Consider the following 56,331-nt stretch of genomic DNA (forward strand, 5'->3'; position numbering starts at 1 on the left):
CAGCAGAGCTGCCGTGCGGTTGGTGTCCACCTTGGACTCGGGGTCGCGAGAGCCCGCCGCCGCCAGGACCACTGCCGTTCCCGGGGTCTCGGCCCAGCCCGCCTCCATCAGGCGGTCGTACAGCGCCTCCACCAGCAGGGGGTGCGGGCCCAGCGCCGTCGCCACCTTCGCCCGTACGCCGGACTCCGCCGCCATCTCGGGGATGTCTCTCTTCACGTGGTAGCCGCGGCTGAGGAGGAGGGGGACCAGGATCGCCTCTGCCGTGTTCAGGGCGGCGAGGGTGTCGGGGAGCAGGGGGGCGTTCAGTTCTATGTGGCCCAGGTGCACGGGCAGCCCCGGACGCAGTTCGCGGACTCGGTCCAGGAGGGTGTGCACCGTGCTCAGGGCTCGTGGGTCGCGGCTGCCGTGGGCCACCACCACCAGCGCGGGCGCGGTGGGGCGGCGCCGGCCGTCGAGGGAGACGAGGCTGAGCTGGCTGGCGAGCTGGCTGCTGATCCGGTTCATGAGGTGCGCCGTACTGTCGAGGGACGTGGACTCGTCGTGAAGTGATTTCGACGCCGTCATGAACCGATGGTGGTGGGCGGAGGTTGCCGCGCCGTTGCACGGGGGTCACGGGTCTTTTCCGCAGGTTCACCGTCCGGGACCCGGGGTGTGTGAGGCGGTGTGACCTGGGGTTTCAGCGGCCGGGGTGAGCTTGGTCACGCAACCGGGGCCCGGTCATCGACGTCCTACGGTGCATGAAGATCCGCCTGCCGCGCACCCGTACCGGACAGCGGCGGCTGGTGCAGGCGCTGATGGCGGCGTGTGTGCTGGCGCTGCTGCCGATGACCTGGATGTACGTCTCCACGGGCGACCGGCTGCGCACCGTCGCCGACGCGCCCCGCACCGATGTGGCCGTCGTCTTCGGCGCGGGTCTGTGGCAGGGGGAGCCCTCGCCGTATCTCGCCCATCGGCTGGACGCGGCGGCCGAGCTGTACCGCGCGGGGCGGGTCGAGGTCGTCCTCGTCACCGGCGACAACAGCCGTGAGGAGTACGACGAGCCGGACGCGATGCGCGCCTATCTCGCCCGGCACGGGGTGCCCGACGCGCGGATCGTCAGCGACTACGCCGGCTTCGACACCTGGGACTCCTGCGTACGCGCGAAGAAGATCTTCGGCGTCGACGAGGCCATCCTGATCAGCCAGGGCTTCCACATCCGGCGGGCCGTGGCCCTGTGCCAGGCTGCCGGGGTCACGTCCTACGGCGTCGGCGTGGACGCCGTGCACGACTCCACCTGGTACTACGGCGGCACCCGCGAGATCTTCGCGGCAGGCAAGGCCGCCCTGGACGCAATCTTCCGCCCGGACCCCCGGTTCCTCGGGCCGGAGGAACCGGGGGTCCAGGAGGCTCTCGCTAGCGGCCGGTGAAGCGTGGGGCGCGTTTCTCCAGGAAGGCGGTCATGCCTTCGCTCTGGTCCTCGGTGGCGAACAGCCCGTGGAACACGCGGCGTTCGAAGCGGACGCCTTCCCGCAGGCCCGTCTCCAGGGCCTGATCCACGCACTCACGCGCCGCCCTGACCGCCCTACGGCTGTAGGAGGCGATCGTCGAGGCCGTCTCCAGGGCCGCCGGGAGTACCTGGTCGTCGGGGACCACCCGGGACACCAGGCCGCTCGCCTCCGCCTCCCGGGCGTCCATCGGGCGGCCGGTGAGGATCAGGTCCATCGCCTTGGCCCGGCCGATCAGCCGGGTCAGGCGCTGGGTGCCGCCGATGCCGGGGATGACGCCCAGCTTGATCTCCGGCTGGCCGAACACCGCCGACTCCCCCGCGATCACGACGTCGCACATCATCGCCAGTTCGCAACCCCCGCCCAGGGCAGGCCCGTTGACCGCCGCGATCTTCGGTGTGCGTAGGTCGGCGAAGTGCTCCCACGCGGCGAAGTAGTCCTCCGTCATCATGTCGACGGCCGACTTGCCCGCCATCTCCTTGATGTCGGCGCCCGCCGCGAAGACCTGTTCCGAGCCGGTGAGGACGAAGCAGCCGACCTCCGGGTCCTGATCCAACACACGGAGCGCGTCGAGGAGTTCGGCGAGCAACTCGCCGCTCAGCGCGTTGCGCACGTGTGGGCGGTTCAGGCGGACGGTGACGACCCTGCCGTACCGCTCGATCTTGAGGTGGTTCATCGGATTCCCTTTCTACGAGTCCCAGATCGCTCCGTACGCCGGGATGCCGCGCCGCTCCAGGCCGTGCACCACCTGCCAGGTCAGCTTCTTGTTGGAGATGCAGATGACGGCCTCGGCGTCGAAGTCCCGGTAGGCGGCGTACGCGAGGCTCACCATGTCGGGCTTGCCGTGCTGGGAGGTGTCCCAGACGACCGCGTGCGGCTGGACGGCGAGGATCTCGTCGACGAGGGTGTCGCCGTAGGTCGTACGGGGGTCGCGGGTGGCCCAGACCAGGCGGGAGGGGACTTCGGCGGCCAGCAGGTGAGGCAGGCAGGGGCCGATGCCGCTGCCGGTCGCCACGTAGACGACCTTGGTGAACAGGGTCTCGATATTGGCGACTCCGGCCGTGGTGATGCCCTTGACCCATACCTTCGACGGCTGGTCGTCGATGAAGGATCCTGTCCAGTCGCCCGCTCTGGAGATGGTCAGCCGGAAGCCCGGTCGGCCGGGGGCGGGGACGTTGGCGAAGGAGTGCCATTCCTTCAGCGGGCTGCGGCTGACCGCCGTGGAGGAGCCGGCGAACGGGGTCTCCCCGTAGTCGAAGCGGGCCAACGCCACGTGCGGGGAGGGGCGTTCGACGCGTACGTCGACCTTGCGCAGCCGCAGCCAGGGCAGCGCAACGCTGAAGGTCACCACCGCGAGGACGGCGAGGGGGACCGGGCCCGGGGTGGACATCAGTGTGTGCGTCCAGAAGAGGGCCAGCGCCATCCAGCCGCCGAAGCGGTGGATCTTCTCGAAGTGGTCGTGGTGGCGGGAGCGGAAGGGCGGTAGTGCGGTCGCGATGATGAAGGTGAGGAGGGTCAGCAGCAGCCAACCCACCCCCGCCCGGGCGTTGTTGGAGTCCGTGAGCGTCAGTGCCACGAACCAACCCGTCCCCGCCAGCGCCCCGCCCACGTGGAGCCCGCCGAAGTGGTACACCTTGCCCAGCGACCAGCGGACCCGCAGCGGCCAACTCGTCGGGGCCCAAGTGGCCAGCCTGAAGAAGAGGTTGATGACGTACTGCTGGCGGACGACGATCGCCAGCGCGAGGTTCGCGAGGGCGGCGTGGCCGAGGGTCTGCTCGGGTACGGGCCAAGTCGCCCACAGGAAGCCGAGGTTGGCCAGGATCACCAGTGCCGCCAGCCGGTTGTAGTGCATCAGGCGTGGGTGCTTGAGCAGGCGGCGCAGCGGGGAGAGCGGCGGGGGCAGTTCTACGGCCAGCCGGTCCAGGGAGGTGGTCATCGGGCCGCCACCGCCATGCGCTCCTCGGCCAGCCTCAGCAGCGCCGATTTGTCGATCTTTCCGCGGTCGGTCTCCGGCAGTAATGGCAGGGGCATGACACTCTCGGGTACGCAGTAGTACGGCAGCGCCTGCGCCACCGCGCGCCGGGCCGTGTCGGGGTCGACGTCCGCCGGGCAGACGAAGGACACCAGGGTGCGCGCGTCCCGCTTCAGCGTCACCGCGCGCAGACAGCCCTCGACCGACTCCAGCACCGCCGAGACGGAGTCCAGCTCGACCCTGAAGCCGCGCACCTTGACCTGGTCGTCGGTCCGGCCGAGGTGTTCGAGGTCGCCCTCGGGTGTCCATCTGCCCAGGTCACGGGTGCGGAACATGCGGTGGCCCGGGCCGAGGAAGGGGTCGGGGGCATAGCGCTCGGCGTTCAGGAGGTCGTTGTCCAGATAGCCCGCCGAGACACAGGCGCCGCCCGCCCACATCTCGCCGGTCTCGCCGATGGGCACCGGGCGGCGGTCGGCGTCGAGGACGTAGACGGTGTTGTTGGGGGTGGGACGGCCGATGGTGAGCAAGGGCGCCGTCGGGTCGTGGCGGCGCATGGTGTTGACGATGGTCGTCTCGGTCGGGCCGCAGCAGTTGAAGAAGGCCGCCTGCCGGGCCCAGCGGTCCGCGAGCGGGCGCGGGCAGGGCTCCCCGGCGACGGCGACCGTGCGGACGCGCGGGCAGCTCGCGGGGTCGATGCCGGACAGCACGGTCGGGGTCGCGATCAGCACGGTCGCCGTACGGGCCGCCGCCGCGATGTCCTTGCCGCGGATGACGAGGGTGGCGCCGTGGGCGAGCGCGCCGAGGATCTCCCAGGCGGCCATGTCGAAGGCGATGTTGAGGAGCTGGGCCACCCGGTCGCCGGGGCGGATGCCGAGGGCGCCGGGTTCGGTGAGCAGGATGTTGGCGAGGCTGCGGTGGGTGACCTTGACGCCGTTGGGGCGGCCGGTCGTGCCCGAGGTGAACAGGACGTAGGCGCCGTCGTCGGGGCTGATCGCGGGGCGCGGGGCGGGGGCGTACGGCTGTGGCTCGTCCACGGCGATCACGCGTGGACCCCTCGGCACCCGGGCCAGATGTTCCGTGATGGTGAGGACGACTCGGGTGCGGGCGGTGCGGACGACGTGGTCGAGCTGGGCCGGGGGTGCCAGGCCGATGTCCTGCGGGACGTAGGCGGCGCCGGCCTTCAGGATGCCGAGCAGTCCGACGAGCATCGGGATCGAGCGGCGGACGAACAGGCCGACATGGTCGCCGGGCCGTATGCCCTCGCGGGCCAGGCGGGCGGCGAGGGCGTCGGCGCGGCGGTCGAGTTCGCCGTACGTGAGGAGCGCGCCCTGGTGTTCGGCGGCGACGCCGTGCGGGGTGGCCGCGGCCCGCCGTTCGAAGGCGCGGTGGATCAGCGGGACCGGGACGCGGATGGTGGGGCCGTGGCCGTACTGCCGGAAGAGGCGCTGGTCGCGGGGGGTGAGATGGCGCAGGGGCATGACGGAGAGAACCTCCTGGCTGTTTGAGTGGGGAGGCGTACGCCGTGCGGAAGCCGTGCAGCGGCGCCTGGCTGCACGTGGGCTCGACTGTAGCTCCGGTTCTTCAACACTCAACTAGGCGTGATCGGCCAAGTAAGGAACGAAATGCGTCACATGTGACGTCTTTCACCTCAGGGGCAACTTTCTCCCCGCTCGGCGGCAACTGAGCGGTGTGCCGGTCCGCGCCTCACGCCGGTTGGCCGGTCCGGCCTCACGTCGGCCGGGCTCCGGTGGGGAGGTCGCCGTCGACGCGGCGTAACAATCCGCCGTCACGACACGTAACACGGCCGAAGCACGCTGGAGGGCATGCAGAACACCGCCACGCCCACGCACTGTCCGTACTGCGCCCTGCAGTGCGGGATGAATCTGACGGCCGCCCCGGACGGGACGGTCGAGCTGAGTGAGCGGGCGGACTTCCCGGTGAACCGGGGCGCGCTGTGCGGCAAGGGGCGTACGGCGCCGGCGGTCCTTTCGTCGAGCGTCCGTCTGACCTCGCCGTTGGTGCGCTCCGAGGACGGCACGCTGATGCCCGCCTCCTGGGAGGAGGCGCTGGACCGGGTCGCCGAGGGGCTCGGCCGCACGCGGACGGAACATGGCCCGGACGCGTGCGGGGTCTTCGGCGGCGGCGGTCTGACCAACGAGAAGGCGTACACGCTCGGCAAGTTCGCGCGAGTGGTGCTCGGCACCTCCCAGATCGACTACAACGGCCGCTTCTGCATGTCGTCTGCGGCGGCCGCCGGAATGAAGGCGTTCGGGCTCGACCGAGGCCTGCCGTTCCCGCTGGAGGACATCCCGAAGTCGGGCTGTGTGATCCTCGTCGGGTCCAATCTCGCGGAGACCATGCCGCCGTCGCTGCGGTTCTTCAACGAGCTGCGCGAGAACGGCGGCACCCTGATCGTCGTCGACCCGCGCCGCACCAAGACCGCCGAGCAGGCCGACCTGCACCTCGCGCCCCGCCCCGGCACCGACCTGGCCCTCGCGCTCGGGCTGCTGCACCTGGTCGTCGCCGAGGGGCGCACGGACGAGGAGTACATCCGCGAGCGGACGACCGGCTGGGAGGAGGCCCGCGCGGAGGCGCTGGCCCACTGGCCCGAGTACGTGGAGCGGATCACGGGCGTGTCCGTGCCCGAACTCCGCGAGGCGGTACGGATGTTCTGCGAGCCGGAGTCCGCGATGGTGCTCACCGCCCGCGGTCCGGAGCAGCAGTCCAAGGGCACCGACACCGTGGGCGCCTGGATCAACCTGTGCCTGGCGACCGGCCGCGCTGGCCGCCCGCTGTCCGGCTACGGCTGTCTCACCGGCCAGGGCAACGGCCAGGGTGGACGCGAACACGGCCAGAAGGCCGACCAGTTGCCCGGCTACCGCAAGCTGACGGACCCGGAGGCACGGCGGCATGTGGCCGAGGTGTGGGGCGTGGACCCCGACTCGCTGCCGGGCCCGGGGCGCAGCGCGTACGAGCTGCTGGACGCGCTGGGTACGGACATTCGCGCGCTGCTGCTGATGGGCTCCAACCCGGTGGTGTCGGCGCCGCGCGCCGCGCATATCGAGGATCGCATCAGGTCCCTTGATTTCCTTGCCGTCTGTGACGTCGTGCTGTCGGAGACGGCGGCCCTGGCGGATGTCGTCCTGCCGGTGACGCAGTGGGCGGAGGAGGCGGGGACGACGACGAACCTGGAGGGGCGGGTGCTCCTGCGCCGGCAGGCGATCACGCCCCCCGACGGCATCCGCAGCGACCTGGAGGTCATGCACGAGCTGGCCGACCGCCTCGGTGTGGAGAAGGGCTTCCCGATCGACCCCGAGGAGGTCTTCGAGGAGCTGCGCCGGGCCAGTGCGGGCGGCCCCGCCGACTACTCCGGGATCACGTATCGCAGGCTCGCGGAGGAGAACGGTGTGTTCTGGCCGTGCCCGACGGACGCGAACTCCGCCGAGGCCGTTCACCCCGGCACGCCCCGCCTCTTCCACGACCGGTTCGCCACGGAGGACGGCCGGGCCCGCTTCGTGCCGGTCGCGCACCGGGCGACGGCGGAGGAACCGGACGACGAGTACCCGGTGCTGCTGACGACGGGACGGGTGGTGTCCCAGTACCAGTCGGGCGCCCAGACCCGCCGGGTCGACGAGCTCAACGCGGCCGCGCCGGGCCCCTTCGTGGAGCTGCACCCCCGCCTTGCGGCGCGGCTCGGCGCGGCCGAGGGCGACTCGCTGGCGGTGATCTCCCGTCGCGGCCGAGCGGTGGCCCCGGCCCGCATCACGACCGCCATCCGCCCCGACACGGTCTTCATGCCCTTCCACTGGCCGGGCGAGGGCCGCGCGAACACGCTGACCAACCCGGCGCTCGACCCGACGTCACGGATGCCGGAGTTCAAGGTGTGCGCGGTGCGGGTGGAAACGGTGACGTCACCGTCGTAGGGCCCAGTCGCCGGTCTCGATGAGTTTGCCGTGCGCTCTTAGGCGAGCGGCGACGGCCGGGGCGGCCACATACACCCACGCGCGTACCCGGCGTGAGCCGGTGAGTACCTCTCGCTCGACCCGTTCGTAGAGGTTCCGTGGGTCTCCCGGCGCGTAGTCCTCCAGCCTGTCCAGGGCCCTCAGGAGGTCCGCGTACTCCTCGGGGCGGGCCGTGATCAGCTCGCCGCGGACGCGGGCGCCTGGTTCCTCGACCACGTACGGATATCCAGGACCGTCGTACAGCAGCGCGCCGTTGAGGGTTGCCGGTTCCTCCTTGAGCGTGCGGCCTCGGAGGAAGACGTCGTGGTTGGGCTCTCCGGGGCGGAGGGTTCCGTAGACGAAGAACGGCAAAGTCACAGGGCTCACAGAAACGATTCTGACCCCTCACACATCTCCACGGGACGGCCCTGGCCACCGACCTGTCATGGCCCCTTAAATCGCAGGACAAGATCGCTCCCGTTCCCCCTGCGCCGGTCGCCAGGCGCGTTCCCGAGGAGATCCATGAGCCGCATACGGCCGCACGCCCGAGGTACCCGTCTCGCCACCGCCGGTGTGGCCGTCACCGCGGCCGGCCTGCTCGCCGCGACGCTCACCCCGTCCGCCGGTGCCGCGGACGGGCCGACGCGGGCCGCCGCCGTCGAGAACGCGGCCAACGCCCTCACCCACCTGGGCCTGACCTCCGCGGAGGCCACGAAGGTCCGGGATGTGATCGTCGACGCGGACGGCACGCAGCATGTGCGGTACGACCGGACGTATCGTCAACTTCCGGTGCTGGGCGGTGACTTCGTCGTCCACCTCACCAAGGACGGTACCTACCGCAGCGCGTCCCGGGCTGTGAAGGGTTCCGTCGCCCCGGCCGCCGGTGTCACCCCCGCCCTGCCCGCCACCCGCGCCGCAGACCTCGCCGTCAACGCCCTGCGCGCCGCCAACCTCGGTGAGGCGCTCCGGCAGCTCACCGCGAAACCCCGGCTGGTCGTGGACGCCCTGCACGGCGCGCCCAAGCTGGCCTGGCAGACGGATGTGCTCGCCAAGGACTCCCTCGGCAACCCGGTCGGGCGGACCGTACTGACCGACGCGCGCACCGGCGCGCAGATCGACGCCTGGGACACCCTGGAGACGGTGAGCGGTGACGGGAAGTCGCTGTACAGCGGGACGGTTCCGTTGAACACGACGCAGTCGGGATCGACGTACGAACTCAAGGACCCTTCACGCGGGGGCACTTACACCGGCGACGCGGCCAACAAGACCGACCTGTGCCTGCTCACCACCATCTGCATCAGCCGGGCGCCGTCGACGGTGTTCACCGACGCCGACAACCACTGGGGCACGGGCACCGATCGTGCGACGGCGGCCGTGGACGCGCAGTACGGCACCGACATGACCTGGGACTACTTCAAGGGCGTCCACGGCCGCAACGGCATCGCGGGCGACGGCAAGGGCTCGTACAACCGGGTGCACTACGGGACGCGGTACAACAACGCCTTCTGGGACGACAGTTGCTTCTGCATGACCTACGGCGACGGTGACGGGACGAACCTCGGTCCGCTGGTGTCGCTGGACGTGGCGGGCCACGAGATGTCGCACGGGGTGACGTCGAAGACGGCGGCGCTGACCTACTCGGGCGAGTCCGGGGGCCTGAACGAGGCGACCTCCGACATCTTCGGCGCGCTGGTGGAGTTCCACGCGGCGAACGGCTCGGACCCCGGGGACTATCTGATCGGCGAGAAGATCGTCCGGGACGGGTTCGGGCAGGATGCGCTGCGCTACATGGACAAGCCCTCCAAGGACGGCAGTTCGGTGGACTGCTGGAGCTCGACCACGGCCAACCTCGACGTCCACTACTCCTCCGGCGTCGGCAACCACTTCGCATACCTCCTCGCGGAGGGCAGCGGCGCCAAGACGATCAACGGGGTCGCGCACAACTCGCCCACCTGCAACGGCTCTTCGGTCACCGGCATCGGCCGGGCCAAGCTGGGTGCGATCTGGTACCGGGCGCTGACGGTCTACATGACGTCGTCGACGAACTACGCGGGCGCCCGTACGGCGACTTTGAGCGCGGCGAAGGATCTGTACGGCGCGGGCAGCACGGAGTACGCGGCGGTGGCGGCGGCCTGGAGTGCGGTCAACGTGGGCTGAGCGCACGGGAAATGCGGTGGCCGGGGTGACGGGGGCGCGGTTAGGCTCCCCTGCCGCCCCGGCCACACCTCTTGGAGCCCCATGCCGAAGATGCGCCCCGACGAACTCGACATCGACGCGGAGCTGGTCCGTCGGCTGATCCCGGAGCAGTTCCCGCAGTGGGCCCGGCTCCCGGTCCGTCTGGTCCGCTCGGCCGGTACCGACAACGCCATGTACCGGCTCGGCGACGACCTGGTCGTACGGTTGCCCCGGCTGCCCGGCGGCGAGGGGCAGATCATCCGGGAGCATCGCTGGCTGCCTCAACTGGCCCCGCATCTGCCGCTGTCGGTGCCGGTGCCGGTGGCCGTGGGTGAGCCCGGTGCGGGGTTCGCGCTGCCGTGGGGGGTGTATCGGTGGCTGGAGGGCTCCAATGAGCTGGTCGAACTGGCCGACGCCGCCGTGGAGTTGGGTCGGTTCATCGCCGCTCTGCACAAAGTCGACGCTGCCGGGGGCCCGCCCTCCTATCGGGGCGCGCCGCCCGGCCGTAACGACGAGGAGGTACGGGCCGCCATCCGCGACCTCGGCTCCGACGGCACGATCGACCCGGCGCTCGCGACGGAGGTCTGGGAGCGGACCCTGCGCCTGCCCGACTGGGACGGTGCACCTGTCTGGCTACACGGGGACCTGCTGCCGGGCAACCTGCTCGCCGTCGACGGACGGCTGACCTCCGTCATCGACTTCGGCTGCCTCGGCATCGGGGACCCGGCGGTGGACCTGATGGCCGCGTGGACCGTGTTCACCGCCGGGACCCGCGAGGCGTTCCGCGCCGCCGCCGACGTCGACGACGCGACCTGGGAACGGGGCCGGGGCTGGGCCCTGTGCTTCGGTCTGACGGCCGAGCACTACTACGGCGACGCCTTCGGCAACGGCATGAATCCGGTGCTGGCCGGGGTGGGGCGACGGGCTGTGGCGGAGGCGCTGGCCGAGTGCGGGTGATCTCAGCCGGCCGCGTCCGCGACCAGGTCGTGCACCGGCCGGGGCGCGGCCGCCAGCAGCTCGGGCAGGTCGGAGTCCTTGGCCTCCAGGAAGCCCGCGCCCATGTTGGAGAAGAGGGACAGGGTGTGGGTGATCTGGTAGGCCTCGAAGCCCTGGCCCGCCAAGGCGGCGCGCGCCTCGGAGAGAGAGGCGGGTTGGTAAGTGACCGGCCTGTCGTACTTCTTGGCCAACAGGTCTGCGATCTCGTCGCCGCCGAGCGCGGTGACGCCTTCGAGTTCGTACGTCCGTCCCGCGTGCCGGCTGCGTCCACCCGTGGTCAGTTCACCGTCGGCCTCGGCCGCCACCCGCACGGTGATGTCCGCGAGGTCCTCCCTGGCCACGACCGACATCCGTCCCGTGCCGAGGGCGGCGGCGAAGATCCCGCTCTCGGCTGCCGGTGCGGCGGCCGCCGCCGAGAGGCCGCCCAGGAGTTCGGCGTACAGGCCGTTGCGCAGGATCGTGTGGTCGAACGGCCCCTCTGCCAGGCGGTTCTCGGTCCACCGGTGCGGGAGCGCGAGGGTCGTGCGCTCACCGGAGCCCGCCAGGCTGGTGTAGATCACCTGGCGTACGCCCGCTGCCGCCGCCGCGTCGGCCACCGCGCCATGGCGGGCCAGCACGACATCGTCCTCGGCGTAACCGGCCGAGATCATCACCAGTACGTCGACCCCGGCGAACCCCTCCGCCAGGCTCGCCGGGTCGTCGAAGTCGATAGGCCGCGCGGTGGAGCCGTCGCCGCCGCGGGTGCCGGCCACGACATCGACTCCGTCGAGTGCGGACAGGCCCTGGAGCACCAGACGGCCGAGTCCTCCTGAAACGCCGGTCACGAGAATCATCCGAGCAGTCCTTGCGTTGATCCCATTACGAACAGCACCGAGCATCCGCCGGGTTCGGCGGTTCCATAAGGAGGCACTTTCGTGTCAGCCCCGAACACGGCCGTAAGTTCCCAGGTCAGCGCCGCTATTCCGGACGGCCCGTGTGGCGATGACGACTGTGGGATCCGTGATGTGCTGGACCGGCTGGGCGACCGGTGGACGGTGCTGGTGGTCGTGGAACTCGCCAAGGGCAGCCGTCGTTATGGCGAGTTGGAGCGCGCGATACCCGGTATCTCGCAGCGCATGCTGTCGCTGACCACGAAACGGCTGTGCCGGGACGGGCTCGTCGAACGGATCGTCCATCCGACGCTCCCGCCCCAGGTGGAGTACCGCCTGACCGCGATGGGGAGCAGCCTCTCGGCCGTGATCTCCGGGCTCGCCGACTGGTCCCGCGACCACAAACCGGCCATCGAGGAGGCGCGGGCGGAGTGGGACGCGGAGCATCCGAGCGGGCACACCGCATGACGCGGCAAGGGACCATCGGGACAGAGCGCATGGACGGACCGGCCGCCGCGCAGGCCGAGGACGCGTTCAGGCTGGTCTACGCCGAGGCGTTCGGGGAGCCGCCGTACAACGAGACCGCCGACGACGTCGCGGCCACCTTCCGGCGCTTCCGCTCCCAGGTGCGCAGGGCCGGTTTCCGCGGCGCCCTGGCCCGTACCGAGGACGGCGAGCCGGTCGGTATGGCGTACGGCTTCTCACTCGCCCCCGACGCGGTGTGGTGGGACCGGCTGACCGAGCCCGTGCCCGACGAGATGCGGCGCGAGGACGGGCGCCGCACCTTCGGGCTCATGGAACTTGCCGTGCGGCGGCCGTGGCGCGGGCGGGGTATCGCGCGGCGCCTGCACGAGACGCTGCTCGACGGGATCGAGGCCGAGCGGGTGCTGCTCAACGTGCACCCGGAGAACGAGGCGGCGTCGGCCGCGTACCGGGCGTGGGGGTACCGGAAGGTCGGCGAGGCCCGGCCCCAGGAAGGCGCGGGCCTCCATGACGTGATGCTGCTCGGGCTGCGCTGAAACCGAACCGCTCAACCCCCGTACGGCCGCCGCTCCTTCGCCTCGCGCAGTGCGGTCCCCCACCACACCAGCTGGTCCAGCATCGCCTTGGCCGCCGCGTCCGGGCCCGTCGGGTCCTTCAGGCGGCCGGAGTCGTCGAAGGAGGCGCCGGCGTTGTGGAAGGAGACGGTGTCGCGGACCGTCACGGCGTGGAGTTCGGCGAAGACCTGGCGGAGGTGCTCCGTGGCGCGCAGGCCGCCCGCGAGACCGCCGTAGGAGACCAGGGCGACGGGCTTGGCGCGCCACTCGGCGTAGTGCCAGTCGATGAGGTTCTTCAGGCCCGCCGGGTAGGAGTGGTTGTACTCGGGGGTGAGGACGACGAAGGCGTCGGCCGTCGCCAGCTTCGGGCTTACGTCGGTCAGGGCCGCGGTCGCCTCCTCGGTGCGGGCGAAGGAGGTCGGCAGCGCGACCTCGGCGACATCCACGACCTGCGGGGTGAGGTCCTCGCGGCGCTGGACGTGGTCGAGGAGCCACTCGGCGACGACGGGGCCGAAGCGGCCGTGGCGGTTGCTGCCGACGACGACGGTGACGTTCAGAGGTTCCGTGGTGGAAGTCATGCGAGCAGCCTGATACCTCAACCTTTATTGAGGTCAAGCGCCGCATCGGGTCACCCGTTCACACGCGCCGCGCACGCACTTCCCGCACACCCTTGCCGTAAGGGCGTTGACCTGCCGAAACACACTGTTCGACCAGCTTTCCTGACACCCATTCACCCCAATTCTGACGGCCCCTCAGGAAGCGCGCCCGGCCCGCTGCCCCTTACCTCGGAAGGGCAGTGACCCACCGCTGAGCTCGAAGGAGCACCGATGCGCCGTACCGCCCGTCTGCTCACCGGGAGCGCGCTCGCCGTCGCGGTCGCCGGGCTGGTCTCCGTACCGGCGTATGCCGCAGACGCGGGCAGTCTTGAGGTGTACCCCTCTTCGGCCGTCCCCGGCGGTCAGGTCACTGTGAACACGGCGGCGTGCGCGGAGGGTACGGCGGCCGGGGACGCCAGCGCGGTGGGCGCCGGTGCGTTCACGCTGGCGCCGAGCACCCATGAGCAGGACGCGATCGGCCAGTTCCGGGTGCCGTCGAGCGCGCAGCCGGGGACGTACGAGATCACCGCTACCTGCGCCGAGGGCGGCCGGAAGGTGACCGGCGACCTGGTGGTGACGCTGGCCTCGCAGCGGCAGCAGGTGCATCCGCGAGGAAGTGTGAAGACGGGGGTCGGCGGCGCACTCGGCCCCGACCCCGTACAGACCGCGGCGGGCGTGGCGGCTCTCGCCGTCGCCGCCGCGGGCGGTACCTGGCTCCTGCATCGCCGGGCGAGAGGCGACGGGATCTGACGGACACCCTCCGCTGTCCGTCCCGCCGGTACCGCATGTCCCCTCCCCCTCCGGGTCCGACGCCCCTCGCGGCCCGGAGGGGGACCAGGGTCCGTCCAGGAGGCTCGAGTGCGCAATTCCCACAGCACCGCGCGCACATACGACAACGTCGCGCGCAGGTACAGCAACACCGCGATAGCGGCCGTCACCGTGGTCGCCCTGTGTTCCGGGGCCTGGCTGCTGCGCAGTGGCGCCGAGTCGCATGCCCCGCCGCAGCCGTCCGCCGCCCAGGCGCACGCCGACCCCGCGGAGCGGCAGCCGTCCGCCGCGCCCGCGCTGCCGCCGTCCCCGCCCGACCGCGTCCGCATCCCGTCGATCCGGGTGAACGCCCCCCTGACGGGCCTCGGCCTCACCCCGGCCGGCAGCCTCGCCGTCCCGCCCGCCGAGCGCGAGAACCTCGCCGGCTGGTACGAGGCCGGGACGACACCCGGCGAGACGGGCACCGCGATCGTCGCCGGCCATGTCGACAACGCCGAGGGCCCCGCCGTCTTCTACCGCCTCGGCGCCCTGAAGAAGGGCAGCACGGTGGAGGTGGACCGGCGCGACGGCTCCACGGCCGTCTTCACGGTCGACTCCGTCGAGGTGTACGCCGCCCGGGACTTCCCCGACGAGAAGGTCTACGGCGCGGCCCGCCGCCCCGAGCTGCGGGTGATCACCTGCGGCGGCGGCTACTCACGCACCACGGGTTATCAGGGCAACGTCGTCGTCTTCGCCCACCTCACCGGCAGTCGCTGACGCCAGGACGTTCCGCTGTCCCCACACGCCCAGCGGCTCCAGGGCGGCGTTGAGAGTGACGCCCTTCGGTGTCAGCGAGTACTCGACGTGCGGCGGCACCTCGTCGTACTCCTCGCGGTGCACGATGCCGTCCGCCTCCAGCTCCCGCAGGTGCGCGGCGAGCACCTTCTCCGTCACCCCGTGCAGCTCGCGGCGCAGCTCCCCGAACCGGTGCGGGCGCACCGCGAGCGCCCACAGGATCAGCACCTTCCACTTGCCGCCGATCACGTCCATCGCCGCGTCGACCCCGCAGACGTACGAGCCCGGCCGTCGCCGCCCCATCACCATGTCCGTCCCCCTGCCTCGATGCTTTCCCGAAGGTAAGCGCCCACTCCAAAGTACGTACTTGAGCAGCCCGTTCACTCTCTACGAGGCTAACCGCCATGACTGACAACGCCTTTTCCCCGACCCCACTCACCCTGCTCGGCACCGGCGCCATGGGCACCGCCCTGGCCCGCGCCTGGCTCGCCGCCGGACACCCGGTGACCGTCTGGAACCGCACCCCCGCCCGCGCCGAACCCCTCGCGGCCGAAGGAGCGACGGTCGCAGCGAGCGCCGCGGCAGCCGTGGCCGCCAACCGCCTGGTCATCGCCTGCCTCCTGGACGACGACTCCCTCGGCGAGGCCCTCGAAGGCGCCGACCTCACCGGCCGCGACCTCGTGAACCTCACCACCGGCACCCCGGCCCAGGGCCGCGCCCGCGCCACCTGGGCCGAGGAGCGCGGCGCGCGTTTCCTGGACGGCGGGATCATGGCCGTACCGCCGATGATCGGCAGCGCCGACAGCGGGGCGTACGTCTTCTACAGCGGTTCCTCCGAGTTGTTCGAGGAGCACCGGGAGACCCTCGCCGTCCCGGCCGGAACCACTTACGTCGGTACGAACCCGGGCTTCGCCGCCCTGCACGACGTGGCGCTGCTCAGCGCGATGACCGGCATGTTCGCCGGGGTCTTCCACGCCTTCGCGCTGGTGCGGCGGGAGGACATCGCGCCGAAGGAGTTCGCGGCGCTGCTCCAGGACTGGCTCACCGCGATGGCACACGCCGTCCACACCACCGCCGACCAACTGGAGAGCGAGGACTACTCGAAGGACGTCGTTTCCAGCCTCGAAATGCAGGCGGCGGGCAACGCCACCTTGCTGCGCACCGCCGAGGAGCAGGGCGTGAGCGCGGAACTGCTGATGCCGTACATGAAGCTGATGGACCGGGCCGTCACCCAGGCACGCGGTGAGGAGGGCACCACCGGGATGATCGACCTCCTACTGAAGGACCGCTAGGCCAGCCACTGCTCGTACGCCATGTTCGCCACCAGCGCGAACACCACCGTCAGCAGCACGACCCGGACGAAGCCGCTGCCCTTCTTCAGGGCGGTGTGGGCGCCGAGGGTGCCGCCCGCCAGGTTGAAGACGGCCATCAGGGCGGCGAGCTGCCACAGGACCGTGCCCTGCCAGGCGAAGGTGGCGAGGGCGCCCGCGTTGGTACAGCAGTTGACGATCTTCGCGGTGGCGGAGGCGGCGACCAGGTCGAGATGGAGGACCGCCGTCAGGGTCAGCACCAGGAAGGTTCCCGTGCCGGGGCCGATCAGTCCGTCGTAGAAGCCGATGCCGATGCCTGCCAGGCCGATCGCGGTGAGGATCTGGCGGCGGGTGGCCGGGCCGGGCGCCGGGGCGGTGCCGAAGGCGGGGCGCAGGATCACGAAGGCGGCGACCGCGAGCAGCACCACCATGATCACCGGCTTGAGGACCTCGGTGCTCATCCCGGCGGCGAGGAACGCCCCGCCCGATGATCCGGCGAGTGCCGCCAGACCGATGCGGACGGCGGTGCGGACGTCGACCGGGGCTTTGCGGGCATACGTCACCGCCGCGCCCGAGGTGCCGACGATCGCGACCGCCTTGTTGGTGCCCAGGGCGTAGGCGGCGGGCGTGTTCGACGGGAGGCCCAGGAGCAGGGCCGGGAGCAGCAGGAGCCCTCCGCCGCCGACCACGGCGTCGATCCAGCCGGCCGCAAAGGCCGCAAGGCAGAGGACGACGATCACGGTCAGCGATATGTCGGGCATGATCGCGACCCTAGGGACGGGATACATGCCACGTCCATGTACCTGAGGGGTTTCTGAGGTTCCACCCCGGCCGCGCCCTGTTCTCACAGCCCACACCCGCCCGCAGCGAGGAACCCTCACACCTGCCCCCCGGCACCGCTGAGGGCAGAGTTCCCCGCGTGAAACAGACGTGATGCTGCCGGGTAACACCCGCACCGCACGCTCAATGGCATGACCTCGAATACGCGTGTGGTGGTGATCGGCGCCGGCCTCGCGGGCGTACGGCTCGCCCGGCGGCTCGGTGAGCTCGGCACGCCCGCGCTGCTGATCGGCGAGGAGGAGCACCGGCCCTACAACCGGGTCCTGCTCGCCGAGGTGCTGGCCGGGCGGTACGCCCCCGAGGTGATCGCGCTGCCCACCCCGGACGGGCTGCTCAGAACCCGGGTCACCGGCATCGACCGGGACGGGCGCACCGTCGAGTGCGCGGACGGTTCGAAGATCGCATACGACACGCTGGTCCTGGCCACCGGATCCAACCCGGTGCTGCCGCCGCTGCGCGGTCTGTTCACTCCGGACCATGTGCTGCCCGAGGGCGTGCACGCGTTCCGCACCATGGACGACTGCCTGGGCCTGTCCAAGGCGGTACGGCCGGGGGTGCGCGCGGTCGTCATCGGCGGCGGGCTGCTCGGTGTCTCCGCGGCCCGCGCGCTCGCCGTGCGCGGCGCCCAGGTGGTGCTCGCCCAGCAGTCCGAGCGGCTCATGGAACGCCAGCTCGACCCGGGCGCCTCCAAGCTGGTGCTGCGGCATCTGAAGGACCTCGGCGTCGAGGTGCACACCGAGTGCCGGGTGCGCGATGTGCGCTGCGTCGGCGGCGCCGTCCGCTCGGTGGAGATGGCCGACGGATACGCCCTCGACGCCGACCTGGTGGTACTGGCCTGCGGGGTCAGCCCGCGCGCCGGTCTCGCCAAGGAGGCCGGGCTCGCCGTCCACAAGGGCATCCTCGTCGACGACGAACTGCGCACCTCCGACCCGCACATCCGGGCCATCGGCGACTGCGCCCAGCACAACGGCACGCTCTACGGCCTCGCCACCCCGGCGCTCGAACAGGCCGAGGCGCTCGCGGAGTCGATCGCCGGTGACGCCGGGGTCCGGTACACCGGGACCCGTTCGCTGACCCGGCTGACGCTCAACGGCAACACCGCCTTCGACCTCGCCGCGTTCGGCGAGACCGAGGCGCTCCCGGGCGACGACGTCGTCCAGCTCACCGACGCCACCCGAGGCACCTACCGCAAGGTCGTCGTCCGCGACGACCGCGTGGTCGGCGGGGTGCTCGTCGGTGAACTCGGCACCGTAGGCGCGCTCGCCCGCGCCTGGGAGGGAGCAGAGCCGCTCCCCGCGGACGGCGCTCCCCTGCTCCACCTGCTCACCAACGATGGAGGCTCCTGATGACCGCCACCCCGGGGGCCACCCCCACGATCGTGCTCGTCGGCCACGGCATGGTCGGCCAGCGCTTCCTGGAAGCACTCGCCGAGCGCGGCCTGACCGCCACGCACCGCGTGGTCGTGCTGTGCGAGGAGCCGCGTCCCGCGTACGACCGCGTCGCGCTCACCTCGTACTTCTCGGGCAAGACGCCCGAGGAACTGTCCATGACGGACATGGAGTTCATCGAGAAGCACTCGATCGAGCTGTACATCGGCGACCCGGCGGTCACCGTCGACCGCGAGGCGAAGAAGGTCACCGCCAAGTCGGGCCAGGTCTTCGAGTACGACACCCTCGTCCTGGCCACCGGCTCCTTCCCGTTCGTGCCGCCGGTGCCGAACAAGGACGCCAAGGGCTGCTTCGTCTACCGCACGATCGAGGACCTGCTCGCGATCGAGGAGTACGCCAAGACGCGTACGACCGGTGCCGTGGTCGGCGGCGGTCTGCTCGGACTCGAGGCGGCCGGTGCGCTCAAGGGCCTCGGACTGACCTCCCACATCGTGGAGTTCGCGCCGCGGCTGATGCCGGTGCAGGTCGACGAGGGCGGTGGCGCGGCCCTGCTGCGCACTATCGAGGACATGGGCCTGTCGGTGCACACCGGCGTGGGAACGCAGGAGATCGTGGTCGACGCCGAGGGCGCCGTCACCGGTATGAAGCTCTCCGACGGCTCCGAACTCGCCACCGACCTGGTCGTGTTCAGCGCCGGTGTCCGCCCCCGCGACCAGCTCGCCCGCGACTGCGGCCTCACGGTCGGCGAGCGCGGCGGCATCTCGGTGGACGAGCAGTGCCGGACCGTCGCCGACCCGCATGTCTTCGCGATCGGCGAGTGCGCGCTAGCGGCCGACGGCCGGGTGTACGGCCTGGTGGCGCCGGGTTACGAGCAGGCCGAGACGGCCGCCGCGACCATCGCCGCCGACGAGGCGTCCTTCACCGGCGCCGACCTGTCCACCAAGCTGAAGCTGCTCGGCGTCGACGTCGCCTCCTTCGGTGACGCGCACGGCACCGCCGAGGACTGCCTGGACGTCGTCTACTCCGACTCCCGCGCGGGCCTGTACAAGAAGCTGGTCATCGGCCGCGACGGCACCCTGCTCGGCGGCATCCTGGTCGGCGACGCGGACGCCTACGGCACGCTGCGCGCCTTCACCGGCTCGGTCCCGCCGGTCTCGCCCGAGTCGCTGGTGCTGCCGGCCGGCGCGGGTGCCCCCGCCCAGCTCGGCCCGTCCGCGCTGCCGGACGAGGCGATCATCTGCTCCTGCCACAACGTCTCCAAGGGCACCATCCGCGGCGCGGTCACCGACCACCAGTGCACGACCGTGCCCGAGGTGAAGAAGTGCACCAAGGCCGGTACCGGCTGCGGCAGTTGCGTCAAGGTCCTCGGCCAGCTGGTCACCGCCGAGCTGGAGGCGTCCGGCGTCGAGGTCGACAAGGGCCTGTGCGGCTGCTTCGCCCAGACCCGCGAGGAGCTTTACGAGATCGTCCTCGCCCTGCGCATCAACACCTACCAGGACCTGCTCGACCGCTACGGCCGCGACGGCGCCCGGGGCGGTGACGGCTGCGAGGTCTGCAAGCCGGCCGTCGCCTCGATCATCGCCTCCCTCGCCCCGACGATCGGCGTGAGCGGCTATGTCCTGGAGGGCGAGCAGGCGGCGCTGCAGGACAGCAACGACCACTTCCTCGCCAACCTCCAGAAGAACGGCTCGTACTCGGTCGTCCCGCGTATCCCCGGCGGTGAGATCACCCCGGAGAAGCTGATCGTGATCGGCGAGATCGCCCGCGACTTCGGCCTCTACACAAAGATCACCGGCGGCCAGCGGATCGACATGTTCGGCGCCCGGGTGGAACAACTCCCGGTGATCTGGGCCCGGTTGGTGGACGCCGGCTTCGAGTCGGGCCACGCGTACGGAAAAGCGCTCCGCACGGTGAAGTCCTGCGTCGGCCAGACCTGGTGCCGCTACGGCGTCCAGGACTCCGTCCGGATGGCGATCGACCTGGAGCTGCGCTACCGGGGCCTCAGGTCCCCCCACAAGCTCAAGTCGGCGGTGTCGGGCTGCCAGCGCGAGTGCGCCGAGGCCCAGTCCAAGGACTTCGGCGTGATCGCCACCGCCAACGGCTGGAACCTGTACGTCGGCGGCAACGGCGGCGCGACCCCGCGCCACGCCGACCTGCTCGCCCAGGACCTGACCGACGCCGAACTGATCCGCCTGATCGACCGGTTCCTGATGTTCTACATCCGTACGGCGGACCGCCTGGAGCGCACGTCGACATGGCTGGAGCGGATCCCCGGCGGCCTGGACCACGTACGGGATGTGGTGGTGGAGGACTCGCTGGGCATCTGCGAGGAGCTGGAATCGCTGATGGCGGCCCATGTCGACCACTACCGCGACGAGTGGGCCGAGACCATCAACGACCCCGAGAAGCTGGCCCGGTTCGTGTCCTTCGTGAACGCGCCCGACACCCCCGACCCGGTCGTCGGCTTCGTCCCCGAGCGCGACCAGATCAAGCCCGACCTGCCGCTGCTGTCCATCGGCCGCCGCCCCCTGGAAGGAAGCGCCCAGCGATGACCCTGGCACCCGAGACGACCGACCTCAAGGTCCAACTGCAGCTCGCCGAAGAGTGGTTCACGGTCTGCGACCTGAACCAGCTGCTCCCGGGCCGTGGAGTGGCGGCCCTGCTGCCGGACGGCAGCCAGGTGGCCCTCTTCCGCGACCGCTCCGGCACGCTGTACGCCATTGACAACCGTGACCCCTTCAGCGGCGCCGGTGTCCTCTCCCGCGGTCTGATCGGCAGCCACCAGGGCCGTCCGTTCGTGGCCTCCCCGCTGCTGAAGCAGCGCTTCGACCTCGCCTCCGGGCAGTGCCTGGACGACGAGTCGGTACGGGTGACGACGTACACGATCCGCGCGGCCTGACCACCGCACCTTGACTGATCGTTCCAGAAATACCTAGGCTGCAACTCGTGGCCAGGACCAAGGAGTTCGATCCCGACGCCGCGCTGCACTCAGCCCTCGAGCTGTTCTGGCAGCGCGGCTACGAGGCGACGTCGATGTCCGACCTGACGGAGCACCTCGGGATCGGACGGGCGAGCCTGTACGCGACCTTCGGCAGCAAGCACGAGCTGTACCTGAAGGCGCTGGAGCGCTACGAGGAGGCCCGCCTCCCGGACATCCTGCGCGAACTGTCCCAGCCGGGGCCCGCCCTGCCCGCCGTACGCACGCTGGTCCGGCGCTTCGCGGCCGACGCGGCCGATTCGGAACTGCGGCGCTACGGCTGTTTCGTCACCAACACCGCCGCGGAACTGGCCCCGCACGACCCCACGGCCACCCGGCAGGTCGAGCGCAACTGGGACCGTCTCGAGACGGTGCTGCACGCCGCGCTGGCCCGCGCCCGGGCCCAGGGCGAGCTGCCCGAGGGGCGCGATCCGCTCACCCTCGCCCGGATGCTGCTGGTGCTGATGCAGGGCTTCCGGGTGGTCGGGAAGGCCTCCTCGGACCCGGCCAGGGTGCGGGACGCGGCGGAACAGGCACTGGCACTGCTCGACTGAAGTCCACACGGGCGGCCTTTCCGTGCGCCCTCATATTGAACCGATCGGTCAAGAAACAGGGGAGATCATGACCAGCAACCGCTTCACCGACCGCACCGTCCTCGTCACCGGCGCCGGCTCCGGCATCGGACGGGCCGTCGCGCTCGCCTTCGCCGCCGAGGGGGCGCGGCTGGTGGTCGCCGGACGCGGCAGGGGGCCGCTCGACGAGACGGTGGCCCTGATCGAGCACGCCGGCGGCAAGGCCCTGGCGGTCACCGCCGATGTCTCCGACGCCGCCGATGTACGGGCCCTCGTCGAGGCCGCCGTCGACCACTTCGGCTCGCTCGATGTGGCGGTCAACAACGCCGGTGTCTTCCGCGGCGGCGCCCCGCTGGCCGAGCTGTCGGAGGAGGACTGGCACACCCAGCTCGGTATCAATGTCACCGGTGTGTTCCTCGCTCTCCAGGCCGAGATCCGGCAGATGCGCACCCAGCCTTCCGGCGGGGCGATCGTCAACATCGCCTCCATCTTCGGCGTGCACGCCCGCCACCCCGGCGCCGCCGCGTACGCGGCCACGAAGGCCGCAGTCTCCGTGCTCACCCGGGGAGCCGCCCTCGACCACATCGGCGACGGCGTCCGGATCAACGCCGTCAGCCCGGGCGCCGTCGACACCACGATGTCCCTGGGCCCCGGCGAGACGGAGGCGGAACGCGCGGAGCGTATGCGGGACGCCGTTCCGCTGGGCCGGGTCTCCGCGACCGAGGAGATCGCCGCCGCCGTCCTCTATCTGGCCTCCGACGCGGCGGCCTCGGTCGTCGGCACCGACCTGGTGGTCGACAGCGGCGCCTCCGCCTGAGAAAACGGCTGGCCGAGCGGGGGCGAGCGCTGCTTCCATGGCGGGCATGGTGTCCACCGACCGTCTCCTCGCCTTCGCGGCCATGTCGTTCCTGCTGATCGTGGTCCCCGGACCCAGCGTGCTCTTCGTCGTCGGACGCGCCCTCGCCCAGGGCCGCCGGGCCGCCCTGATGACGGTGGTGGGAAACACCGTCGGCGCCTATGTGCTGGTCCTGGCGGTGGCGTTCGGGGTCGGCTCGATCGTGGAGCGCTCGGTGCTGGTCTTCACGGCGCTCAAGCTGGCCGGCGCCGCCTACCTCGTCTATTTGGGCATCAAGGCCTGGCGGGAGCGCGGGGCGCTGCGGGCCGCGTTCGCCGAGGACGCGGCGGCGGCAGCCGAGCAGGGCGGTCTGCGCACCTTCTGGGAGGGGTTCGCGGTCGGTGTGACCAACCCCAAGACGATCGTGTTCTTCGCCGCGGTGCTGCCCCAGTTCGTCGACCATGGCGCGGGGCATGTGACGGCTCAGATGCTGCTGCTCGGCCTGGTCTTCAACGCCATCGCGCTCACCTCGGACAGCGTCTGGGGACTGGCCGCGGCAACCGCCCGGGGCTGGTTCGCCCGCTCCCCGCGCCGACTGTCGGCGGTGGGCGGAGTCGGCGGGATGACCATGATCGGGCTCGGTGTCACGGTCGCGGTGACGGGCCGCAAGGACTGAACCTCACGCCTTGAGCGCGTCGTACGACACCCCCGTCAGCCGCTCCGAGGCCTCCCAAAGACGTTGCCCCATCGCGTCGTTGACGGTCCAGGACGCCCGCCACGACGGTGCCGGTGAGCCGCGCCAGCCCGCGAAGGACGGGCCGGTGAAGGAGTCGGGGGTGACGTCGGGGGCGGTGGCCGCGTACAGCGTGGGCAGGGCGCCGGAATCGGCGGGCTGGGCGAAGACGCGGTTGCCGATCCGCACCAAACGCTCGGCGGCCCGGCGTCCCGCCATGCGCGGGCCCTCGGTCTGGAGGTTGGTGGCCGCGTACCCCGGGTGGGCCGCGGCCGCCACCACGTCCGAGCCGTGCACCGCCAGCCTGCGCGCCAGCTCATGCGTGAACAACAGGTTGGCGGTCTTGGAGCGGCCGTAGGCGACCCAACGCCGATAGCGGCGCTCGCTGTTGAGGTCGCCGAGATCGATGTTGGCCACGGCATGCATAAAGCTGGAGACGGTCACCACCCGCGCCCCCGGCGTCCGCAGCAGCACCGGCGACAGCAGCCCCGTGAGCGCGAAGTGCCCCAGATGATTGACCCCGAACTGCCGCTCGAACCCGTCCGCCGTGGTGCCGTACGGCAGCGCCATCACCCCGGCGTTGTTGACGAGGAGATCGAGCCGCTCGAACGGCACAGACGACGCGAACTCTCGTACGGAGCCCAGGTCCCCGAGGTCCAGCCGCCCGAACTCCACATCCGCGCCCGGCACTTCGGTCACCATCCGGTCCCCGGCCTCGGTGCCGCGCCGCTCGCTGCGGCAGGCGAGTACGACCTTGGCGCCCTTGCGGGCCAGTTCGCGTGCGGTGACATACCCGATGCCGCTGTTGACGCCGGTGACCACGGCGACGCGTCCGGTCAGATCGGGAATGTCCGTCGAGTTCCATCCGGCCATGGCCGAGCTCCCTTCGCCGTCGGCTGTGACACAGGCTCTCAGCCTACGAGCGGCGGATGCTCCGCGTAGTCGTCCGGAAGGGGCCGCGTGTCCAGGTAGAACCATTCGACGCCGGGGCCAGGGGCGGGCCAGGTATGCGGCTCGGCCTCCGAGGGGGCGGGGTCCGCCGTCCTCGCCGGACCGGGCATCAGCAGCTCCACCCGCAGCCCGCGCCCGCGCTGCTGGGCGGTGAACTCCTCGACCTGGCTGCGGCAGGCATGGTCCAGATGGGTCACGCCGGTCAGGTCGAGGCGGATGCGCGGCTTGCCGGACGCGGCGGCCGATTCCAGTGCCTCGATGACCTTCGGCAGCCGCAGGAACGTCGCGTTGCCCGCCATCACGACCTTGGCGGTGTCCTCCTCGACGTGCTGCCGGATCACGGTCTGCGACATGCGCAGCGCGGCCAGCACGATCCCGGCGGCGAGACCGACGAGCACCCCTTCGAGCAGCGCGGTCGCCACGATGACCAGCGTGGTCACGGTCATCACGACGAACTCGCCCCGGTCCTGCCGCCACATCTTCGGGAACTCCTCGGGCGCGAACAGTTTCCAGCCGCTGTGCACGAGGACCCCGGCGAGCACCGAGATCGGGATCAGGGCGAGGACCTGGGGCAGCAGCAGCGCGAAGCCGAGCAGCCACAGGCCGTGCAGGGTCCGGGAGAGCCGGGTCCTGGCGCCGGCCTGGACGTTCGCCGAACTGCGGGCGACGACGGCCGTGATGGGCAGGGCCCCGAGGAGGCCGGCGAGGGTGTTGCCGGTGCCCTGGGCGATGAGCTCGGTGTTGTAACGGGTACGGGGGCCGCTGTGCATCCGGTCCACGGCGGCGGCGGTGAACAGACTCTCCGCCGAGGCGATGACCGTGAAGGTGAGCACGGAACTGATGATCGCCACGTCGGCGAGGCCCGCGAACTCCTCGGCGCCTGGCACCTGCACGGAGGCGAGCAGATTCCCGACCTGGAGGGTCTTCACCTCGACACCGGGCAGCGCGGCGACCGCGATGCCGATGCCGACGGCGACCAGCGCGGCCGGGATCTTCTTCAGCGGCCCCGGCACCTTCTTCCATACGAAGCTGAGCACGATGGTGACCACACCGAGCAGTGCGGCGATCACCGCCTGCCGGTCCGTCAGGATGTCGGCGAGCAGCCCGGGGATCCCGGCCATGTTCTCGATCGGGGACCCGGGAGCCTTGGCGTCGGCCATCGGATAGGCCTGGCTGAACATCAGCGGCAGTCCGATGCCGGCCAGCATGCCCTGGACCACGGCGAGGGAGATCGCCTGGAACATCCGACCGAGCCGTACCAGGCCGAGGACGATCTGAAGGACTCCGGAGAGCAGGACGATCACGCCGAGCATGGCCAGGCCGTGCTCCGCGACGGTCTCCGCGACCAGCGCGGCGAGGCCCGCGGCTGGCCCGCTGACCTGGAGCGTGCTGCCCCGGATCGCGCCCACCACCAGGCCGCCGATGACACCGGAGATGATCCCGAGCTCGGCCGGGACGCCGGACGCGACCGCGACACCGATGCACAGCGGCAGCGCGACCAGGAAGACGACGAGAGAGGCGGTGATCTCGGTGCCGAGGCCGGACTTCGGCCCGGCACGCTCGGTGCCGAGGCCGGACACCGGCCCCGCGCTCTTGGCGCGCGGCTTGTTCCGCGCATGCGCCCCGCTCATCCGGCATGCACCCGGAAGCGGCCGTCTTCGTCCAGCTCGTGCACCCGGCCGGTGTGGACCTCGTAGTACCAGCCGTGCAGCCGCAGCCCGCCCTCCAGCCGCTGCCGCACGACCGGGTGACTGCGCAGCGCGGCCAGCTGGTTGACGACATTGCGCTGTGCCACATCGGGCATCGAGGGGTCGTCGGAGGCGGTGGCCAGCACCGACTCCAGCTCCGGGCGGGCCGACCTGAGCCAGGCGTCCACTCCGGGCAGCGCGCTGAGGTCGTCGCCGGACTTCAGCGCGCCCATCGCTCCGCAGTGTGAGTGACCGCACACGACGAGGTCCTGAACCCCGAGCACCTCCAGTGCGTACTCGATGGTGGCGGCCTCACCACCCGTCCCGTGCTGCCCGTACGACGGCACGATATTGCCTGCGTTCCGCAGCTCGAATATCTCTCCGGGCCGTGCGCCCGTGATGAGGGCGGGTATCACCCGAGAGTCCGAGCATGTAATGAACAACACCTCGGGATATTGCCCCTCGGCGAGTTTCCGGTATTCACCGCTCTCAAAATCCACCCGCCGTTCGAACGAGCGGGCACGGTCCAGCAGCGCCTTCAACTATGCCTCCTCAGCTGGGAGTTCGACCAGTTCACCGCAGCGTAGAGGAGCGCACACCAGAGGAAGGTTAAGCGAACACCAGACCCCGGACAGCAATTGGACATTCTTTGTCACCATGCCCAGAAAGCGCTTGTTCCTTGTAGCGTGCCAACTCCAGGGCAGAGAATGTGAATTCGAGAGACAGGGTCAATGGGCATACAAGTACTGCTCATCGAGGACGACGAGACGATCGCCGAACCGCTCACCGAGGGGCTCGCCCACTTCGGGTTGACGGTGGATCACGTGACCACCGGAGCGGAGGGGCTGAGAAGGCCGTACGGCGATGTCGTCCTGCTCGACCTGGGGCTGCCGGACATGGACGGCATCGACGTCTGCCGGGGCATCCGGCAGGTCTCCGACGTTCCCATCGTGATCCTCAGCGCGCGCGGGGAAGAGGCCGATCGTGTGCTGGGCCTCGAACTCGGTGCCGACGACTATCTGGCGAAGCCGTTCAGCGTACGGGAGTTGGTGGCGCGGGTGCGTGCGGTGACACGGAGGACCCAGCGCACTCAGGAGGCCGCGCCCGAACCCGTCTACGAACCCGGCCCCCTCGCCGTCGACCGCCGTACCCGCCAGGTCTGGGTCGGTGAGGTCCAGGTCCCCCTCACCCCGAAGGAGTTCGAGCTGCTCGCGCTGCTCACCGAGGACCCGGGCGCGGTCTACTCCCGGCAGCAGATCCTCGACCGTGTGTGGGACCCGCACTACGAAGGTCCGACCAAGACCTTGGACGTCCATGTCGCCGCCCTGCGGCGGAAGTTGGGCCATCCGGCGTGGATCCAGACCCTGCGCGGAGTCGGCTTCCGGCTGGCCGTGCACACCGGGCCGAGCGAGCCGACATGACCCGTCGGCTGCTCATCGGCTACCTCACCCTCGCCGCCCTCGTGCTGCTCTGCCTGGAGATCCCGCTGGGCTTCGTCTACTCGCGCGGCGAGCGGGAGCGGGTGGCGGACGCGGCGCGGGACGAGGCCGAATCGGTCTCCGCGTACGCCGCGCTGTCCCTGGCCGCCGACCGGGCCGGGCAGAGCCTGCCCGAGCGGGTGGCGCACTGCGCCGAGCGCATCGGCGGGAAGGTGGTCGTCGTCGACGGCTCGGGCGAACTGCTCACCGCCTCATACCCGTTGTCCGGCCGGGCGGCCCGCGCGCTGCCCACCCGTCCCGGGATCACGGCGGCACTGCGCGGCACATCCGCGGTGGACGTGCGCACGTCGACCATCGGCGGGGTGGAGTACCTGTCCGTCGCCGCGCCCGTCAGTCAGGGTGCGCGGGGTGCCGTATGGCTCACGGTGCCGACGCGGACGGTGCACGAGCGGATCCATCGGGCGTGGCTGCTGCTCGGCGCGGGTGGGCTCGGGGTGCTCGCGGCGGTCGGCGTACTCGGGTATGCCATCGCCCGCTGGACCGGCCGTCCCATCCGTGAACTCGAGCGCGCCACATACGAGTTGGCTGACGGCGGCCTGGCAGCACCGGTGACGATCACGAAGGGTCCGCCCGAGGTCCGCCGGCTGGCCGCCGCGTTCAACCGCACCGCGGCCCGCCTCGCCCATCTCCTGGCCTCCCAGCACGCCTTCGCGGGCGAGGCCTCGCACCAGCTCAGGACACCGCTGGCCGCACTGCGCCTGCGCCTGGAGAACCTGGAACCGAACGTCTCCGCCCGCGGCCGCCCCAGCCTCACCGCCGCCGTGACCGAGACGGACCGCCTCTCCCGGATGGTCGAGGGACTGCTGGCGATGGCCCGTCTCGAGGAGGACGCGGTCACCCCGGGCCCGGTCGACGTGGGCGCGGTCTGCGCGGAACGGCACCGGACCTGGGAGCCGTTGTTCGAGCGGCAGGGCGTGGCGCTGGTGCTCTTCGCCGGCAGCGTGGGACCGGTGCTCGCGCTGCCGGGGGCCGTCGAGCAGATCCTGGACAACCTGCTGTCCAACGCCCTGCGGGCCTCCCCGCCCGACTCCACGGTGACCATGGAGCTACGGCTGCTGGTGCCCGCCCGCCGCGCCCTGCGTGACGCCCGCCCGTGCTGGGTCGACCTCCATGTCACCGACGAGGGCCCCGGTATGACGCCCGACCAGCGCGTGCGCGCCTTCGACCGCTTCTGGCGGGCGCCCGGCGCACCGAAGGGCGGTACCGGTCTCGGGCTCTCCCTGGTCCAGCGGCTCGCGCACGCGAGCGGCGGCGAGGCCCGGCTGCACCCCGCGGCCACGGGTGGGCTCGACGCGGTGGTCCGCCTGCCGTCCGCGGAGCCACCCCCCGGCGGCCACCCCCTCGCCAAGCCGGGCCCGCGCCGCCGCGAGGCCCCGGCGCTCCCGGCCTGACCACCGGCACATGGCATGGCCACGGACACAAGGAATGGCCACGGGCGGCACGCAGACCGTCACAGCCTGTCCATGGGCTGTCAACCCGCTGTCCCTGGGCACGGCAACCCGGCCGCTCTAGCGTCCCTCTCCGCACGACCCCGTCGCCGACCGGTGGCGGGGCAGACTCCACCCTTGGAGCGAGAGTGGAACGTCGTACTGTCCTGCGTGCGGCCGTCCTCGGCGGGTCCTCCGCCGTCTTCGGCGGAACCCTGTGGCGCGGCGCCGCCTACGCCGCGCCCGCCCAGCCCGGCACGGGCCCGTACGGAGCGCTCGGTTCACCGAACGCCAATGGCATCAGACTGCCCAGCGGCTTCACCAGCCGGATCATCGCCCGGTCCGGACAGACCGTCTCCGGAACCTCGTACACCTGGCACAACGCCCCCGACGGCGGCGCCTGTTACGCGGACGGCACGGGTTGGATCTATGTCTCCAACTCGGAGATCAACCCGTCGGGCGGCGCGAGCGCGGTGAAGTTCTCCTCGACGGGCGCGATCACGGGCGCGTACCGCATCCTGTCGAGCACCCGGCAGAATTGCGCGGGCGGCAAGACGCCGTGGAACACCTGGCTGTCCTGCGAGGAGGTCTCCCTCGGCTATGTCTACGAGACGGACCCGTGGGGCGTGAACGCGGCCGTGCGTCGGGCCGCGATGGGCCGTTTCAAGCACGAGGCGGCGGCCGCCGACCCGGTGCGCAAGGTCATCTACCTGACCGAGGACGAGTCGAACGGCCGCTTCTACCGCTTCGTCCCGACCACTTGGGGCAACCTCTCCTCCGGCACCCTCCAGGTGCTGGTCGCGGGTTCCGCCACCTCCGGCTCCTTCACCTGGGCCAACGTCCCCGACCCGGACGGCTCCCCGACCACCACCCGCACCCAGGTCTCCGGCTCGAAGTCCTTCAACGGCGGCGAGGGCTGCCACTACGCCAATGACACGGTGTGGTTCACCACGAAGGGCGACAACCGGGTCTGGCAGCTCAACCTGACCAACAACACCTACGAGTTGGCGTACGACGACTCCCTGGTGACCTCCGGTACGGCCCCCCTCACCGGCGTCGACAACATCACCGGCTCCTCCTCCGGCGACCTGTTCGTGGCCGAGGACGGCGGCAACATGGAGATCTGCGTCATCACCCCCGACGACGTCATAGCCCCCTTCCTCCGCATCGACGGCCAGTCGAGCTCGGAGATCACCGGCCCGGCCTTCTCCCCCGACGGCCGGCGCCTGTACTTCTCCAGCCAGCGCGGGACGAGCGGCAGCTCGTCGGGCGGCATCACCTACGAGGTGACGGGGCCGTTCCGGGCCTAGTCCCCGGGGGCCGGGCGGTAGCGGAGAGCTACCGTCCGGTCACGTCACGCTTGCATCACAGGTCCGTCGAACCGCCCCGCCACCATGCGCCCCTCAATACGGTCAACACCTCAAATCCGGACCAAGGGGGGTTCCATGAACCTGTTCCGCATGCCCGCCGCCTTAGCCGTAGCCGCGTTCGCGCTGGCCGTGACGCCCGGCACCGCCCAAGCCCACGAGGGCGACCACCCGTTCGCGAACTGCACCGAGGCGTACGACAACGGCTACTCCAACATCGCCGAGGGCGACGAGCACTACGGCAGCCACCTGGACCGCGACCAGGACGGCATCGGCTGCGACCAGCCCCCCGCGGACTTCGAACCTGCTGAGGACACGGCCGAAGACACGGCCGACAACACCACCGACGACACCGACCTCGCCGCGACGGGCGGCAACAGCGCCACCCCCTACCTCGCCGGCGGCGGCGCGGTCGTACTGCTCGCCGGGGGCGGTGTGTTGATGGCGGTACGGCGGCGGCGTACGACTCAGGAGTAGACAGCCCGAAGGGGCGGCACCCCCGCACGGGTGCCGCCCTTTGGGTCTCTACCTGCGCACTTCCCCTTCCCTGGGGCCGACAGGGCACTTTCAGGGCACGTCCGCCAGAGCCTCATCGATGAGAGCGGCCGTAGTGTCCTCGTCGTCCTCGTACAGATGCACGTACAGATCCAAGGTGATCGATGGCTTGGCGTGACCGAGGCGCCGCTGCACCTTCTTCACCGACGCACCGTGCTTGATGAGCACCGAGGCATAAAAGTGCCTCAGATCGTGTGTTGTCGTCCCCTCGGGAACGCGCAGCGGCGACTCACTGGCAGCCAACTGCTTGTCTGCCCGCTTCACCATGCGCGCCCACAGCTTCGCCCACGACCCTCGCCGGATCGGGTCGCCCGTCTCACTCACGAACAGCAGCCGGGCCTTCCTGGTCCTCGGCTTCCGCGGGTCCGTCCGGTCCTCGATCTCCACTTCGGCCGGCGGGTACGCCTTCAAGTGCTCCTCAATGGCCGCCACAGCAGACACCGACAGCGGCACTGTGCGGTAGCTCTTCTCGGTCTTCGGCTCCCCGATGTACGGCACGCCCTTGTCGGGGCCGATGAGCTGCTGCTCAACCTCGACCGTTCCGGCCAGCAGGTCAACGTGCTCAGCCTCCAGTCCGAACAACTCGGCCTGCCGCAGGCCCGTGGTCGCGGCCAGGCGCATCAACGCCCGGTAGCGGGACGAGGTTGCGGCCAGCAGGGCTCGCACTACTGCGGGGTCAAGCGGAACCACCTCGGGCTTGCGGATCTCGGGGAGGTCGATGCCGTGGCAAGGGTTCGCGCGGATAATGCCGTCGTAGTGGGCCGCGGCCATCACGCCGAACAGGGCATTCCACGGCGTGCGAAGGCTGGACGGGGCAAGAACGGCGGAGCGGTCCTTCACCCATGCCCTGATGTCCGATCGCTTGATGCTAGCGATCTGACGGGGACCGAGCAGCGGGTAAACGTGCAGCCGCAGCCCCCGCTCGACGTTGGACTCCGTCCGCTCGCGGTGCGTCGCCGTGGTGCGCCACTCCTCGGCGTAGTCCCGGAGCGTCTGGCGGCGCGTGACGCGGTCGACGTACTCACCCTTGTCCAGTTCATTGGTGATCTCGGCCGCCCGCGCGTCGGCTGCGGTGCGCTTGGCGAAGTTCTCCTTCTTCTGCTCGCCCGACGGGTCCCGGTACCGAACCTGCCAGCGCTTCCCCACGCCATGTTCAGCAGAGGGAAACACGGTCCTGGTCTTAGTGCTGTGCTCCTTGCACGGCTCAGCGTCGGCCGGCGGTCGGGACAGGTGCCAGCGGTCATACACGTCAGCCATCAGTTCCCCTCCCACCAGAGCAAGCCGAGACAGCATGGAAGTGGCGTGCCGCGTGGTGAGGTTGGCGGCCGTCTCTGGTCATGCTGCGCATCGGCCTCCGATCTCTTCGGCGTCGTACTTGTCGAGCGCTACGGCGTCGTACAGAACATGTCGCCCACGCCTGAAGAAGCACTGCGGACCGGTTCCGGCGTAGCGCCAGTAGCGGACAGTCGCGGGCGACGTGCGGTAGCGCTCAGCAACTTCCGCAGTCGTCAAGTACCTCTGCATTGCGTCCTTCCTGAAAATCAGAGGCGGCGGGCAGGGTGCCCGTGTGTGTCCGAAGCTGGGATTTCTGCGTCATTGCGTCACCTGCGTCAATCAGGCGTCTGACCTGCTGTTTTCGGTGACGCAGCGGGATGGGCCGTGCGTCACCGATGTCACGGGCTCTCGTCACGGGGTGACGCTGATGACGCGGGATGACGCAGGATTCGCCGTCTGCGTCACCGTCTATAGGCGCAGGTCAGCGGCCGTCCGTCGGGCCCGTGGTGACGCAGTGACGCAGACCTTCCCTACTTAGGACAAAGAAGGGGGCTGGTCTGTGTTCTTACGTGCCCCCTCAGGACTTGAAGAACGGGCCGCTTCGCGGCGCGACCCTTGCAGGGCGGCTGCGCCGCCGAACCAGCAAGAGGAGCACCCACCCGGGGCGACGCGTGCTCCTCTTGCTTGTCCGTCTGGCCGGGGGCGGCTAGAACGCGGCCTGCTGCTCGGGCGGCGGGGGCGGGGCGGGGAGGCTGAGTTCGATGTAGCGGGCGGCGCTGGTGCGTCCCCAGTCGACCAGGACGCCCCGCGCCGCGAGGGTGGGTTGGATGCGTCGCAGCCGGTCGGAGAGCACCTTGCCTGTGGTGGGCCAGCCTTTGGGCAGGGGGCGGCATTCCTCGCCGCTGTAGAGGGCGGTCAGGGCGTGCAGCCACTCCGCCGACGTCATCCGCTCTTCCTCGCCTGGGGTGAGGCCGGCGGCGTGCTTGAGGACCGTCTGCGCCAGCAGGTCACCTTCGATGACGTCGTCGTTCAGGTCGTCCAGGCTGGCCCGGTACGCCTCCAGCGTCCCGAAGCCGGTGGCGGCGTCGAGCTGGGCGCACAGGTGCGCGAAGTCGGCCATCCGCAGATCGGTCGGCGTCTCGGCCTGCACCGCACGCACCTTCACGGTCAGGTCGAGCAGGGAGCCGAGAACGAGGGGCAGGATCTCGGCGTACTCCGCCCACAGCTCGGCCTCGGTGCGCCGCACCCGGGGGCGTTCCAGGCGCAGGGTGAGGAGGCGTTCGGCGAGGTCGGGGCGGATGACGCCGACGTCGATGCCGGTCAGCAGCATCGGGCGGCGGTAGCGGGAGCGGACGACGTCGCCGTCGGTGAACAGCGCGCGCTTGATGCTCTCGGCCCCGGTGATGATGCAGCACATCAGGTCGGACAGGTCCGGGGGCAGGTGGGAGAGGTTGTCCAGGGCGGTGACCCATCCGGCCGCCACCGCCGTGATCATGTTCTCCTCGTCCTTGGGCGCCCGCCGCAGGTCACCGCTCATCCCCTCCACGATCCGGATCAACATCCGCCCGCCGGTCGACTTACCTGCTCCCTGCGGGCCGGTCAGGAACGGCGCCGGGACGGGTACGGACGGCTCCAGGCAGCCGATCAGCCACGCGATGGCCAGGGCCTCGGTCTTGGCGTCGGCGAAGTTGCACAGCCGCATCAGGTGATCGATGCCCTTGCCGTCGGTGTCCTTGGCGGGCAGGGGGAGCTCCCCGGTGAGCTGGGTGCGCCGCCAGCACACCTCCTCGGGGTCGGGGACGCGGATGTCCCAGCCGGTGGGGTGGATGCGGACGGACTGGCCGTCGTCGCGGCCGAGGTCGAGCCAGGTAGCGCCGTCGAATCCGGGGGCGACGCGGATGTGGGTGGGCTGTACCTGCTCGGTCAGGGCGAGTGCCTCGATCAAATCCAACGCCTCCTTGAGAGCGGTTCCGTTGAAGATGCCGACCCCGTCGCGAAAGAGACCGACCATAAGTTCCTGGCGGTGGCTCCCGCTCGTGCCCTGGGAGCGGATCGGGCGGGCCACGGGGTGGCCGGTGCGCTGCGCGTACACGGTCCCGTCCACGGTGCGGAAGTACCGGAAGTGGGACTGGGCGTAGTCGGTGATGACCTTGCGGGCGGGGTCCTTCTCGTCGTCGGACACGGTCACAGTCCCAACGTGGTCAGGGCGTTGCCCCACGCGTCCACGCAATGCCGCGGGGACTCGCCTTTAGCCTGCGCAGCGGTGAACAGCCGCGCGATGTGGGCATCGGTGAGGCAGCCGCACCGGCCGTGCCTGGACAGCACCGCGAGAAAGGTGCGGTAGACGGTGGCGTGCACCGCGCTGCGGGCCTCAGTGATGGCCTGCTCGGCCATGGCGATGCCACGGTCCAGATAGGCCGGGGTGCGGTGCGGGCACTGCCCGCCGCCAGATGATGCGGACGCGGTGACGGCCTGCGTCACCGGCCGGACGACCGGGGGTTTCTCCGCGGCTAGCTCGCGCACGATGTCCGGGAGCGCCGTGATGGCACCAGTTCCGGTGCCGAGCCACCGGACGTAGGCCATGGTGGATTTGATGTCCACACCAGGACGGACCGCGTTCACGGACCGCATGGTGCCCTGGTAAATCCAGTGCTGACCTCGCGTGGTCGTCACGGTGCGCGTGCCGGGCAGCGCGTGGTGGGCCCACTCCATGGCCGCCTCGTCGTCAAGGTCGACCACGGTCAGGCCGGCACCGCCGGGGTGGTAGGCCACGGCCACCGCATGACGCCAGGCGCGCAACCACCGGCGCGAGGTGAGGACGTCCAGGTCGGTGGTAGCGGCGGCCCATCCATGGCAGGGAGCGGGGCACCAGCACGGTCCGCCGCGCTTCATGTTCGGCCGGCCGCCGCACGCGTTCTGCGCACAAGCACGGCAGTTACCGAACGGGACCTTGCCATGGCGCAGAGGCAGGGGCGGAATCCCGCTCTCGGCCAACTCCAGGGCGATGTCCAGTGAGTTCATGCTGCCCTCCGGTCGATCAGCAGCGTCTGGCGGTGGGTGGGGATCGAGCTGATGACGCGCTCGCGCCACTTCAAGGCGTAGTCGATGCAGTTCGCGCAGTTCTTGTGCCTGTGTCCGGGCAGGGGCGGGCGGCGGCGGGCGTGGGAGCTCCACGCGGCGGAGTCCGCGGAGGCGAGCAGGTGCCCGACACGTTCCAGACCGAGGATCTTGAAGCCGAAGCCGTGCAGCTTGAAACCGTGTGCGGCCATCGCGGTGACGATCGCGGCGCCCTGGCGGGTGGACTGCAACCGGCACACTGAGCCGAGCCCAACAATCGGTTCGGCCCGCAGGTCTACGCCCGCCTTCTCGTACAGCTCCACGCAGTGCTCGTAGGCCGGCACGGTGTCGCCCTGGATGACCGGCGCGATGCGCAGGTCGGGGGCCAGGGAGCGCAGTTCGAGGAAGTTCTCAACGGTGCGGCGCTGGTGCTCGGCGACGCTGAGGTGGGTGCCGACGAAGTACTGTCCGCCGAACCAACCGCCCTCGATGATGGCCTTTTCGCACATCCAGTCCTGCGGGGCGGCCCAATCGTAGGGGCCGACGTGCTCCCAGATCCGGCGCAAGGAGTCGACGTAGTGGCGGGGCGGGCGCGTCCAGGTGCCTTTGTCCTTCAGCTCCATGAACCCGCCGGAGTCGACCGCGTAGGGGCCCTGGGCTACGTCCCACTTCACGGCACGGTCCCAGTGCTCGGACTTCAAGAACAGCGGCACGTCGGTCCAGCGGAGCCAGTGCCGTTTGTGGGTGGTCAGGTAGAACCGCATCCCGTTCGCGGCGGGAGCTCCCGCGGGTAAGGCTCGCGGGAGGGTGGTGGGTTGCGTCATGCTGGGGTATCTCCAGTTCCTTGGTGGGTCTGGTTGGCAAGGGCGGCCCGGTCTTTGGCGAGAGGGGGCCGCCCTTGGCGTTGCTAGAAGTCGGTGCCGGTGGAGTGGGCGACGTAGCCGGGGCAGTTGGTCTCGGGGCAGGCGCAGCCGCCGCATTCGTTGCAGATGTCGTCGGAGCACTGGTCGCAGTCGCGGTGACCGGGGCATCCGTAGTCGGCGCAGTCGTCGCAGTACAGCTCTTCCTCGGGCATGGCAGACCTCTCCTGAGTCAGCAGGGGCTGTAGGGGCGGTGGTTGGAGCCTGGCGTGCGAGTGGCCGTGTTGTCGTCGCTGTGGCCGGCCATCGTGCGAGCTCGGGCGGGGCGAGCTGTTGCGCTAGGTGTTGCGCTAGGTGTTGCGCTAGGTGTTGCGGGCGCGATTCGGCCAGGCGGGGTTTGCGCAGGTAGTGAGCCTGTTCTGGCGTGGTCGGGGGCCGGACATCCCCTCTGCGGCCCCTTTGCCCCCTGCGCTTGGTGGAGGGAGTGAGGGCGGTGGGCGTGGGCGCGGGGCAGCCTCGGGGATACGGGGCGACCGTGTGCCGGTTGCGCGGCGGCCGGCGGGCCGCGCGCATCGAGCCGCCGGACGGCTCGGGGGAAGGAGTGGGCTACTTGGCGCGGGAGCACTTGAGGGTGATCCCGCCGATGCCGATGGGTCCGGCCGCGGCGGCGATGACGGTTGCGGCGTGGGCGGTGGCGTCCAGCAGCGCGCACAGCGCGGCGACCAGTCCCCAGCAGCCGATGGCGGCGGCGCCGGCGACACCGACCGCGATCAGCAGGCGGCGCCACGGGATGCCGCTCGGGTCGGTGGTGTGGACGACGATCACGACCGGGGCCCCGGTGTCCTGGGCGCGGCGGTAGGCGTCGGCGGGGATGTGCGGGGCGAGGATTCCCGGCGGGCCGCCGGGCGTGTGGGAGTGCATGCGGAATCCCTTTCGGTGCTCGGCTGGGGAGGCGGGGGCACCCCTTGTGGGAGCGCTGTGGAGGGGTGTTTCAGGGGTCTGAGCTGGGCGCCTCCCCGCCTCCCTGAAACGATGTTTGTACTGATCAGCGCGGGGAGGCGGGTGTGGGGAGGGGTTTGGGGAGTTCTCCCCGCCTCCCCGCGCCGGACCGGTGTTGCTCCCCGCTACTGGGAGGCGGAAGCGGAACCGTCGGCGTCGCGGTTGGCGAGGGCGCGGGCGACGTCGTCGCGGCGCACGACCATGACGCCGTGGGACTTCTTCGGCTCCTCGCCGTGCTCCTCCAGCAGCCGCTTGAGCCGGCCGTTGTTCCACTCGCGGTAGACGGCCGTGTCCAGCGCGTGCAGCCGCTTGAGGACCTCATCGGTGCGCAGCCGCGGCGTGTCACCGATCACGGCCGCGACGTCGGCGAGGTGATCGCGCTCCTCGGCCTGGTCGACGACGCGCAGGGTGGTGACGCCGGCACGCAGCAGCTTGGCACGAGCGGCGATCTCAGCGGCCGGCTCGTCGCCGATGAAGTGGGTGCGGACCGTGATGGAGGACTGGCCCGCCGGCATCTTGATGCCGTCGGAGGCGACCACGAGGGTGCCCTTGTCCAGGCCCTGACGCAGCAGGTGCGGCGCGGCCCCGTCGTCAACGGCCTTGTCCCCGAGCGCCATCCGGGACTGCTGCTCGGTCCCGAGCACGAGGGAAGCGCGGGTGTGGGCTCCCTCGCGGACCAGCTTGGGAAGGTTCTGGTCGGTGGGGTCCTGCGTGCCCTGCCACATCAGCACGTCGACCGCACGGCCCTGGTTGTGAATCTTGCGCACTGCCATGAAGTAGCGGGAGACGGCCTTGGCGCCGCCGTAGGGGCGGCCGTCCTCGCCCTTGACCGGGCACATGAACGCGACCTGCGCCTCGTCCACGGTGACGATGAGCGGCGGGAACACGGCGCTCGGGTCGGTGTGGCGTGCCTCGATCCGCCGGTTCATCTCCTCGACCGCGGCCTCGACCATGTCGGTGGCCTGGATGACGTGGTCATCGGAGGGGCCCTCGATCAGCACGTCGGCGATCCCGTCGAACATGCTCCAGTCGCCCACGCCCTTGAGGTCGGCGATCCAGAACTGCACGGAGCGGTCCAGCGCAAGCCACAGCGCCAGCGAGCGCAGGGACGCTGTCTTGCCCTGGTTGGAGCGGCCGGTGATGAGCAGGTGGCGCTGATAGACACTCAGTTCCGCCGCGTCCCCGCGCAGGTCCTGACCCCAGGGGGCCTTGCCCTTGGCGTAGTCGGCGCTGATCGTGTCGTCGGTGACCAGCGGCGACGGGCCGATCGGCTCGTCCAGCGCGCCCGAGTCGGCGATCCACAGCCGGACTGTACGGGCGGCCTGCGGGATGTTGATGAACACCTCGTGTTCGTGCCGGGTGAGGTTCTCCGCGAGCTTGCGGCGCCGGTTCTGCACCTCGTTCGTCGCCACCCCCGAAGGGAGGGCGACGTCGACCTCGACGCCGCATCCGGCGATCCGGATCGGCCCGAGCATGGACGCGCCGGCATCACCCATGTCCTTGATGGCATTGCGCAGCGCCGGCACTCCGAGGTCGCGCAGGGCCTTGACCACGATGGACGGGGTGATCGGCTCACCCTCGCTGTTGCGGACGGTGGCGGGCATCGCCCACGCGGGGGCGGCCTGCTGCTTGCTGCCAACCGCCCACAGCCCGAGCAGGGCGAGCAGGGGGCCGATGGTGATGGCGTAGGGCCAGATGACTTGGACGATGGTGATAAGCAGGGCGATCAGCTTGATGACCGCCATCAACGGGGTGACGACGTCGGTGGCGTCCTCCGTCGCCACGGCGAGCGCGATCCCGAGGGCGAGCAGCCCGCCGACGCCGATGCCGACGCCGGCCGCGGCGCCCTTGGCCGCGTCGATGGGCGAGGTGAGCAGGTCCATGCGCCGCCGGTGGCGGGCGTCGCGGAACCGCTGCCCGCGCTCCTCCCACTCGGCCGCGAGTTCCAGGTTTCCCGCCGCTTCGGCGGCGCGCATGTAGCGCTCGTAGCGGGCGGAGGTCCGGCTGTCCCACACGCGGCGGCTGACGACCCGGGTGCCGCCGACGACGTAGAGCGTGTGGCGGGCAACTGCGCGGGCGGTGGTGGTGGTGCGGTCGTCGGTGACCAGCCGCTTCACGGCCCGGCCGGAGCGCACCCACAGCGGAATGACAGGCGCGGCCTGCGTGTCCGAGACGACGGTCAGGGTGGTGACCGTCGCGTCCGTGGCTGCCTGGTCCTTGGGAGTCTTGTGCAGGGGAACGACGTTCTCGGTCATGGGGAGCGTCTCCTGTCAGGGGTGGGCGCCGGGGACGATGCGGTTGGCGAGGTACTCGTGGCCGTAGGCTTCGGCCTCTTCCTGGTCGAGCAGCCGGTCGTGTTCGCGGGCCTGTCGGCGGGACATGCGCTCGATGCGGTACCGGTCGCGGACGTTGGCGACGCAGCGTTCGAGCACGCCCCTGCGGCTGAACTGCATGGCGTGGACCAGTTCGTGAATGATCGTCACGGCGAACTCGGCCGGCGCGGGGTGCTTGTCGACGTCGATCAGGACCAGCGCGCTTCCGTCCGGGCGGGGGGTGGCGATGGCCTGGATGTCCCGGGCGGTCTTGCGGGCGGCGCGTTCCGCGGTGGCGAGGGTGCGCCGGTCCAGGGCGCCGGCGAGGGCGACGTCGGCGGCGGCCATCAGTTCGGCCATGCCCCGCTCGTTGGTCAGGATCACCTCGACGTCCGGCATGGTGCCGGCAACCGCCCGGTTCACGACCGGCACGGCCTGCTCGGTCAGCCGTGTCGCGGTGCGCAGGGTGGGGCCGTATCCGGGGATCTTGTGCGTGCGGACAGTGGTCTTCACACCAGTCTCCGTGGATGAGTTACCGCAGCTCACGCGGCGGTGGCGGGGGTGTCGGGGTAGGCGCACAGCACGCAGCAGCCGAGCGAGGTCGGCAGGCAGTAGCTGTAGGTCATGCCGCAGACCGGGCAGGTGCAGCGGGCATGCATCGCGAGCGCGAGGGCGCCCCACTTGCGCGAGGTCATCGGCCGCACGGGCAGCGCCAGGTCTACGCGGTACAGGTAGGCCACCCGCGGTGTGCCGGTCCGGCGGTTGATGCGCATGGCCTGCGCCGCGACCGGCTGACCACCCGGGCGCAGACCTTGAGCGCGTAACTGGCGGCGCGTGGCCAACCCGTCCGGGGCCAGCTTCCACGGGTAGGTGGGTATGCCGTGGCGGGCCCCGGTGGGGTCGAAGCAGCGGCCGTAGACGCCGGACATCAGGCGACCGCCTCAGCGGGCCCGGCGCCGCGTTCGGCGAGCAGGGTGTCGCGCAGCATCCGGGCGTTCGCCGGCGACGTGCGCACCGCCCGGCGGATGCCCTCGGCCGTCACCTTCGCGTCCGGCCACTCAGCCGTCGCCGTACGCGCCTCGGTGAGCAACTGATCCGGGGTGCGCTTGGGGCGGGGCGACTTCACCGCGTCAGGGAGTCGGCCGGTCGCCCGACGGGAGCGAGTCGACGCGGCAGGCACCGCGCGCCGCTCGATCGGGACCAGCGAGGCGGGGGCGCCCTGCGGGATCGGCTTGAGGATCGGGGAGGGCTTCAGGTGCCCGACCGGGCCCTGATCGGGCACCCGTGCGAGCGTCGCTGTGATCGGCGCGTGGGTCGATTCGGGGAGGTCAGCCGTAGACCGTTTAATGACGTTCTCGGTAGATTCCTCCGCGTTCGTGATTGCGGTCGGGATCGGGGTGGGCCGGTGGTGCAGCACCTTGGCGACCAGATCGGAACCGAAGTAGATCGACCCGACCGGAAGCGATGTGGCGAGCAGGACCAGGGCCCAGTTCGCCGGGTCCCAGTCGGCCAGCCGCGTCCAGTCGACCCGGGCGCCTCCGTCGCTGTGGAGCTCCGGCACGAGACCGTGCACGTAGTTGAGGACCAGCGAAGCGAGCGTGTAGGTGCCCAGCACCCGCAGCGCGAACTTCCGCGCGTCGTCGGTGAGCACCAGGGTGGCGATCAGGGCCAGGGCCATCAGGCCGTCGACAACGAACGGATACAGCATCGCGGCGGTCTCGTCGGCGCCGACTGCGCCGGCGATGTCCCGCAGGGCGTTCCAAGACACCCGGAACGCCATGCCGACCACGACGACCAGCGCGAGGACCAGGGCGGCGCGTCCCTTGCGGTGAAGGTTCATGCCGCACCCCCGTGGCGGCGGCCGTGGGCCACCCATCCGGCGAGCTGGAGAGCGAACCCCACAGCCGCAGCGGCCATCAGCGATCGGTGACCGCTGATCAGGGCAGCGAGGGAAGCGGTGAACGCGAGGACCACCCCCGCGACGATCAGGACCAAGGCGAAGCCCTTGGGAGTCGGCGTCTGCGTGCTCACGCGGCACCGCCCGGCAGGCTCTCGTTCGTGCGGTTGATCAGCGCGACACGTGCAGCGAGCGCCCGCCGGCGGGCCCGGCGGATGCGGCGCGCGTCCAGCTCCGTCGGCGTGCGGTCGAATGTGGCGATATGCGCGTCCAACAGGTCGACGTCCGCCAGGATCACGGGCATCTCCCGCTCGATCGCGTCCAGCTCCGCATCCGTCGGCTCCATGAAGTCGGCGAACGCGGTAACAGCGTCCTGAACATTGACGATGTGGTTCATGGGTCGTGGTCTCCCTAGCAGGTGAAACGGCCCAAATAGCGCCCCCGGAGCTGCAACTCCGGGGGCGCGCGCCGTTGAAGTCGGAACATCCGGCTCCCCTCAGCGCTGCACGTGCGAGACGTGCAGCGGAGGCAACCGGCCGCAGCCGATGAGCTGCGGAAAGGCTGAACGTGTGTGCTGTCTCCTTCGGGAACACGAGCTCCCGTTTCAGGCGCATGGAGACGCGACCTTTCGGTCTAAACCGTCCCGAATGACAAGGGTCGGGTCCGCCCTCGGCCCGCTCTGTCCCGGGCCCCTTGGCGCCGCTTCGAAGTGCAGCGTCCGTTGATGCACACCGCAGATCGGACACGAGGTCCGCCAACTGGTGCGCACCAATAGACTGCATCTGGTGCGCACCAGAGTCAAGGTGCTTCGCCATTTCGGGTGGCGTTCGTTCCCTGCGGTGCCTCTACAGAAGACCGCGCAGAGCAGGGCTGTCGGTAGCCAACAGTGCTTAACAACCGGCCTGTTAACCCCTATTGACCTGCGGCAACGTGCGGCATGCTGAGAGCGCCAGTGAAGGCCTCAACCGTCGGACGGTGATCTGTGAGCGCAGGACTTCGAAGCGCACGGACGGCGCGCGGCTGGTCTCAGGAGCGACTGGTTCGCGAGATCGAGCAGTACGCCCGGAAGAACGTCACGGATGTTGCCTCCACCGCGAGCCTGCGCGTGTACGTGTCGGAGTGGGAGAACGGGAAGCGCACGCTCTCGGACCGGTATGCGGGGATTCTGCGGAAGCTCCTCGGCGTCACTGACGCGGAGCTGAGGGGTGCTGTACCGGCGCCGGTGGCCGCTTCGGTCGACGGCTACGACGAACTGCTCAGCCGGATTGATGCGGCCGGCAGTGTCGGAGAGTCCATGGTGCAGGCGTTCAACGACCAGACGGAGTTACTCCGCACCATGGACAGGCAGAGGGGCGCGGCCGGTCTGGTCGACCAGATGACAGGGCACCTTGCCGCACTGGAAGACGCGCTCAACTTCGCCGTGCTGCCGTCCGCACGCCGACCTGTTGCCCTGGCCCTCGCGGGTGCGTCGACCCTCGCGGCGTGGCAGGCCATCGACTCCGGAGCGGTCGAACGGGCATGGCGCCACTACGAACTCGCGAAGCGAGCGGCGCATGACGCTGAGGCTCCGATGTACCTCGCCCACGCCATGGCGGAACAGGCGTACGTGCTCTGCGAGGCCGGTCGACCTGCCCTCGGGGTCGACCTCGTACGGGACGCGCGGCGCACCGTTGGCCATTCGGGTTCAGCCCGATTGCGGGCGTGGCTTCACGCGGCTGAAGCGGAGATGTGCGCATACGCCGGTATGCCGGACGACTCCCGACGGGCGCTCGATGCGGCCCTGGCCATCATCCCGGCCGGACCGGAAGACAGGGACCCGGACATGCTGAGCATCTTCTTGAACGGCACCCACCTTGCCCGGTGGCAAGGCAACGTGCTCGCCATGCTCGGTGACAGCGACGCGGTCACGAGTTTGTACAGAGCGCTGGAAGACATGGATCCGTCGTTCGTCCGGGCGCGCGCTGGACTGCACACGGACTTGGCGCACGCGCACCTGACGCGAGCCGAATACGACGACGCCCACACTCATCTGAGGCAGGCCCGGCTATTGGCGGGCCGCACCAGTTCGGTGCGGCAGCGCCGTCGTGTCGACATGCTTAGCGCGCGGCTGTGATTCCCTGCGCGCGCCGGTTGGCCAGGATGTGCAGCAAGGCAATCAGGGTGCCGGATCCCATCAGCTCACCGCGGGCCATGAGCCCCGGAATGTCCGCGAGGGGAACCCACTCGATGTGGCCGGCTTCCTCCAGGTCGGTCGGTTCACCGACTCTCTCTGCCCCGTGGCCGACGAAGATCTCGTGAGGTGAGTCGACCATGCCGACCATGGGCTGATAGCTCACGACGTGTTCCAGCGCCTTCGGGCGCCATCCGGTCTCTTCGAGTACTTCCCGCAGGGCGGTGTCCACTGGCTCCTCGCCAGAGTCCACGATGCCGCCCGGGAGCTCCCAACCAAACTGTTGGGGCACGAAGCGGTAGCGCCACATCATGAGCACGCGGTCCTGGTCGTCCAGAACGGCGGTGACAGCGACGCGGTGAAGCCTGACCACGTGGTGCTCGAACCGCTTCACGCCGGGCGGCTCGACGTCCCAGAGCTGAAGCTTCACCCATTGGTTGTCGTAAAGGTCGCGCTCGCCATGGATGCGCCACGGCTCCAGCCCGTCCGGCGCCTTCACGCTCACGGCGCCCGGCACCCGGTATGAACTGCGCCCCCGAACCTCCAGGGCGCCCTCGGCCACGAGACGGGCAAGCACCTGCCGGAGTGCCGTCCGGCCGATGCCCAGTTCCTCGGTCAGCGTGCGTTCAGAGGGGATCTTGTCACCGGGGCCGCCGTACACACCGTCGGCAAGCCGCTGGCGCAGCGTCTCATAGACCTTGGTTGTCTTCGGTCCCATCCGCCGAGCACTCTCCGTTTCTAGGTGGTGCGAACCAGCGTAGCGGGCATGTAGTGGGCTACATCCAGGCGTCTCCGTCTATAACCAGGTGTGCCATTCGGTCCCATCAACCGCGAAACGGTTCCCTTATCCCTGCCGACCTGAGTTTTCTGCTGAGGTGGCTGAGTTTATTGAGAATCCTTTTGCGTTCCGCTCTCAATTCCTGAAACTCAGTGTTCACCGAATCAGCTCGCATGCTAGCGTCGGCCAGTTCGGTCTGCGTCTGAGCGAGCAAGGCTTGTACGTGGGCGCTTGATGCCTCTCCGGTGACTTCCGTATTCAACACCTCGGCGAGGGTGTGCTGCGCACGGGCTCGTAGAGCCATAGCGGCTTCTCTGTGCTCCTTTGCGACGCTTAGGAGCGCGTCCACCTCCGAAAGGTCGGTTCTCGCTCGCTCATAGTCGTGCACCAGCCTATTGATCCCTTCCGGCATCCGCTCGCTCGCCTGATCAATAGTGTCTTGACTAACTGAGACTTGAAGAACGGCCGAGGCTGCCGCAAGAAATTGAGGAAGCGGAATCTGTAGAAAATTAACCCCGGCCTTCTCTCTCATCTCCCGTACGAGTTCGGGCCTCGATCCAATGGTGAGGCCACATTGGATCCTAACCCAATCAGGCTTGACGTCGTTGGAGACAAAAAGTATGGGGAGGCGATTGGAGCTGGCGTAATTAATCATCTCTCGCCAGATCACGTAATCCCCGACCCCCTTATCTCCCCTCTCTTGGACGTCCTTGTATCCGGGTGGGATTTCTGCCGCAGCTCGCTCCAGTGCCTCTGCTGTGACCTGTTTCAGCTCTTCGGGGTCGAAGCCGTCTCCTACTCGCCCATTGAAGATGGTAGCGAGACGCTGAAGGATGGGGTCATCCGAAGCCAAACGTCCTGTGTTGAGGTCAAATCCGGTGACCTCTTTTGTGATCTCATCGGTGATCTGAGCGATGGCCGCATTAAAGGGCGCCAGATACTCGGACTCTCGCCCTGAAGCAAGTGAGCGAAGGCGGGCAAAATCACGGATCGCGGAGCGGAGTTCCTCCGCCTTCTCCTTTACCGTCTTCGATTTTGCCTTCATGCCGTTGATGTGGGTGTCGACGCTGGACAGCCTATTCTTGTGAAACTCGTCCGCCACGTGCCTTGGAATGAAAATGCGAGGCGAGAGTTCTTCTAGGACTGTGAGGTACTCCTCTCTGGATTCTCTGTTCATTCTGTACAGGCTGTGGATTGAATTGGAATCCAGGATGATTGAATTGGTTGCGACGGCGCTGTGAATTTCGCCTTTCGTTTTCCTCCAGAACTCTTCGTATCCGGAGGTAAATGATCCTGATTGCTGGCGAGTCACTGTCCGCCCTCCTGGTATTCCGGTTCCTTGGTTAAGAGTAGCTAAACGCGTAGGCGTGAGGGGGCAGTTGTGAGATTTCAGCGCTCACGGTCGACTGGCCAACCTGCGTCGCTGGCTGCTGTCTCTCTCGTGTTGCGTCAGCAGGCGGGGGCGGCATAGTCAGATCGGGGCTTCGACGATTTGGAAAGGGACTGCCCGTGCCAGCTTGCTGGACTGCGGACTACATGCCCTACGTGTCGGGCCGTCTCCGGGCCGTCGAGGGATGGCCAGTGACGGCGGCTAACAACCAAGGATGACCACGACGGCTCGGCAGCCGACAAGCCGTCGTGGCGCATCCGCCCAGCCACATCCGCGCCCGCCAGTAGTCGATCGGGATGGCGGTGCCGGTGTAGATGGGCCAGAAGTAGAGGGTCTGCTGGCCGTGCGAGGCACACTGCTGTTCTGGCTGTCTTGAGGGGGAGGGACCAGTGGTGGAGAACCGCAAGGCTCTGGAGCACGAGGACGGCATCGTGTGGACAGAAGACATCGAACGGTTCGACTACGTTCGGCAGTCCGTGGAGCTGTCCGCAGGGACGCGACGACGCCCCGTACAGTGGCGAGGAACCGGACGGCGGGTTGGCTACGCCGTGCTTCGTCCCGATGCTCCCAGCGGAGACGTACCCGGCAATTTCGTGCGGCGGGTCTTTTGGGTCAAGGAGTACGACAGGTCTGAACAGCCGAACGGTACGTACAGGCACTCTGCGCCAAGTGAGGCAGTCGATCCACGGACCGTAGCTCCGGGAGTCTGGGGGAAGCTCACTGAACGCGCATGGGGCGCGCCCCTTCCTGAGGCGTAATCACCTGGCACGGCATCTGGGGCACATCCCTGGGGCACCGGAGTGTACGGCCCCGAAAACTCCTGGTCATGCCCTGCGCGCCGCGCAGAATGTAAAGCTGCCGACGACCGACCTCGCCGATGTTGCGAAGCTGGGCGGCCGGCCGGGCTTGCCCAGGAGCCGCGGGCGCCGGCCGATGTCAGGCGGGAATTGGGGCAAGTCTCAGGCGAGGCCTGCGGCCAGGGCGGACGGGGACCCGGCCCATCCTTCGTCTGTCCGCCACACTGCTGCGATGCCGTGGTGCTCAAGGAGCCGAACGTACACGTCACCAACGGCTTCTGAGAACAAGGCCATCTTGTGCGGCTGCGCGTCCTCTGGGTACAGGCAGAAGGCGTAGGTAGCGAGCTGCCCTAGTGCCTCCCGTACGGCTCCCGTTGCGTTCCCGCGGCGGATGAACTTGGCTTCAGCGAGCCAGTGGATTCCATCCCTGATAATGACCAGGTCCCGCGGATGCACGTTGGTGCCTACCTCGACGCCTTGCCCTCGGAGGTACGTACCGTACTGCTGCACGAGAGTCTCGTGGCTGCGGCTTTTGCGCAGCCGTCGTGCTGTCACTACCTGGACGTACTCTTCATCGCTCTTGGGCGCGAAGTGCAGAGGGAGCTCCCGGGACTGCGCGGGAGGCTGCTCGACCACCGTAACGATGGTGTCGCGGGTAGTCTGACGTACCTCTTCACGGACTGCCAGGGCGTCCTGGTACAGACCGATCATGCGGCTGAGGTCGGCACGCAACGTCTGTTCGTCAGGCAACGCGGCGACTTCGTAGGTGGTGGCCAGAATGTTGCCGGCCTCGTACGAGCGCGGCAACCCCGGCTGGCCACCGAGGTTGATTGTGGCATCCAAACCAGCCCTTGCCTCGACTGGCAGGGCTTCCCTGATGGCTTTAGCTTGTGCGGCTAGCTTTTGGCGGGCCTCGCGGGCACCCAAGGCCTTAGTGATCTCCGTGACACCCTGGTTGAGGCTCAGCGCGAACGTCTGCCTGTCCTCGGCGAGGAGGTAGACGAGGTACATGCCTCGCGTGGCCGTTGTCGTCTCATCGGGGTCAAAGAAGGACACCCAGGGGCAGACTGCTGCGTTGCCTCGCCCCGGGCTTCCCTCGACGAGGTAGCCCGCTGGCACGAAGCGGCCGATCTCCGCTGGTGCTGCGCGCAGCAGTCGCGCAGCGTCGCTGCTTGTGCTGGCGTCCGAGCCCACCCCGAAGGTGGTGCCGACCTGGTGAAGGAAGTAGCCGAGCTCCATGGTGCGGATGCTACGCGCGGCCACTGACAACGCTTGATTCCCCTCCTGCGAGGCCTAGTTGACGGTCCTCGGTGGCGTCATCGATGAACGGCATGCTGAGAGGTCGGCGCACATGGCTTCCAGATCTGCTTCGAGTCGATCAGGCCAACGAGTGAGCCGTCGTGCTTGGCGCCCCAATTGGCCCGTTCTGAGAACTGCAGTGGCCCATGAGATAGCAACTCGCCATGATTGCCCGTGGACTTCGACATGATTCCCAGTGTGACAAGACGACTGAAGGTGACTCCCGTTGAAGCTACGGCGGAACTCAACGAAGCCGGCTGCGAGCCAGCAGAGCCCTACCCAGGACGCACGTCGACCCCATGGCTGGTTACATGCCGAAGCAAGCGTTGCCCCGCCAATGGGAAGCCGTTCAAGGTCTATCTCAGCTACATCCGCAACCCGGTATATGGCGGCACTGGCTGTGGGGAGTGCCGCAAGAGGCGCCGTGCGGAGGAGCGTCGCGCTGACATGATCACTCGTGGACGCGTCCTACCGATGGAGATCATCCACGACGTCAGGCAGCCGACTCGCGCGTGGTGTCTTCGGTGCTGGGAGGTCGTCGCCCCCCGATTGGACAACATTCGCTCAGGCCAAGGCAGTTGCGAGCACTGCGGTGGCAAGGCTCGGTTTCCCGATGAAAAGGCGCGGCGGCTCGCCCGCGCATGGGGCTATGAGCCCGACGCCGACATTCCCTATAGGAATGACACCACCAGATGGCCGGGGCGGTGTCTGGCCCATGGGCACTTCTGTGACCCGTCCCTAAACGCCCGCTTCAGCGGTGGGCCCTGCGCTGCGTGTGCTGAGCATGGTTTCAAGCCTGACCGACCAGCGTTGCTGTACCTGGTCATCAAGTCGACTCTGGCCGCCGCCAAGATCGGTATTTGCGAGAGTACGCCGAAGAACAGCCGCTTGTACGAGCACGGCCGTAATGGGTGGACTCTCCTGGAGAAGCTGGCCTTTCCGCTCGGGCGTGATGCGCGGGCTGTGGAGAAGGCTACGGTGGAGTCCTGGCGCGTTCGCGGTTGGCCGCCTGTCTTGGACAACGGTCTTGCGTACGACGGCTACACGGAGACGGTGTCTCTGCGGTCAATCTCTGCCGCGGAGATCTGGGCTGAGGTATGCGCGGTGTTGGCCTCTGCGGACGGCCTACTGTCCGAAGGAGAGGTCTTGCGGAAAGACCTCGGTGCTGGCTCTAGCACCCCAGTTTCCTCGGAGCGCTCCGAAGACTATCGAGGTGGCTCGTCCGGGTACCCATGGGCGGTTGGGCCATCAACTTAGGTCGACACTGCTCGACGCAGGAATCATGCTCTGCGGAGCACGTGTGGGGCAGGCGCAGGCTAGATGAGAGACCGTGCAGGTGGCAGCAGACGCCTCGCGCGGACTGTAAATCTGCCGACTCAGCCTTGCCTGCAAGCCGCTCGTTATCCTGGTCTTTGTCCAGTACACCAACGGACGCCACCCCGAGGGCACAACGAGGGCACAACGGCTACACACGAGTCCAACGGCAACCAACGCCAGCAAACGCCATCTGGCCTGGTCAGCGACGCGGCTTGACAGCCTCCGCAGATGATGCAGCAAGGGGCGGCACCCCCGCACGGGTGCCGCCCCTCTCTCGCATTCCGGAGCCGCCGTGGATCGGTACTGAGGGTCGGGGACCCACGACGGCTCCGGAGTCTTTGAAGGTCAGCGGTGGTCGCTGCCCTCCGACTGGGTGGCCGCGCGACCCGCTTCGAGGCGGGCGACCGGGATGCGGAACGGGGAGCAGGAGACGTAGTCCAGACCCACCTCGTGGAAGAAGTGGACCGACTCCGGGTCACCGCCGTGCTCGCCGCAGACGCCGAGCTTGAGGTCGGGACGAGTCGCCCGGCCCGCCTCGGCGGCGGACTTCACCAGCGAGCCCACGCCGTCCTTGTCGATCGTCTCGAAGGGGCTGACCCCGAAGATGCCCTTCTCCAGGTACGCGGTGAAGAACGAAGCCTCCACGTCGTCCCGGCTGAAGCCCCACACCGTCTGGGTCAGGTCGTTCGTGCCGAAGCTGAAGAACTCCGCCGCCTCCGCGATCTGACCGGCCGTGAGGGCCGCCCGCGGGAGCTCGATCATCGTGCCGATGGCCAGCTTGAGCGAAGTACCCGTCGCCGCCTCGACCTCCGCGACGACCTGGTCGGCCTCCTCGCGGACGATCTCCAGCTCCTGGACGGTGCCGACGAGCGGGATCATGATCTCCGCGCGCGGGTCGCCCTTTGCGTTCTTGCGCTCGGCCGCGGCCTCGGCGATCGCGCGGACCTGCATGGTGAACAGACCGGGGATGACCAGGCCGAGGCGTACGCCGCGCAGACCCAGCATCGGGTTCTGCTCGTGCAGCCGGTGTACCGCCTGGAGCAGGCGCAGTTCGTTCTCGTGCGGCTCCTGGCGGGACTCCGCGAGGGCGACCCGGACCGACAGCTCGGTGATGTCGGGGAGGAACTCGTGCAGCGGCGGGTCGAGGAGCCGGACCGTCACCGGCAGCCCGTCCATCGCCTCGAACAGCTCGACGAAGTCCTTCTTCTGGAGCGGCAGCAGCTCCTTGAGGGAGTCCTCGCGCTCGGCCTCGGTGTCCGCCAGGATCAGCCGCTCCACCAGCTCACGCCGGTCGCCGAGGAACATGTGCTCCGTACGGCAGAGACCGATGCCCTGGGCGCCGAAGCGACGGGCGCGCAGCGCGTCCTCGGCGTTGTCGGCGTTGGCCCGTACGCGCAGCCGGCGCTTGCGGTCCGCGAACGCCATGATCCGGTGGACGGCCTCCACCAGCTCGTCGGCGTCGTCCGCACCCGCGTGCATCCGGCCCTCGAAGTACTCCACGACGGGGGACGGGACGACCGGTACCTCGCCGAGGTAGACCTTGCCCGACGACCCGTCGATCGAGATCAGGTCGCCCTCCTCCACCACATGACCGCCCGGGACGGTCATCCGGCGGCGCTTGGTGTCGACCTCGAGCTCCTCGGCGCCGCAGACACAGGTCTTGCCCATGCCGCGCGCGACCACGGCCGCGTGGGAGGTCTTGCCGCCGCGCGAGGTCAGGATGCCCTCGGCCGCGATCATGCCGTCCAGGTCGTCGGGGTTGGTCTCCCGGCGGACCAGGATGACCTTCTCGCCCGAACGCGACCACTTCACCGCGGTGTACGAGTCGAAGACCGCCTTGCCGACCGCCGCACCCGGCGAAGCCGCGATGCCCCGGCCGACCTGCTCGGTCTTCGCTTCCTCGTCGAACTTCGGGAACATCAGCTGCGCGAGCTGGGCGCCGTTGACGCGCTGAAGCGCCTCGGTCTCGTCGATCAGACCCTGGTCCACCAGCTGCGTGGCGATGCGGAAGGCCGCGCCCGCCGTGCGCTTGCCGACGCGCGTCTGGAGCATCCAGAGCTGGCCCCGCTCGATGGTGAACTCGATGTCGCAGAGATCCTTGTAGTGGTTCTCCAGGGTCTCCATGATCTGCATCAGCTGGTCGTACGACTTCTTGTCGATCGTCTCCAGCTCCGCCAGCGGGACGGTGTTGCGGATACCCGCCACCACGTCCTCGCCCTGCGCGTTCTGCAGGTAGTCGCCGTACACGCCCTGGTGGCCGGAGGCGGGGTCACGCGTGAACGCCACACCGGTACCGGAGTCCGGGCCGAGGTTGCCGAACACCATCGAGCAGATGTTGACGGCCGTACCCAGATCGCCGGGGATCCGCTCCTGGCGCCGGTAGAGCTTGGCGCGGTCGGTGTTCCAGGAGTTGAAGACCGCCTCGATGGCGAGGTCCATCTGCTCGCGGGGGTCCTGCGGGAAGTCCCGGCCGGCCTCGGTCTTGACGATCTTCTTGAACCTGGTGACGAGCTTCTTGAGGTCGGCCGCCTCCAGCTCGGTGTCGACGGTGACCTTCTTGGCCGTCTTCGCCGCGTCCAGCGCGTCCTCGAAGAGCTCGCCGTCGACGCCGAGGACGGTCTTGCCGAACATCTGGATCAGGCGCCGGTAGGAGTCCCAGGCGAAGCGGTCGTCGCCGGCCTGCTTGGCGAGGCCCTGCACCGACTTGTCGGAGAGGCCGATGTTCAGGACCGTGTCCATCATGCCGGGCATGGAGAACTTGGCACCGGAGCGGACCGAGACAAGGAGGGGGTTGTCGGCCTGGCCGAGCTTCTTGCCCATCGTGGTCTCAAGGGTGTCGAGGTGCGCACTCACCTCGTCACGCAGTGCCGCCGGCTCCTCGCCACTGTCGAGGTAGACCTTGCAGGCCTCAGTGGTGATCGTGAAGCCGGGCGGGACAGGAAGACCCAGGTTGGTCATCTCGGCGAGGTTTGCACCTTTACCGCCCAGAAGGTCCTTGAGCTCCTTGTTGCCCTCGGTGAAGTCGTAAACGAACTTTTTGTTTTCCGACACGGGTCCCAACTCCTCGAGGACTCGGTGGCTGCCCTGACGGCGAGGAACATACCCAGATCGAAGGCGCCTGGGTACGTCCACTTGTGCGTCATGCCCCTGTAACCGGTCGTCCGCCACGGGATCGAAAGTCAAAGCTTGGCAAGGAAGCACGCCGCCATGTGTTCACTTCTTGAATGAATCCACCCCCGTAGACCCGAAATATCGCTCAACTGAGCGCAAGCCAGCACGTCTGATTTCGATCGATGAACGATCAAGGGGTGGCACCCAGTGCCACCCCTTGGAGAAGTGCAGCAGCCCAAGATTCGCTCATCTGAGCGCAACCCTTATCAAGGGTGGCGAGAATCACGCTGCCACAGGCGCCGGAATTTCACCATGCGGACGTGTCTTGGGACGGAAACGTGCTGCTTACACGCCGAGCGCGAGCAGCCGCTCCTCGACCCGCTCCGGCGCGTACAGATGCTCCACGACCAGCGCACCGCCCCCCACCAGCCCGGCCCGCTCCCCCAGCCGCGAGGTGACGACCTCCAGATGAGCGGTGGAGCGGGGTAGCGCCCGCTGGTAGAGCAACTCTCGAACGCCGGTCAGGAACGGCGTTCCGGCCAAATCGCCCGCGATCATCAGCACGCCGGGGTTGAGCAACGTCACCACGGTCGCCAGTACGTCCCCGACCTGCCGCCCGGCGTCCCGGGCCAGACCCACCGCCTCCGGATGCCCGGCCGCCAGCAACTCCCGCACATCCGAGCCCGAGGCCGCCCGCACCCCCGCCTCGGCCAGCCGCCGGGCCACGGCGCCGCCGCTGGCGACGGCGGCGAGACAGCCGTAGGACCCGCAGCGGCACAGTGCGTCTGCGCCCACCCGGATATGTCCGATGTCCCCGGCGCCGCCGTCGATGCCCCGGAAGAGCGAGCCGTCCACCACGACGCCCGCGCCGATGCCGGTCGACACCTTCACCAGCACGAACGCCGAGCAGTCCGGGTATCCGGTGCGCTGTTCGCCGTACGCCATGAGGTTGGCGTCGTTGTCGACGAGGACCGGCACCCGGGGTGCTCCGGTGTGCTCGGTGAAGGATCTGGCGAGGCGGCCTCTTATGTCGTAGCCGTCCCAGCCCGGCATGATCGGCGGCTGGACGACCCGGCCGGTCTCGCGGTCGACCGGGCCGGGTACGGCGAGCCCGATGCCGCAGACCTCGTCGGCCTCGTGTCCGGCCTTGACCAGCAGTTCGGCGAACCAGCGGCCCAGTTCGCCCAGGACCTTCTCCGGGCCGTCCTCGACGACCAGCGTGCCGCCGTGTTCGGCGAGGATCTCGCCGGTCAGCGTCAGGACGGCGGCGCGGGCGTGCCGGGTGTCGAGGTCGGCGGCGAGGACGACGGCATGGGCGCCGTCGAACTCCAGGGTGATGGAGGGGCGTCCGCCCAGCGGGGAGTCGACCGGACCACCGGCGCCCTCGCGCAGCCAGCCCGCGCGGAAGAGCCGGTCCAGGCGCTGTCCGACGGTGGCCCGGGAGAGCCCGGTGACCTGTTGCAGGGCACCGCGCGTCGTGGCCCGGCCACTGCGGACCAGTTCGAGCAGATCGCCGGCGCTGATCTGACCCCGACCCGTCATGCGCACCCCCTTGTGTTTCCCAAGCTTGCATTACATATTGAGTTTTGCGTGTTAAATAGACGTAACCCTACGGTAGCTACTACCGAACCGATCAGCCGAGTCGTCCCCCGGGGAGTCCCGAGTGAATCGCACCGCCGAGCTGGATGTCCGCCTGCCAGGGCGAGCCATTGCATACGATCCGGCCACCCCGGCGCATTCACTGCACGTCAGGGCCGCCGACGTCCTGGAGGCCAACTGGACGGGCGCGTCCACGGTCCCCTCGCGCGGGCTGTATCCGCACCAGTGGTCCTGGGACTCGGCGTTCATCGCCATCGGGCTCAGACATCTGTCGCCGTTACGGGCCCAGACGGAGCTGGAGACGCTGCTGGACGCCCAGTGGGGCGACGGGCGGATCCCGCACATCGTCTTCAACCCCTCCGTCCCCCTCGACGCGTACTTCCCCAGCCCCGACTTCTGGCGCTCCTCGACCGCGGGGCGCGCTGCGGGCGCCCCGCGCACCGTACAGACGTCCGGGATCGTGCAGCCACCGGTGCACGCCCTGGCCGCCTGGCTGGTGCACCGCGCCGACCCCGGTCTTTCGCGCGGGCGGGGCTTCCTGGCCCGGATCTACCCCAAGTTGGCGGCCTGGCACCGCTATCTCCTGCACCGGCGGGACCTGGGCGGCGGCGGTCTCGCGTCCGTCGTACACCCGTGGGAGCAGGGGATGGACAACAGCCCCTGCTGGGACGCCCCGCTGCGCCGGATCGTCCCGGCTTCCGCGCGCTCCTTCCGGCGCGCGGACCTCGACCACGGGGCGGCGGAGGACCGGCCGACGGATCTGGACTACGGGCGGTATGTGCGGCTGGCGACGGACTACCGGGACCGCGGTTACGCCGACGGCCCTGGCGCCTTCGCCGTCGAGGACCCGGCGTTCAACGCCCTGCTCATCGCCTCCGAACACGCCCTGGCGCGGATCGCCCGCGAACTGGGAGCGACGGGCACGGCCCGGCACGCGCGCGCGGAGCGCCTGACGGCGACGCTGGTGGAGCGGCTGTGGGAGCCGACGGAGGGGATGTTCTTCTGCCGGGACGTGCGAGGGGGCGAGCTGATCCCTGAGCGGTCCGTCTCCGGTCTGATCCCGCTGCTGCTGCCCGGACTCCCGCGCGACGTCGCCGCCGCCCTCGTCCGTACGGCGGGCGGACCGCACTTCTCGCTCGGCGACACCACCCGCCTGGTCCCGTCGTACGACCTTCTCGGCGAGGCCTTCGATCCGCACCGCTACTGGCGGGGCCCGGCCTGGTTCAACACCAGCTGGCTGCTGGAGCGCGGGCTGCGGATGTACGGCGAGCGGGAGCGCGCCGACGCACTGCGGACGGCCGTACTGGACCTGGCCGGCGCCTCCGACTTCGCGGAGTACGTCGACCCGTACACGGGCGAGGCCTGCGGAGTCACCGGCTTCGGCTGGACCGCCGCGCTCACGCTCGACCTGCTGCACAGCGACACCTCAGCCATCAAGGGAGGGGACCGGGGATGACGGACCGGCATCATCTGCTCGTGCACGGGGAGACGTTCGCCGCCGTGGGGGACGGCGGAGACATCAGCGGCGTCCGAGGCGCCGGCACCTCCCCGGACGGGTTGTTCGTAAGGGACGCCCGCCACCTCAGCCGCTGGCAACTGACGCTGGACGGCGCGGTACCGGAGGCCCTGACGCCCGTGGCCGACGGGGACACGGCCCGCTGCGTCCTGGTCCCCCGAGGCGGCCGCCAGGAGCCCCCGGCGTACACGCTCTTCCGCGAACAGGCGGTCGGGGCAGGCGCGTTCGTCGAGGCGTTACGAGTCACCAGCAACCTCCCCACCCCCACCACGGTCCGTCTGGCGATCACCGCGGACGCCGACTTCACCGACCAGTTCGAACTCCGCTCCGACCACCGCACCTACACCAAGACCGGCGCCACCCGCTCCCGCCAAGTCCTGGACCACGGCGTGGAGTTCACGTACCAGCGGGGCGAATGGCGATCGTGTACGACCGTGACGGCCGAGCCGGCGCCGGACGCGGTGGAGGAAACCGGCACGGGCGCGAGGCGCCTGGTATGGACCCTGGACCTGGAGCCGCACGGCACGGCGGAGCTGGCGCTGCGGGTGATGGCCCGCCCGCACGGCGACAAGCGGGCGCTGCGAGTACCGCGCTCCCCCGCCGCCCTGAACGAGCAACTCCTCGCGCTGGAGGGTGAGTTCGTGGAGGGCGTGTCCTTCCCGACGGGCTGGCCGGAGCTGGCGGCGGCCTGCGCCCGAGGCCTGGCGGACCTGGCCGCGCTGCAGATCCCGGCGACCGGCCTGGACGGCGAGGAAGTCCGCGTGCCCGCGGCGGGAGCTCCCTGGTTCCTGACGCTCCTGGGCAGGGACGCCCTGCTCACCTCCCTCTTCGCCCTCCCCTACCGCCCGAGCCTCGCGGCGGCCACACTCCCCGCGCTGGCGGCGACCCAGGCCAAGGAGACGGGCGCGACCTCGGTGGCCCAGCCCGGCAAGATCGTGCACGAGGTCAGGCACGGCGAGCTGGCCCACTTCGGCCAGGTGCCGTTCGGCCGTTACTACGGCTCGGTGGACGCGACGCCGCTGTTCCTGGTCCTGCTGGGCGCGTACGTCGAACAGACCGGGGACGTCTCACTGGCCCGCCGTCTGGAGCGGCACGCCCGGGCCGCCGTCGCCTGGATGCTGGACCACGGCGGCCTCACCTCCCGCGGCTATCTGGTCTACCGGGCCGACCGCGGCGGCCTGGCCAACCAGAACTGGAAGG

The 56,331-nt window shown here is 69.7% G+C and carries 53 protein-coding genes (2 of these 53 only partly in view); 23 read left to right on the top strand and 30 right to left on the bottom strand.

The features are described from left to right. On the bottom strand, positions 1-564 hold the 5' portion of the coding sequence (locus OHT76_RS14245; protein ID WP_328871187.1) for a sirohydrochlorin chelatase. It extends 285 nt beyond the left edge of the window; the window shows 564 of its 849 coding nt (coding positions 1-564); the start codon lies at positions 562-564; the stop codon falls past the left edge of the window. A 173-nt stretch (positions 565-737) separates the two neighbouring features. Here OHT76_RS14245 and OHT76_RS14250 point away from each other — a divergent pair, with 173 nt between their 5' ends. Further along, complete coding sequence (locus OHT76_RS14250) at positions 738-1,406, top strand: SanA/YdcF family protein (protein ID WP_328871188.1); 669 nt, start codon at positions 738-740, stop codon at positions 1,404-1,406. On the opposite strand, the gene OHT76_RS14255 is transcribed toward OHT76_RS14250, so the two are convergent. Genes OHT76_RS14255 through OHT76_RS14265 form a run of 3 tightly spaced genes read right to left on the bottom strand, consistent with a single transcriptional unit; the run spans position 1,393 to position 4,934 of the window. Next, positions 1,393-2,160, bottom strand: a complete 768-nt coding sequence (locus OHT76_RS14255) for an enoyl-CoA hydratase-related protein (protein WP_328871189.1) — start codon at positions 2,158-2,160, stop codon at positions 1,393-1,395. The two genes, OHT76_RS14250 and OHT76_RS14255, sit on opposite strands and share 14 nt — an antisense overlap. Before the next feature lie 12 nt (positions 2,161-2,172). Then, the gene (locus OHT76_RS14260; RefSeq protein ID WP_328871190.1) at positions 2,173-3,420 is read right to left on the bottom strand and encodes a hypothetical protein; all 1,248 of its coding nucleotides are present in this window, start codon (positions 3,418-3,420) and stop codon (positions 2,173-2,175) included. Next, the gene (locus OHT76_RS14265) at positions 3,417-4,934 is read right to left on the bottom strand and encodes an amino acid adenylation domain-containing protein (RefSeq protein WP_328871191.1); all 1,518 of its coding nucleotides are present in this window, start codon (positions 4,932-4,934) and stop codon (positions 3,417-3,419) included. Before OHT76_RS14265 ends, OHT76_RS14260 begins: the two co-directional genes overlap by 4 nt. 345 nt (positions 4,935-5,279) lie before the next feature. On the opposite strand from OHT76_RS14265, the gene OHT76_RS14270 reads away from it, so the two are divergent. After that, a complete protein-coding gene (locus OHT76_RS14270; RefSeq protein ID WP_328871192.1) occupies positions 5,280-7,379 on the top strand; it encodes a molybdopterin oxidoreductase family protein in 2,100 nt (699 codons plus the stop codon). Here OHT76_RS14270 and OHT76_RS14275 read toward each other — a convergent pair. Further along, on the bottom strand, positions 7,368-7,784 hold the full coding sequence (locus OHT76_RS14275) for a gamma-glutamylcyclotransferase family protein (RefSeq protein ID WP_328871193.1): 417 nt from the start codon (positions 7,782-7,784) through the stop codon (positions 7,368-7,370). The two genes, OHT76_RS14270 and OHT76_RS14275, sit on opposite strands and share 12 nt — an antisense overlap. Positions 7,785-7,919: 135 nt before the next feature. Between OHT76_RS14275 and OHT76_RS14280 the strand changes: the two genes are divergently transcribed. Continuing rightward, a complete protein-coding gene (locus OHT76_RS14280; protein WP_328871194.1) occupies positions 7,920-9,554 on the top strand; it encodes a M4 family metallopeptidase in 1,635 nt (544 codons plus the stop codon). 81 nt (positions 9,555-9,635) lie between these two features. Continuing rightward, positions 9,636-10,529 (top strand): aminoglycoside phosphotransferase family protein, encoded by an 894-nt coding sequence (locus OHT76_RS14285; protein WP_328871195.1) that lies wholly within the window; start codon positions 9,636-9,638, stop codon positions 10,527-10,529. A gap of 2 nt (positions 10,530-10,531) precedes the next feature. Here the strand turns inward: OHT76_RS14285 and OHT76_RS14290 are convergent, their stop codons facing one another. Then, positions 10,532-11,401: an NmrA family NAD(P)-binding protein gene (locus OHT76_RS14290; protein WP_328871196.1), complete on the bottom strand. Its 870-nt coding sequence runs from the start codon at positions 11,399-11,401 to the stop codon at positions 10,532-10,534. An 81-nt stretch (positions 11,402-11,482) separates the two neighbouring features. Between OHT76_RS14290 and OHT76_RS14295 the strand changes: the two genes are divergently transcribed. Both OHT76_RS14295 and OHT76_RS14300 read left to right on the top strand, forming a co-directional pair. After that, on the top strand, positions 11,483-11,905 hold the full coding sequence (locus OHT76_RS14295) for a winged helix-turn-helix transcriptional regulator (RefSeq protein ID WP_328871197.1): 423 nt from the start codon (positions 11,483-11,485) through the stop codon (positions 11,903-11,905). Positions 11,906-11,934: 29 nt separating this feature from the next. Continuing rightward, the gene (locus OHT76_RS14300) at positions 11,935-12,456 is read left to right on the top strand and encodes a GNAT family N-acetyltransferase (RefSeq protein WP_328871198.1); all 522 of its coding nucleotides are present in this window, start codon (positions 11,935-11,937) and stop codon (positions 12,454-12,456) included. 11 nt (positions 12,457-12,467) lie between these two features. Here OHT76_RS14300 and OHT76_RS14305 read toward each other — a convergent pair whose 3' ends face one another. Beyond that, complete coding sequence (locus tag OHT76_RS14305; RefSeq protein ID WP_328871199.1) at positions 12,468-13,052, bottom strand: NADPH-dependent FMN reductase; 585 nt, start codon at positions 13,050-13,052, stop codon at positions 12,468-12,470. Between the two features lie 249 nt (positions 13,053-13,301). Between OHT76_RS14305 and OHT76_RS14310 the strand changes: the two genes are divergently transcribed. Together OHT76_RS14310 and OHT76_RS14315 are read left to right on the top strand one after the other, a co-directional pair. Then, a complete protein-coding gene (locus tag OHT76_RS14310) occupies positions 13,302-13,820 on the top strand; it encodes a hypothetical protein (protein WP_328871200.1) in 519 nt (172 codons plus the stop codon). A 108-nt stretch (positions 13,821-13,928) separates the two neighbouring features. Beyond that, positions 13,929-14,594, top strand: a complete 666-nt coding sequence (locus tag OHT76_RS14315; RefSeq protein ID WP_328871201.1) for a class F sortase — start codon at positions 13,929-13,931, stop codon at positions 14,592-14,594. Here the strand turns inward: OHT76_RS14315 and OHT76_RS14320 are convergent. Then, positions 14,532-14,921 carry a winged helix-turn-helix transcriptional regulator gene (locus OHT76_RS14320; protein WP_443049785.1) on the bottom strand — a complete coding sequence of 130 codons (390 nt, stop codon included), beginning with the start codon at positions 14,919-14,921 and terminating at the stop codon, positions 14,532-14,534. The two genes, OHT76_RS14315 and OHT76_RS14320, sit on opposite strands and share 63 nt — an antisense overlap. 95 nt (positions 14,922-15,016) lie before the next feature. Between OHT76_RS14320 and OHT76_RS14325 the strand changes: the two genes are divergently transcribed. Next, entirely contained in the window at positions 15,017-15,904 is an 888-nt protein-coding gene (locus OHT76_RS14325) for an NAD(P)-dependent oxidoreductase (RefSeq protein ID WP_328871202.1), read from the top strand. On the opposite strand, the gene OHT76_RS14330 is transcribed toward OHT76_RS14325, so the two are convergent. Further along, complete coding sequence (locus OHT76_RS14330; RefSeq protein ID WP_328871203.1) at positions 15,901-16,683, bottom strand: sulfite exporter TauE/SafE family protein; 783 nt, start codon at positions 16,681-16,683, stop codon at positions 15,901-15,903. The genes OHT76_RS14325 and OHT76_RS14330 overlap by 4 nt on opposite strands. Positions 16,684-16,893: 210 nt before the next feature. On the opposite strand from OHT76_RS14330, the gene OHT76_RS14335 reads away from it, so the two are divergent. The 6 genes from OHT76_RS14335 (at position 16,894) to OHT76_RS14360 (ending at position 23,210) form a co-directional block, all read left to right on the top strand. Further along, positions 16,894-18,108: an NAD(P)/FAD-dependent oxidoreductase gene (locus OHT76_RS14335; RefSeq protein WP_328871204.1), complete on the top strand. Its 1,215-nt coding sequence runs from the start codon at positions 16,894-16,896 to the stop codon at positions 18,106-18,108. Then, entirely contained in the window at positions 18,108-20,702 is a 2,595-nt protein-coding gene (nirB, locus tag OHT76_RS14340; RefSeq protein ID WP_328871205.1) for a nitrite reductase large subunit NirB, read from the top strand. The genes OHT76_RS14335 and nirB overlap by 1 nt, the downstream gene beginning before the upstream one ends. Beyond that, complete coding sequence (gene nirD, locus OHT76_RS14345) at positions 20,699-21,049, top strand: nitrite reductase small subunit NirD (protein ID WP_328871206.1); 351 nt, start codon at positions 20,699-20,701, stop codon at positions 21,047-21,049. Before nirB ends, nirD begins: the two co-directional genes overlap by 4 nt. Before the next feature lie 47 nt (positions 21,050-21,096). Next, complete coding sequence (locus tag OHT76_RS14350) at positions 21,097-21,681, top strand: TetR/AcrR family transcriptional regulator (RefSeq protein ID WP_328871207.1); 585 nt, start codon at positions 21,097-21,099, stop codon at positions 21,679-21,681. Between the two features lie 67 nt (positions 21,682-21,748). Beyond that, complete coding sequence (locus OHT76_RS14355) at positions 21,749-22,516, top strand: SDR family NAD(P)-dependent oxidoreductase (protein ID WP_328871208.1); 768 nt, start codon at positions 21,749-21,751, stop codon at positions 22,514-22,516. 46 nt (positions 22,517-22,562) lie between these two features. Further along, positions 22,563-23,210 (top strand): LysE family translocator, encoded by a 648-nt coding sequence (locus tag OHT76_RS14360; RefSeq protein ID WP_328871209.1) that lies wholly within the window; start codon positions 22,563-22,565, stop codon positions 23,208-23,210. 3 nt (positions 23,211-23,213) lie between these two features. Here OHT76_RS14360 and OHT76_RS14365 read toward each other — a convergent pair whose 3' ends face one another. Genes OHT76_RS14365 through OHT76_RS14375 form a run of 3 tightly spaced genes read right to left on the bottom strand, consistent with a single transcriptional unit; the run spans position 23,214 to position 26,448 of the window. Continuing rightward, positions 23,214-24,140 carry an oxidoreductase gene (locus OHT76_RS14365; RefSeq protein ID WP_328871210.1) on the bottom strand — a complete coding sequence of 309 codons (927 nt, stop codon included), beginning with the start codon at positions 24,138-24,140 and terminating at the stop codon, positions 23,214-23,216. A 38-nt stretch (positions 24,141-24,178) separates the two neighbouring features. Beyond that, positions 24,179-25,849 (bottom strand): SulP family inorganic anion transporter, encoded by a 1,671-nt coding sequence (locus OHT76_RS14370; RefSeq protein WP_328871211.1) that lies wholly within the window; start codon positions 25,847-25,849, stop codon positions 24,179-24,181. Further along, the gene (locus OHT76_RS14375) at positions 25,846-26,448 is read right to left on the bottom strand and encodes a carbonic anhydrase (RefSeq protein WP_328871212.1); all 603 of its coding nucleotides are present in this window, start codon (positions 26,446-26,448) and stop codon (positions 25,846-25,848) included. The genes OHT76_RS14370 and OHT76_RS14375 overlap by 4 nt, the downstream gene beginning before the upstream one ends. Positions 26,449-26,637: 189 nt before the next feature. Here OHT76_RS14375 and OHT76_RS14380 point away from each other — a divergent pair, with 189 nt between their 5' ends. From OHT76_RS14380 to OHT76_RS14395, 4 genes are all read left to right on the top strand, one after another. Continuing rightward, complete coding sequence (locus OHT76_RS14380; RefSeq protein WP_328871213.1) at positions 26,638-27,327, top strand: response regulator transcription factor; 690 nt, start codon at positions 26,638-26,640, stop codon at positions 27,325-27,327. Continuing rightward, on the top strand, positions 27,324-28,796 hold the full coding sequence (locus tag OHT76_RS14385; protein WP_328871214.1) for a sensor histidine kinase: 1,473 nt from the start codon (positions 27,324-27,326) through the stop codon (positions 28,794-28,796). The genes OHT76_RS14380 and OHT76_RS14385 overlap by 4 nt, the downstream gene beginning before the upstream one ends. Positions 28,797-28,981: 185 nt before the next feature. Further along, positions 28,982-30,142, top strand: a complete 1,161-nt coding sequence (locus OHT76_RS14390) for an alkaline phosphatase PhoX (protein ID WP_328871215.1) — start codon at positions 28,982-28,984, stop codon at positions 30,140-30,142. A gap of 135 nt (positions 30,143-30,277) precedes the next feature. Next, positions 30,278-30,676 (top strand): excalibur calcium-binding domain-containing protein, encoded by a 399-nt coding sequence (locus OHT76_RS14395; protein ID WP_328871216.1) that lies wholly within the window; start codon positions 30,278-30,280, stop codon positions 30,674-30,676. A gap of 90 nt (positions 30,677-30,766) precedes the next feature. On the opposite strand, the gene OHT76_RS14400 is transcribed toward OHT76_RS14395, so the two are convergent. The 13 genes from OHT76_RS14400 to OHT76_RS14460 all read right to left on the bottom strand — a co-directional run bounded on the left by OHT76_RS14400 (position 30,767) and on the right by OHT76_RS14460 (position 41,551). Then, entirely contained in the window at positions 30,767-32,011 is a 1,245-nt protein-coding gene (locus OHT76_RS14400; RefSeq protein WP_328871217.1) for a site-specific integrase, read from the bottom strand. Between the two features lie 78 nt (positions 32,012-32,089). Then, the gene (locus OHT76_RS14405; RefSeq protein ID WP_250074969.1) at positions 32,090-32,278 is read right to left on the bottom strand and encodes a helix-turn-helix domain-containing protein; all 189 of its coding nucleotides are present in this window, start codon (positions 32,276-32,278) and stop codon (positions 32,090-32,092) included. Between the two features lie 457 nt (positions 32,279-32,735). Then, on the bottom strand, positions 32,736-34,211 hold the full coding sequence (locus OHT76_RS14410) for an ATP-binding protein (RefSeq protein WP_328876530.1): 1,476 nt from the start codon (positions 34,209-34,211) through the stop codon (positions 32,736-32,738). Between the two features lie 2 nt (positions 34,212-34,213). Next, a complete protein-coding gene (locus OHT76_RS14415; RefSeq protein WP_328871218.1) occupies positions 34,214-35,050 on the bottom strand; it encodes a bifunctional DNA primase/polymerase in 837 nt (278 codons plus the stop codon). Next, positions 35,047-35,910 carry a deazapurine DNA modification protein DpdA family protein gene (locus OHT76_RS14420; protein ID WP_328871219.1) on the bottom strand — a complete coding sequence of 288 codons (864 nt, stop codon included), beginning with the start codon at positions 35,908-35,910 and terminating at the stop codon, positions 35,047-35,049. The genes OHT76_RS14415 and OHT76_RS14420 overlap by 4 nt, the downstream gene beginning before the upstream one ends. A gap of 83 nt (positions 35,911-35,993) precedes the next feature. After that, positions 35,994-36,161 (bottom strand): hypothetical protein, encoded by a 168-nt coding sequence (locus OHT76_RS14425; RefSeq protein WP_328871220.1) that lies wholly within the window; start codon positions 36,159-36,161, stop codon positions 35,994-35,996. 391 nt (positions 36,162-36,552) lie between these two features. Continuing rightward, positions 36,553-36,867 carry a hypothetical protein gene (locus OHT76_RS14430; protein ID WP_328871221.1) on the bottom strand — a complete coding sequence of 105 codons (315 nt, stop codon included), beginning with the start codon at positions 36,865-36,867 and terminating at the stop codon, positions 36,553-36,555. A 203-nt stretch (positions 36,868-37,070) separates the two neighbouring features. Beyond that, positions 37,071-39,200 (bottom strand): FtsK/SpoIIIE domain-containing protein, encoded by a 2,130-nt coding sequence (locus tag OHT76_RS14435; protein ID WP_328871222.1) that lies wholly within the window; start codon positions 39,198-39,200, stop codon positions 37,071-37,073. 15 nt (positions 39,201-39,215) lie between these two features. Beyond that, the gene (locus OHT76_RS14440; RefSeq protein WP_328871223.1) at positions 39,216-39,770 is read right to left on the bottom strand and encodes a hypothetical protein; all 555 of its coding nucleotides are present in this window, start codon (positions 39,768-39,770) and stop codon (positions 39,216-39,218) included. Between the two features lie 29 nt (positions 39,771-39,799). Next, on the bottom strand, positions 39,800-40,186 hold the full coding sequence (locus tag OHT76_RS14445; RefSeq protein WP_328871224.1) for an RRQRL motif-containing zinc-binding protein: 387 nt from the start codon (positions 40,184-40,186) through the stop codon (positions 39,800-39,802). Further along, positions 40,186-41,097 (bottom strand): DUF2637 domain-containing protein, encoded by a 912-nt coding sequence (locus OHT76_RS14450; RefSeq protein ID WP_328871225.1) that lies wholly within the window; start codon positions 41,095-41,097, stop codon positions 40,186-40,188. The genes OHT76_RS14445 and OHT76_RS14450 overlap by 1 nt, the downstream gene beginning before the upstream one ends. Then, positions 41,094-41,288 (bottom strand): hypothetical protein, encoded by a 195-nt coding sequence (locus OHT76_RS14455; RefSeq protein WP_328871226.1) that lies wholly within the window; start codon positions 41,286-41,288, stop codon positions 41,094-41,096. The genes OHT76_RS14450 and OHT76_RS14455 overlap by 4 nt, the downstream gene beginning before the upstream one ends. Then, the gene (locus tag OHT76_RS14460; RefSeq protein WP_328871227.1) at positions 41,285-41,551 is read right to left on the bottom strand and encodes a DUF6284 family protein; all 267 of its coding nucleotides are present in this window, start codon (positions 41,549-41,551) and stop codon (positions 41,285-41,287) included. Before OHT76_RS14460 ends, OHT76_RS14455 begins: the two co-directional genes overlap by 4 nt. Positions 41,552-42,259: 708 nt before the next feature. Here OHT76_RS14460 and OHT76_RS14465 point away from each other — a divergent pair. Continuing rightward, positions 42,260-43,267 carry an XRE family transcriptional regulator gene (locus OHT76_RS14465; protein WP_328876531.1) on the top strand — a complete coding sequence of 336 codons (1,008 nt, stop codon included), beginning with the start codon at positions 42,260-42,262 and terminating at the stop codon, positions 43,265-43,267. Here OHT76_RS14465 and OHT76_RS14470 read toward each other — a convergent pair. Beyond that, the gene (locus OHT76_RS14470) at positions 43,251-44,042 is read right to left on the bottom strand and encodes an NUDIX domain-containing protein (protein WP_328871228.1); all 792 of its coding nucleotides are present in this window, start codon (positions 44,040-44,042) and stop codon (positions 43,251-43,253) included. The two genes, OHT76_RS14465 and OHT76_RS14470, sit on opposite strands and share 17 nt — an antisense overlap. Positions 44,043-44,148: 106 nt before the next feature. Then, a complete protein-coding gene (locus OHT76_RS14475; RefSeq protein WP_328871229.1) occupies positions 44,149-45,414 on the bottom strand; it encodes a PIN domain-containing protein in 1,266 nt (421 codons plus the stop codon). A gap of 470 nt (positions 45,415-45,884) precedes the next feature. Between OHT76_RS14475 and OHT76_RS14480 the strand changes: the two genes are divergently transcribed. Then, positions 45,885-46,250: a DUF6009 family protein gene (locus OHT76_RS14480; protein WP_328876532.1), complete on the top strand. Its 366-nt coding sequence runs from the start codon at positions 45,885-45,887 to the stop codon at positions 46,248-46,250. Positions 46,251-46,451: 201 nt separating this feature from the next. Here OHT76_RS14480 and OHT76_RS14485 read toward each other — a convergent pair whose 3' ends face one another. The 3 genes from OHT76_RS14485 to OHT76_RS14495 form a co-directional block, all read right to left on the bottom strand. Beyond that, entirely contained in the window at positions 46,452-47,528 is a 1,077-nt protein-coding gene (locus tag OHT76_RS14485) for an MrcB family domain-containing protein (protein ID WP_328871230.1), read from the bottom strand. Between the two features lie 1,722 nt (positions 47,529-49,250). After that, complete coding sequence (gene ppdK, locus OHT76_RS14490) at positions 49,251-51,965, bottom strand: pyruvate, phosphate dikinase (RefSeq protein ID WP_443049786.1); 2,715 nt, start codon at positions 51,963-51,965, stop codon at positions 49,251-49,253. A gap of 396 nt (positions 51,966-52,361) precedes the next feature. Then, positions 52,362-53,558, bottom strand: coding sequence for an ROK family protein (locus OHT76_RS14495; RefSeq protein WP_328871232.1), 1,197 nt, complete (start codon positions 53,556-53,558; stop codon positions 52,362-52,364). Positions 53,559-53,679: 121 nt separating this feature from the next. On the opposite strand from OHT76_RS14495, the gene OHT76_RS14500 reads away from it, so the two are divergent. Continuing rightward, positions 53,680-55,071, top strand: coding sequence for an MGH1-like glycoside hydrolase domain-containing protein (locus OHT76_RS14500; protein ID WP_328871233.1), 1,392 nt, complete (start codon positions 53,680-53,682; stop codon positions 55,069-55,071). After that, positions 55,068-56,331, top strand: the 5' portion of a protein-coding gene (locus OHT76_RS14505) for an amylo-alpha-1,6-glucosidase (protein WP_328871234.1). Its footprint extends 677 nt past the window's final position; only the first 1,264 of its 1,941 coding nucleotides appear in the window; it begins with the start codon at positions 55,068-55,070; its stop codon lies off the right edge, out of view. Before OHT76_RS14500 ends, OHT76_RS14505 begins: the two co-directional genes overlap by 4 nt.

This window comes from Streptomyces sp. NBC_00287 (assembly GCF_036173105.1).
Taxonomy (GTDB): Bacteria; Actinomycetota; Actinomycetes; order Streptomycetales; family Streptomycetaceae; genus Streptomyces.

Excerpts from the sequence above, each read along its gene's own strand:
- OHT76_RS14250 (WP_328871188.1), top strand. The coding sequence starts at position 738 with ATGAAGATCCGCCTGCCGCGCACCCGTACCGGACAGCGGCGGCTGGTG.
- OHT76_RS14255 (WP_328871189.1), bottom strand. The coding sequence starts at position 2,160 with ATGAACCACCTCAAGATCGAGCGGTACGGCAGGGTCGTCACCGTCCGC.
- OHT76_RS14260 (WP_328871190.1), bottom strand. The coding sequence starts at position 3,420 with ATGACCACCTCCCTGGACCGGCTGGCCGTAGAACTGCCCCCGCCGCTC.
- OHT76_RS14265 (WP_328871191.1), bottom strand. The coding sequence starts at position 4,934 with ATGCCCCTGCGCCATCTCACCCCCCGCGACCAGCGCCTCTTCCGGCAG.
- OHT76_RS14270 (WP_328871192.1), top strand. The coding sequence starts at position 5,280 with ATGCAGAACACCGCCACGCCCACGCACTGTCCGTACTGCGCCCTGCAG.
- OHT76_RS14280 (WP_328871194.1), top strand. The coding sequence starts at position 7,920 with ATGAGCCGCATACGGCCGCACGCCCGAGGTACCCGTCTCGCCACCGCC.
- OHT76_RS14285 (WP_328871195.1), top strand. The coding sequence starts at position 9,636 with ATGCCGAAGATGCGCCCCGACGAACTCGACATCGACGCGGAGCTGGTC.
- OHT76_RS14290 (WP_328871196.1), bottom strand. The coding sequence starts at position 11,401 with ATGATTCTCGTGACCGGCGTTTCAGGAGGACTCGGCCGTCTGGTGCTC.
- OHT76_RS14300 (WP_328871198.1), top strand. The coding sequence starts at position 11,935 with ATGGACGGACCGGCCGCCGCGCAGGCCGAGGACGCGTTCAGGCTGGTC.
- OHT76_RS14305 (WP_328871199.1), bottom strand. The coding sequence starts at position 13,052 with ATGACTTCCACCACGGAACCTCTGAACGTCACCGTCGTCGTCGGCAGC.
- OHT76_RS14310 (WP_328871200.1), top strand. The coding sequence starts at position 13,302 with ATGCGCCGTACCGCCCGTCTGCTCACCGGGAGCGCGCTCGCCGTCGCG.
- OHT76_RS14320 (WP_443049785.1), bottom strand. The coding sequence starts at position 14,921 with ATGGTGATGGGGCGGCGACGGCCGGGCTCGTACGTCTGCGGGGTCGAC.
- OHT76_RS14325 (WP_328871202.1), top strand. The coding sequence starts at position 15,017 with ATGACTGACAACGCCTTTTCCCCGACCCCACTCACCCTGCTCGGCACC.
- OHT76_RS14330 (WP_328871203.1), bottom strand. The coding sequence starts at position 16,683 with ATGCCCGACATATCGCTGACCGTGATCGTCGTCCTCTGCCTTGCGGCC.
- OHT76_RS14335 (WP_328871204.1), top strand. The coding sequence starts at position 16,894 with ATGACCTCGAATACGCGTGTGGTGGTGATCGGCGCCGGCCTCGCGGGC.
- nirB (WP_328871205.1), top strand. The coding sequence starts at position 18,108 with ATGACCGCCACCCCGGGGGCCACCCCCACGATCGTGCTCGTCGGCCAC.
- nirD (WP_328871206.1), top strand. The coding sequence starts at position 20,699 with ATGACCCTGGCACCCGAGACGACCGACCTCAAGGTCCAACTGCAGCTC.
- OHT76_RS14355 (WP_328871208.1), top strand. The coding sequence starts at position 21,749 with ATGACCAGCAACCGCTTCACCGACCGCACCGTCCTCGTCACCGGCGCC.
- OHT76_RS14360 (WP_328871209.1), top strand. The coding sequence starts at position 22,563 with ATGGTGTCCACCGACCGTCTCCTCGCCTTCGCGGCCATGTCGTTCCTG.
- OHT76_RS14365 (WP_328871210.1), bottom strand. The coding sequence starts at position 24,140 with ATGGCCGGATGGAACTCGACGGACATTCCCGATCTGACCGGACGCGTC.
- OHT76_RS14370 (WP_328871211.1), bottom strand. The coding sequence starts at position 25,849 with ATGAGCGGGGCGCATGCGCGGAACAAGCCGCGCGCCAAGAGCGCGGGG.
- OHT76_RS14380 (WP_328871213.1), top strand. The coding sequence starts at position 26,638 with ATGGGCATACAAGTACTGCTCATCGAGGACGACGAGACGATCGCCGAA.
- OHT76_RS14385 (WP_328871214.1), top strand. The coding sequence starts at position 27,324 with ATGACCCGTCGGCTGCTCATCGGCTACCTCACCCTCGCCGCCCTCGTG.
- OHT76_RS14395 (WP_328871216.1), top strand. The coding sequence starts at position 30,278 with ATGAACCTGTTCCGCATGCCCGCCGCCTTAGCCGTAGCCGCGTTCGCG.
- OHT76_RS14400 (WP_328871217.1), bottom strand. The coding sequence starts at position 32,011 with ATGGCTGACGTGTATGACCGCTGGCACCTGTCCCGACCGCCGGCCGAC.
- OHT76_RS14405 (WP_250074969.1), bottom strand. The coding sequence starts at position 32,278 with ATGCAGAGGTACTTGACGACTGCGGAAGTTGCTGAGCGCTACCGCACG.
- OHT76_RS14415 (WP_328871218.1), bottom strand. The coding sequence starts at position 35,050 with ATGAACTCACTGGACATCGCCCTGGAGTTGGCCGAGAGCGGGATTCCG.
- OHT76_RS14420 (WP_328871219.1), bottom strand. The coding sequence starts at position 35,910 with ATGACGCAACCCACCACCCTCCCGCGAGCCTTACCCGCGGGAGCTCCC.
- OHT76_RS14425 (WP_328871220.1), bottom strand. The coding sequence starts at position 36,161 with ATGCCCGAGGAAGAGCTGTACTGCGACGACTGCGCCGACTACGGATGC.
- OHT76_RS14430 (WP_328871221.1), bottom strand. The coding sequence starts at position 36,867 with ATGCACTCCCACACGCCCGGCGGCCCGCCGGGAATCCTCGCCCCGCAC.
- OHT76_RS14435 (WP_328871222.1), bottom strand. The coding sequence starts at position 39,200 with ATGACCGAGAACGTCGTTCCCCTGCACAAGACTCCCAAGGACCAGGCA.
- OHT76_RS14445 (WP_328871224.1), bottom strand. The coding sequence starts at position 40,186 with ATGTCCGGCGTCTACGGCCGCTGCTTCGACCCCACCGGGGCCCGCCAC.
- OHT76_RS14450 (WP_328871225.1), bottom strand. The coding sequence starts at position 41,097 with ATGAACCTTCACCGCAAGGGACGCGCCGCCCTGGTCCTCGCGCTGGTC.
- OHT76_RS14460 (WP_328871227.1), bottom strand. The coding sequence starts at position 41,551 with ATGAACCACATCGTCAATGTTCAGGACGCTGTTACCGCGTTCGCCGAC.
- OHT76_RS14470 (WP_328871228.1), bottom strand. The coding sequence starts at position 44,042 with ATGGGACCGAAGACAACCAAGGTCTATGAGACGCTGCGCCAGCGGCTT.
- OHT76_RS14485 (WP_328871230.1), bottom strand. The coding sequence starts at position 47,528 with ATGGAGCTCGGCTACTTCCTTCACCAGGTCGGCACCACCTTCGGGGTG.
- OHT76_RS14495 (WP_328871232.1), bottom strand. The coding sequence starts at position 53,558 with ATGACGGGTCGGGGTCAGATCAGCGCCGGCGATCTGCTCGAACTGGTC.